Here is a 47,581-nt window from a genome sequence, read left to right on the forward strand (position 1 = left end):
AGGCGCTGCGGCTCAGCTCGCCGTTCAGACGCGCCTCGGTGAGGCCCGTCTCGGCCGCGGCGGTGCCGACCAGCTCTGCACGGTGGCGTTCGGCCGCTGCCGCCATCGCATCGAGCAGCGTCGCGCGCCACTCCCGGCCGCGGGCCTGCAGGTCGAGCGAGGCGTCGCCTGCCGCTCGGGCGATGGCATCGACGTCGGCCGGGTCGGTGGGGGCCATCGAGGTGTCGGCGACGACGCCGGTGGCGGGGTTCGTGGTGGTGATCATGTCGCGTCCTTCAAAGGGTGTGGTGGCCGAGAGGGTGTGGTGGCGTGTGTAGATGCGTCGGCATCGGTGCGAGCGAGCCGTGGCGGGGCCGGTCAGGCGCTGTCGCGCCCGACGACCGAGAAACCGAGGTCGATCTCGGTGGTGTCGCTGGGGCTGTGCGTCATGCGCCCGACGAGGAGCCCGCCGGCCGTGGTGCCGATCTGACGGCTGGGCACCGACACCGTGGTCAGCGTGGGAATGACGTGCCGCGCCAGGTCGAAGTCGCCGAACCCGGTGATGGCCAGGTCTGACGGAACGGCGATGCCGCGCCGGGCGCACTCGAACAGCGCCCCGAGCGCGAAGATGTCGCTGGCGAACATGAGCACGTCGGTCTCGGGATGCTCGGCGAGCGTCGTCGCCAGCAGGTCGGTGCCCGTGTCGAAGTCGATCTTTCGCGTGCCGGAGTCGACCACACGAATCGGTTCGCCCGGCAGCAGGCGCCGCACCGCGCTCTCGAAGCTCGACTTGCGGGCCATGGCTCGCGAGTCGCCGCTCTGCAGCGACCCGGCGAACGTGGGGTGCGTGTACCCGCGCGACACGACGTATTCGACGATGGCCGCGGTGGCCTCGCGGTTCGAGAACCCGACCAGCGAGTCGATGGGGTCGTCGGTGAAGTCCCACGCCTCGACCACCGGCACCCGCGACTCGCGCAGCAGATGGCTGGTGTTCGGGGTGTGGTTGGTGCCGACGATGAAGATGCCGTCGGGCCGGCGCCCCAGAAAGGCGCGCACCAGTTCTTCTTCGTGCGAGGGGCTGTAGTCGGTCGACCCGATGAAGAGCTGGTACCCGGCGGGCGCGAGCACCTCTTCGAGCCCGTGCAGCGAGTCGGCGAAAACCGAGGCCGAGACCGACGGGATGATCGCGGCGACGGTCATGCTGCGGTTGCTGGCCAGGTTGCTCGCCGCCAGGTTGGGCACGTAACCCGTCTGGGCGATCGCATCGCGCACCCGCTCGAGCGTGAACTCAGAGACCAGTTCTGGGCTGCGGATGGTGCGCGACACCGTCTGCGGCGACACCTGGGCGGCCTTCGCGACGTCGCTGAGGGTGACCGTTCCGGTCGAGCGGCGGGTGGGGCGGTGGCCGGCGACGATGTCGGCGCCGGCCAGGGGGTCGTTGCCGGCGAGAGGGTCGGCGACGACGGCCGGCGCGAGGTGCTCGTCGGTGGCGACGGCCGCCGCGACGCTCACAGCAACCTCCGCGCGGCCAGGTTGCGCATCAGGCTGGCGACGCCGAACTGCCATGGGTCGCACCTCTCGCTCGTCTCGACCTGGTTCACCAGACTACCGAGTTCGGCCGACGAGATTCGTACGACGTCGCCGACCTTGTGGGTGAATCCGAGGCCCACCGTATCGCGGTCGTCGACCGGCGCGAACATGGTGCCGAGCATCAGCACGGCACCGTCGGGGTACTGGTGGTGCGGCCCCATCAGCTGCGCCACGAGGTCGAGCGGGTCGCGGCTGATCTGGCGCATCTCCGACGACCCCGAGAGGTGGAATCCGTCGAGCCCGTCGACCTCCAACGTCACCGTCAGCGTACGTACGGTCGCCAGGTCGAGGGTGTCGTCGAAGAGCCGGATGAACGGCCCGAGCCCGCACGAGGCGTTGTTGTCTTTAGCCTTCGGCAGCAGCAGCGCCGACCGCCCCTCCACATCGCGCAGGTTGACGTCGTTCGCCAGCGTGGCACCGACGACACGCGCCCGGGAGTCGATGATGAGGGCGACCTCGGGCTCGGGATTGTTCCAGGTCGACGTGCTCAGCACTCCGACCTGGCCCGCCGCACCCACGGCCGACAGCGCCGACCCCTTGGTGAAGATCTCGGCGTCGGCCCCGATGCCCACCTCGAGGTACTGGCTCCACAGCCCCTCTTTCGTGAGGTACTTCTTCAGGGCCATCGCCTCGGCTGAGCCGGGTTTCAGCGTGTGCAGGTCGGCCCCGATCTCGCTCAGGATGCTCGCCCGCAACTCGTTCGCGGCGGCCGCGTCACCCTTCACGCGCTCTTCGATCACACGCTCGATCATCGAGACGGCGAAGGTCACCCCGGCCGCCTTCAGAGCCTGCAGGTCGACCGGCGCCAGGAGCCACGGCTTTCGGGCATCCCGGCGCTCGCGGGGTGTGTTCGCCACGACGTCGTCGAGCGAGCCGAGCCGGTCGGCGGCGGCCAGGGCCGCGCGGGCCGCCGCGGCCGGGTCGTCGGTCTCGAAGAGGTCTCGGGTGAGGGCGAATGAGGGGCTGATGTCGAACACGCCGTCGTCGGTGACCACGACGGGCGATGGTCCGCCGACCGCCGGGTCGAACACGCGCCCGACGAGGGTGCCTCTGGTGCCGTCGTGGGGCAGCAGGCCGGCGGCGCTGCCGACCCAGTCGGCTGCCGGGGCACCCGCGCGGTCGCCCTGCGCGTCGGTCGATGCGGTCGTCATGGCTGGTCTCCTCGGTGGGGCGGTGCGGTTCGCGCGGGGTGTGGCGGTCGATCAGTGGGCTGCAAGTGGTGGGTGGCGATTCGTGTGGGCGGTCGGGCGGTCAGCGATGCGGCGGGTGGGGCGGTCAGCGACGGTGGAAGTCCGCCGGCCGTCTCTCGGCGAACGCGGCTCGACCCTCGGCCGCGTCGTCGGTGGCGAAGCAGATGGTCTGCAGGTCGCGTTCGTACTCGATCGCTTTCTCCTGCGGCAAAGCGTACGCGGCATGCAGGTTCGCCTTCGCCGTCTCGGCTGCGATGGGTGGCCGCGACGCGATCGTCTGCGCCAGTTCGGCCGCACGAGCCGCCAGCCGGCCGGGCTCGACGACCTCGGAGACCAGGCCCCAGGCCAGTGCGGTCGGCGCGTCGATCGGGTCACCGGTCATCAGCATCAGCGCCGCATTGCTCGACCCGGCCGAGTGGGCGAGAAAGCTGCTCATACCGCCTCCGCCGATCCAGCCGAGCTTGATCTCGGGTGCGGCGAACGAGGCGGTGCTCGAGGCGATGCGGATGTCGCAGGTCATGGCGGTCTCCAGCCCCCCGCCGAGCGCGTAGCCGTTCACCGCCGCGATGACGGGCTTGCGCAGGCGGCGCAGGGCGTCGCAGTAGTCGACCCGGTTGCGGAACTCCCACGGCGTCGTGTACTTCTCGAGCTGCCGGATGTCTGACCCGGCCGAGAACGAGCGCTCGCCCGCGCCGGTGAGCACCACCACCCGCACCTGGTCGCTGTCGTTGGCCCACTCCGCGGCCTCGACGAGGGCATCCGACATCTGCTGGGTGACCGCGTTGAGCTTCTGCGGCCGGTTGAGCGTGATGGTGGCGACGTGGCCGTCGAGCTCGACGATGATCTCGTCGGTCGGCGACACGAAGGCGTTGTCGGTGGTGGTCATGCGCCGGCTCCCTGTGTTCTGGCGAGCGCCTGCTGAGACGCACGGAATGAGTGGTCGAGCTGCTCGAGCCCGGCCCTGATCGACTCGTCGCCGCTCAGCACCCGGCGGATGATCGCCGAGCCCTCGCTCTGGAAGCCGATGAATCCGGTGTATCGCGGCCGCACCCATGACCCCTCGATGGTCGCGAGGGTCGAGGAGTAGAAGCCGTGGCTCTGCCGACCGACGACGTCATCGCCCCACGCCCCTCGGTGCGACGGCTGGCCCTGGTGCCCGGGGATGAAGGTGGTCTGGGTGCCGGCCGACATCAGCCATTCGATGTGCGCGAGCACGTCTGGCGTGACCACACAGCGCTGGGTCAGCGCCAGGCCGGTGCCACCGATGGTCGACCCGCGCCGCAGCTCCAGCGGGGCGTCGGTGAAGCGCAGTGTCGGCGAGCTGTAGTTCACGTAGCCGTACACGAGGGGAATGTAGGCGATGTCATCGGTCGACGACATGCGCTGCAGCAGTTCGATCGGGCTCTGCGACTCGGTGCCGACCACCGCGCGCGCGGCGATCGAGCGCAGGGTCGCGAGCGCCCGCGCGCCGGTGTCGTGCGAGACGAACGTGTCGCCGTTGCGCTGCGGAGCCTCGCCGAACGCGACGCACAACGATGAGAAGCTGAGAAAGGCGTGCGGCCCCGACAGCGAGAGCGCCACCCGGCCGTCGTGGCACGCGTCGATGACGTCGTGCCACGTCTGCGGTACCTCGGCAACCAGATCGAGGCGCACCGCCGCGACCTGGGTCGCCGCGTCGAGCGGCACGGCCCACTGCCGCCCCTCGAGGCTGTACGACGAGAAGGAGGGGCCGACGGCATCCCGAGCCCAGGCTGCGAGCTGTTCGGGCGAGAAGTAGTCGTCGAGGGGCCGCAGCACGCCATCGGCGCAGGCTTCGCCCAGGTGCGGGTGGTCGAGCACGATCAGGTCGTAGCGGGCGGCGAGCTCGGCGATCGGGTGCGACTCGAAGCCCTCGAGGGGATGCACGTTCCAGTCGATGCCGAACGAGTCGGTGCCCCGGGCGCGCTCGGCCGCCCGCAGGGCGTTCACGCCCCGCGGGTGGTCCCAGGTGAGCCCCACGTACCGGGTCATGAGCGCACGGGCTGCTCGGCGGTCTGCGCCGGGGTGGCCTGCTCGTCGACGGCCGCGATGTCGCCCGACCGGATGAGCTCGTCGATGCGGTCGCCGCCGACCCCCAGCGACTCGAGGATCTCGCGGGTGTGCTCGCCGGTGAGCGGCGCCCCACGATCGATGCGGGCCGGCGTCGCCGAGAACTTGTACGGAAAACCCGGTGTCTTCACCGGTCCCTCGGTCGGATGCTCGTACTCGACGAAGGTGCCGTTGTGAATGATCTGCGGGTCGTTGACCAGCGCCTCGTAGTCGTACACCGGCCCGGCCCAGATGGAGGTCTGCGCGAACACGTCGAGCCAGTGCTCGCTGGTGTTCTCGATCAGCTTCGCCGCCGTCTTCTCGAAGAGCTCGTCGCGGTGCGACCAGCCGTGCACCTCGCTCGTCATGCTGAGAAAGCTCGGCTCACCGATCGCGCGGCCGAGTTCGGGCAGGTCGGGCATGGCCAGCGCAATGAACCCGTCGGAGGTCTTGAAGGCCCCGTAGGGTGCGCGGATGTAGACGTGTGCGTGCGGCTGGTCGCTGCGCTGCTGCTTCACCTTGCCGACCGTGAAGACCGACAGCTCCTGCATCTGCAGGGTGGTGATGGCGTCGAGCATGTTGACGGTGACGAGCTGGCCCTCGCCGGTGCGCTCGCGGTGGAAGAGCGCGGCCAGCACCGCTTCGAACGCGGTCGAGGCGGTGACGGCATCGACCAGGTACTGGCCCGCCGGTTGCGGGGCCTCGCCGTGCTGGCCGGCCGACAGCATCGCGCCGCTCATCGCCTGCAACAGCAGGTCTTGGCCCGGTCGGTTGCGGTAGGGGCCGTCTTCGCCGTAACCCGAGACCGACACGTAGACGAGGCGCGGGTTGAGTTCGCGCAGCGAGTCGTAGTCGATGCCGAGCCGGGCGGCGACCCCGGGGCGGTAGTTCTGCAGAAAGACATCGCTCGTCGCCACCAGGTCGCGCAGGATCTCGCGGCCGCCGTCAGACTTTAGATCCAGCGCGATCGAGCGCTTGTTGCGATTCAGCGACAGGAACGAGACGTTGATCTTGTTGCCCGCGGCCCCACCGGCGGCCGCATGGCGCTGCCACTCCCCCGTGGTGGGCTCGACCTTGATCACGTCGGCGCCGAGGTCGCCGAGCCGCTGGGCCGCGAACGGCCCCGCCATGGCGATCGAGCAGTCGAGCACCCGGATGCCGCTCAGTACGCCGCGCGGAAGGCCGCTCTGCGGCTCGCCCTGCGCCGCGGGCGGAAGGCTGTCATTGTCGTTCATCTGCGTCTCTCTCTGTGCGACCATCGGCGACCGGCGTCGATGGCAGCGCTAACATCATCATAGCAAAGGGTTCTGGGCGGCATCCCACCCGCGGCCGGGCCTAGTCGGGCTGGTCGCCTGTTCGGCGGATGCGATCGCGGGCCGCGCCGGTCTCAGCCGCCCCCTGCAGCACCCGGATGCTCGTGCGGTACTCGCGGCTCTCGCCGTGCTCGAGCCAGGTCATCGTGCCGTCGTCGCGTGCCGCCTGGTCTCCGGCGACGTGGTTCGTCGACGGTTCGAGCCCGACGGCGTACTGGCCGTCGCGCAGGTTCTGCCACTCGAAGAAGTGCGGCATGCCTGCGGCCGTCCACGACACCTCGACGCCCCGTGAGGCGTCGGCCGCGATCAGGGCCACGCGGTGCAGGCCGTCGTCACCCGCGATCAGCTCATGCTCGAACACCTGCTCGACGAAGCCACGGATCGGCGCAGGGAGCGTGCGGTACGACACCCCCTGCTCGGCGACCGACGGCGAGGTCCATAGGTGCTTCGACACCGCGGCGACGAATTCGGTGCCCTCGTCGACGAAGGGCCAGCCGATGTTCAGGTGGTAGAGGAACATGTGCGGTGTGGGCTCGAAGCCCAGGTTGTCGACCACATCGTGCAGCCGGATCTCGCGGCCGTCGAAGTCGACCTCGATCGTGCGCGTCAGGCGCAGGTGCTCGCCGAACGAGGTGGCCTGGATGACCTCGGCGCGTGCCCGAAAGACCACCGCGCCGTCGACCACCACCTCGGCGGCCTCGAGCAGCCGCGCCGGTATCGCCGTGAGGCGGCCGTGCAGGCCGTGGCTGACCGACTGCTTCGGCGGGTAGTTGTACCGTGCGGCATCCACTTCGCCGCCGAACAGTGCGTGGTCGAGGCCGCCCGTGACGAGCAGCCCGTCGAGGGCTCGCAGCCACGACAGCCCGCCCTCATCGCTGTGCTCGTGCAGCCCGGGGTGACGAAAGCCGTTGCCCGAACGCCAGCCGAGCGGTGCACCGCCGAACCGGGCCGAGCCCAGGTCGAAGGCTCGGTCGACGAGAATCTCGAGTTCGAGCCCCGCGCTCGTTCTGAGCTCGAGCGCCCTGACCCCGCGCTCCACACCGTTGTCGAGCACCACCGAACGGATGCCCGCGACCGAAGCCGTGTCGCCGGTTCGGCGCCGCAGTTCGGGCAGGGTGAGCCGCTGGCCGAACACCTCGTACTCGTGCTCGCTCATTCCATCACCCATCCGCCGTCGACGTTGATCGTCTGGCCGGTCACGAAGGTCGACTGGTCGCCGACGAGGAACGCGATCACGTTGGCGAGCTCGTCGGGCGTGCCGCGCCGCTTCAGCGCCTGGTGCTCGAGCACGAAGTTCGTGTACTCGTCGGGATTGTCGTGGATCTCTTCTGCCTTGGTCGGAAAGGCGCCCGGCGACACCGCGTTGACGCGCACGTCGAACTCGCCGAGCTCGCGGGCGAAGGCGCGCGTCATGGCGACGGCCGCGCCCTTCGTCGACACGTAGCTGGCCAATTTCGACCAGCCGCCATGCCAGGTGATCGACCCGACGTTGACGATCGACCCCGCCCGGCGGGCCACCATGCCACGGGCAGCGGCCTGCGCGGCCACGAAGTAGCCCCGCTGGTTGACCGTCACCACGTCGTCGAACTCTTCGACGGTGATGTCGAACAGAGGGGTGGCCGGGTAGATCGCCGCGTTGTTCACCAGTGCGGCGATCGGCCCGACGGTCTGTTCGACGTCGTCGATGGCGGCGACGATGGCCGAGGCATCCCGCAGGTCGACTTGCAGCGTCTGCTGCGCGCCGCCCGCGGCCTCGATGAGCCTGGCCGTCTCGGCGAGTTCGCCGCCCGCCCGCCCCAGCACTGCCACGGTGAAGCCGTCGGCTGACAGCCGCAACGCGGTCGCGCGCCCGAGCGAGCCGCCCGCGCCGGTGACCAGCGCGACCGGGGTTCGGTCATCAGTCGTCATGCTCAGATACCGTATCTCTTCAGCGTATCGACGACGAACTGCTTCGCGCGCGGCACATCGGCCTCGTCGAGGTGCTCGATGATGAGCGGCACGTTCGGGTTGCGCTCGGCGAGCCGCTGCAGGTACAGGTCGTAGTTCAGCGAGCCGAGGCCCGCGGCCGGCAGTTCGATCTCGCCGACGCCCCGGAAGGTGTGTGATTCGAGTGCGTTCGCGTCGCCGATGTCGGCGTGCTTCTCGCCCTTGTCGTCGCCCGAGCGCTTCACATCTTTGGCGTGCGCGACGCGCAGCTTGTCGCCGAGGGCGTCGAACACCTGGTTCAAGACGGCATCCATGTCGTCGATGTTGTACGACTCGAAGTAGTTCGTCGGGTCCATCAACAGCTCGAGGCCGGGGCTGCGCACGTCGTTGAACACGCGCAGGGTCTCGGCAACCGAGCCGATGACGTTGTTGACGTATGTCTCGAGCAAGAAGACCGAGCCGTGGTCGTAGGCCTCCTGGGCGAGCTCGGCGATCACGTCGCGGGCGGTCTCGTAGCCCTCTTCGGTCTTGTTCTTGTCGTCGTGCACCCAGTCGCTCTCAGTGTTGAACGTGCCCGACTCGCTGATCACGTAGGGCGTGCCGAACTTGCGTGCGTTGCGGATGATCTCTTTGAGGTAGTCGACCCGGCGTTTGCGCTCGTCGAGGTCGGGATGCACGATGTTGGTGTAACCCGAGATGGCGCAGATCGGCAGATCGTGGTCGCGGAAGGTGTCGCGAACGAGCTTGGCCTTCTGGTCGGTGATCTGGCCGGCCGACAGGTCGATGTCGCTGAAGTGCAGGTCGAGCTGAACGGTGTTGAACCCGAGGGCGCGAATCGAGGTCGCGGTCTTCTCGAGGTCGTAGGGAAAGTATCCGCTGAAGATACCGATTTGAATCATGGCGTCATTGCTCCTAAGTGGTGATTCTGGTGATTCTGGAAGGGGTGAAGAGGTCTCAGATGTCGAATTCCGACAGCAGAACGGGCCGCCGCTCGTCGATCGAGCGGTAACCCGCCTCGACCAGCGCCATCGTCTTGACGTTGTCGGCGACGGTCAGAGCCGGCTCGGTGCCGGTGTCGAGCGCGTACTGCAGCTGTTCCATCACGCCGATGAAGGCCTGCGGAAACCACATGGTCTGCCAGGTGGGCGTCACCCACCGCCCGTCGGTGGTGATCGACGAGGCGTAGGTCAGCGTCGACGGCTCGCCCGAGGGCCAGCCGATGGTGCCCTGGGCGACGCCCGCGGTGCCCTCGACGCGCCACTTTATGTAGATGTCAGAGTCGAAGCCGTCTTCGCGGGGCCCGCTCCAGACGTCTTCTGTCGAGAGGGCGAGCACGTTGCCGGGGAAGCGCAGCGTCGAGACGACGATGCCGTCGGTGTGCTCGAAGGTGGTGCGGGGGTCTTGGCGCGCCACAGTGGTGATCTCGGTGGGTTCGCCGAACAGGTACCGCAGGGCATCCAGATGGTGCACGCTCATGTTGGCGAGGGTGAGCCGGTCGTACCCCTCGAGAAAGCCCTGCCAGTGCGGAATGGCCCGCATGTCGATGGTGGCGAAGACCGGATCGCCCAGTTCGCCGCGGCCGAGCAGCTGGCCGAGCACTCTGATCGACTGGTCATAGCGCATGTTCTGGTTGACCGAGAGGATCTTGCCTGCCGCGGCGGCCTCATCGCGCAGCGCGATCGCCTCGTCGAGATCGAGGGCCAGCGGCTTCTGCGCGAGAATGGCCAGAATGTGCGGCTGCTTCAGGGCCTCGCGGATGATCGCCGGCTGCAGGTCGGGCGGGTAGGCGATGTCGAGCACCTGTACCTGTTCGTCGGCGATCAGGTCTGAGGGCGAGTCGTGCACCGTGCCGATCGAGTAGCGGTCGGCCACGGCCTGCGCGTTGGCCTTGGTGCGCGAGGCGATGGCGACCACCGGAAAACCGGCCTCGCTGTACGCCGCGAGGTGCACGTCGGCCATGATCATGCCCGCACCGATGCAGCCGATACGAAAGTCTCGGCACCTGACCTCGACATCGGGGGTCAGGGAATCTGTCTGAACCATGGGGTTCACTTCGGGCTCCTATCGCGTCGTTGCGACTTTTTTCTCACTGTAGCGGATTTCGGTGGCAGCGCTACTGGCAGCGCTGCCATAAATACGCTAGTGTCCCAAATTACATTCGTCAACCACGAACGGCCACGGCGCTCACCGCCTCGCATCTCGGGGTTCGACGCCTTCACCGAAGAGGTTTCAAAGGAGAAATCATGCAGAAATCACGTCGCACAGCGCGGCTGACCCGCATAGCAGTCGCCGTCGCAGCGATGTCGACAGTCGCCGTTCTGGCTGGCTGTTCCAGCGCACCCGCAGACGGGGCGGCCGGCACCCCGGGCGCCAGCGGAAAGAAGTTCGTCATCGGCTTCGAACAGCCGCTCGGCGGGCAGGCCTGGCGCGAAATGGGCCTCGCTTCACTGCAGGCCCTGGCCAACTCGCCCGAGTACAAAGACAAGGTCGAGCTGAAGATCGTTCGCACCAACGACAACGACGCCGCCCAGCAGAACGCGGCGATGCAGAACCTCATCGCCGACGGGGTCGACCTGATTCTGTTCGACCCGGCCTCGTCGTCGGGTGCGAACGCGGCCATCGCCCAGGCGTCGGCCCAGGGCATCCCGGTGATCGCCAACGGCGGCCCGTACGACGGGTCAGACGTGTACGTGGTCTCGACCGACTGGGCCAAGGCCGGCACGACCGGTGCCGACTGGCTGGTCAAGAATCTCGGCGCGAACAAGAACGTCGCCGTACTCGAGGGCCTCGCGGGCGTACCGCTGAACGAAGGCTCGATGCCCGGCGTCATCGACGACCTGAAGGCCGGCGGAGCGAACGTGGTGGCGCAGGACACCAACGGCTGGAACGAGGCGACGGCCCAGCAGGCCATGTCGAACATTCTGCAGTCGAACCCCGACGTGGGCGGTGTCTACTCGTTCCTGACCGGCGGCCAGGGCGTACCCGAGGCGTTCAAGGCCGCGGGCATTCCGTTCGTGCCGGTGGTCGGCGGATCCGGCTACAACGGCGAGGCGTGCGAGCTGGTGAAGTACGGCCCCGAGGGTCTGAAGGGCGACATGGTGTTCGGCCAGCCTGCCATCTACGCGAAGGGCCTCGAGCAGGCCGTGAAGCTGCTCGAAGGCGGCACGATAGACAAGACGCAGCTGTTCCCGCCGCTCGAGATCAACAACGACAACGCAGCGACCTTCTGCCTGCCCGACAAGCCGGCCAACTTCCAGTTGGGCTACGACTTCCCCGGGCTGAACATCCAGCTCTCCGACGTTCTGACCTACTACTCGGGCAACTAGCGATGACGATTCACCAGGAGGGGGCCACGGCATCGGCCGTGGCCCCGCAGGGCGACCAGCTGCTGATCGCCTCAGAGCTGGTCAAGAACTATGGCGCGGTGCAGGCCGTCGCCGGGGTCTCGATCAGCTGCCGCCGGGGTGAGGTGCTCGCCCTGGTCGGTGAGAACGGTGCCGGCAAGAGCACGGTGGCGAAGATCCTCGCCGGGGCCGTGTCACCCACGTCGGGATCGCTCAGCGTCGACGGAGTCGAGCTGCGCGCGGCGAGTGTGCGCGACTCGCGGCGCATCGGTGTCGCCTGCGCGTTTCAAGAGCTCGCACTGGTTCCCGAGTGGACGGTGGCCGAGAACCTCGAGCTGCCCGACGGCAGGGCCCTGCACGGCTTCTCGCAGAAGAAGTCGGTACTCGCCGCGAGGCAGACGCTCGCGGCGCTCGACCTCGGCCAGATCGACGCGACGGCCACGGTCGGTTCGCTGTCGCTGGCCGACCGGCAGCTGGTCGAGATCGCGCGAGCACTCGCCTCGAAGCCCAAGCTGCTGATTCTCGACGAGGCGTCGTCGGCGCTGACTCCCCCGGGCGTGCAGTGGCTGTTCGCGCGCATCCGCGAACTGACCGCCACCGGGGCGAGCGTCATCTATGTGTCGCACCGGCTCGGTGAGATCGCCGAGATCGCCGACCGCGGCACGGTGCTGCGCGACGGCCGCGTCGCCGGCGAGTTCACCCGGGGGTCGTGGACCGACGACGAGCTGATCAGCCTCATGGCCGGGCGCGAAGCCTCCCGCTTCTTTCCCGACCCCCCGGCACAGACCCGAACCGAGAAGGCGCTCGAGGTCTCGAACCTGCGTGCCCAGGGCATCAACGGTGTCTCACTCAGCGTCGGAGCCGGCGAGATTCTCGGCGTGGGCGGCCTGCAGGGGCACGGCCAGGCCGAGCTGCTGCGTGCACTGTTCGGCGCTGCGCCGGCCTCGGCCGACAGCTGGTCGGTGGCCGGCAGGCGGGTGCGCAGGCTGACCCCCGTCGCCGCGGTCGGTCTGGGCATCGGCTACGTGCCCGAAGACCGCAAGACAGAGGGCCTGGCGCTCGAACTGGGCGTCGGCGAGAACCTGCTCGCCCCCTGGTTCCGGGCGTGGCAGCTCGGCGGCCGGCCTCGGCTGCGCTCCGAGCGCGGCTGGATCTCGGGAGTGCTCACGGCGCTCTCGGTGCGCACCCGCGGACCGCTCGAGCCTGCCGGCTCGCTGTCGGGCGGAAACCAGCAGAAGCTCGTGTTCGGCCGCTGGATGGACCGCAGCCGCAGCGTGATCCTGCTGCACGACCCGACCCGCGGAATCGACGTCAGGGCGAAGCAGGAACTGTACCGGGCCATCGTCGACCTCGCCGAACAGGGCGTGGGAGTCGTGTGGTTCTCGACCGAAGTGGAGGAACTCGTGCACGTGTGCAATCGGGTCGTCGTGCTGTACCAGGGCGCGATCGCCGACGAGCTGGTGGGCGAACGCCTCACCGCCGACGCGGTGGTCGGTGCCGCCGTGGGTGTCACCGGGCGAACGGCCGGCCACGCAGATACCGCCGTCGCCGCCGACAGCACGGGTGCCACGGCGGAGCAGGGGGCCCGGGCATGACCGCCGCGACCTTCTCGCACACCGCCCCGACCGGCTACCGGCGGCAGGGCTTCGCACGCCTGCGGCGCGAGGGCGCCCTGGCCCCGATTCTCGCCTTCGTGGTGTTCTTCGTGGTCTACCTCATCATCAACCCCGGGCTTTTGACCCGCTTTCAGCTGCAGACCGCCGCGAACCTGGTGGTGCCGCTCGCGCTGATCGCGCTCGCCCAGCTCGTGGTGGTGCTCGTCGGCGGCATCGACATCTCGATCGGGGCCATCATGAGCCTCTGCAATGTGGTGTTCGCCTCGCAGCTCGAGCACTTCCCCGTGCCGATCGCCCTGCTGATGGCCATCGGGGCGGGGCTCGCCTGCGGCCTGTTCAACGGCATCCTCGTCGCGTACGCCGGCCTGCCGTCGATCGCTGTGACGCTCGCGAGCGCATTCATCATCGGCTCGATCGCCCGCGAGGTGATGGACCGCCCGGGTGGTGGGGTGACGAAGGAGATCTACCTCGCGACCAGCGGCGAACTGCTGCCGTTCATCCCGATCTCGCTGTTCTGGCTGGCGGTCATCGCGGTGCTGCTCTGGCTCTTGCTGCAGCACACGGCACTGGGCCGGCACATCTACGGCGTCGGCTCGAACATGGAGAGCATGAAGGCGGCGGGCCTCAACGCCCGCGCCACCAAGCTCGCCGCGTTCGCCCTGTCGGGGCTCATCGTGTCGTTCGGCGCCATCATGCTCGCCGGGTCGACCGTGACCGGCGACCCACGCAGCGGCGACCCGTACCTGCTGAGCTCGATCGCCGCGGTCGCACTGGCCGGTGCCAGCTTCGCCGGCGGCAAGGGCAGCATCATCGGGGCGATTCTCGCCGCATGCACCCTGGGCCTGATCGGCAACCTGCTGTTCTTCGGCGGCATCAACTCGTACTGGCAGTACGTGATCAGCGCCCTCATCATCTTCGCCGTCGTCGGTATACCGGTGATCTGGCGCAAGCTCTCGTTCAGAGTCAAAGGAGTCTCGTCATGAGCGTGACCACCCGCCCCCTCGGCGCACCGCAGCAGTCGGCCGCGGCGCCCGAACCGGCGCCGCCGGGCTCGGCCCCGCGCATGACGGCGGCGCGGCTGACCGCCCGCATTCCGCGGGCCGTCTGGCCGCTGCTCGCCTTCGTAGTGCTCTTTCTCATCGGCGGCATCGTCAGGCCGAATCTGCTGTCGCTCGACTCGCTGATCGCCACCGCGACCTTCGCGATGATCCTCTCGATCGCGTCGTTCGGGCAGACCGTGGCGGTCATCCAGGCCGGCATCGACCTGTCGGTGCCGAACACGATCGGCTTCGCCGCACTGGCCTTCCTGACCTCGGTGGGCCCGTTCGGCCCCGTGGGCGCCTTTCTGATCGCCCTGGCGGCCGGCGTCGTCATCGGCTGCCTGAACGGCATCATCATCTCGAAGCTCGGCCTCACCCCGATCGTCACGACGATCGCTATGAACGGATTGTTGTTCGGTGTGATTCTGCTGAGCTTCAACTTCTCTGAGCTGACGGTCACCCCCGAGTTCGTCACCGCCATCACGTCGGCGAAGATCTCGGTCTTCGGCGTGCAGATGTCGGCGGTGCTGCCGCTCGGGCTCGCCCTGATGCTGGTTCTGCAGCTCGTTCTGAGCTTCACCGGCTGGGGCCGCAGTCTGTTCGTGGTCGGCTCGGCGCCCGACACCGCGCGGCTCGCCGGCCTGCCGGTCGACCGCATCCGCATCAGTGGCTACGCGCTGAGCGGCATGCTCGCCGCCTTCGCCGGAATCGTGATCGTGGGCTTCTACCAGCAGGCGTCGGCGACGATGGGTGCGAGCTATCTGCTGAGCTCGGTGGCGGCCGTGGTCGTCGGCGGTGCGTCGATCTTCGGCGGCCGCGGCTCGATGGTCGGCACCGTGGGCGGCGCGCTCGTGCTCGGGCAGGTGGCGACGCTCGTCACCGTGCTGAACCTCGGCTCGAACATCCAGCAGCTCATCTACGGCGCGATCATTCTGATTGTCATCTCGTTGTACGGCCGCAAGAGCGGGGGGTGACCCGCCCGCGTCACTCCCCCGCGATGCCGTCCAGTTCGGCCACCGCGTCGGCAGGCAGCTCGAGCGCCGCGCCCGCGACGTTCTCGCGCAGGTGCGCCACCTTCGAGGTGCCGGGGATGAGCAGTATGTTCGGCGACTTCTGCAACAGCCAGGCCAGAGCCACGGCCATCGGCCGGGCATCCAGTCGCGCCGCCACGTCGTTCAGGGTCTGCGACTGCAGTGGCGAGAATCCGCCGAGCGGAAAGTAGGGCACGTACGCGATGCCCTGGGCGGCCAGCGCGTCGATGAAGTCGTCGTCGCTCCGGTTGGCGATGTTGTAGAAGTTCTGCACCTCGACGACCGGCGCGATCGTCTGCGCCTCGGCGAGCTGCTCAGGCGTAACTGTGCTCACCCCGAGGTGCCGGATCAGGCCCTGCTGCTGCAGCTCGGCGAGCACGGTGAACGGTTCGGCGAGCGACCCGGGCGTGGGCGCGTCGAGCCCGCCGACCCGCAGGTTGACCACGTCGAGAGCCTCGAGCCCGAGACGGTCGAGGTTGTCGTGCACGGCCCGGCGCAGCTGATCGGGAGCGAGCGCCTTCGGCCAGTTGCCCTCGGCGTCACGCAGCGCGCCGACCTTGGTCACGAGGTGCAGATCGGCCGGGTAGGGGTGCAGGGCCTCTGTGATGATCTCGTTCGTGACGAACGGCCCGTAGTAGTCCGAGGTGTCGATGTGAGTGATGCCGAGTGCCACGACTTCGCGCAGCACCGCCACGGCCTCGTCACGGTCGGCCGGCGGGCCGAACACGTGGGGGCCGGCAAGCTGCATGGCGCCGTACCCGATGCGGGTGAGGGTGAGGCCGGGGGCCGGGGTGAACGTGCCGCCGGCGAGAAGAGGGGATGCCATACTGTGCCTTTCGCTTATCGGCAGTCGAACCGGCGGCACATGCGCCGCGCGGCCTCCGTCTGCCGTACTCCAGCATGCGCCTCGTGCCGGGTGGCAGCCAGTGCACTGCCGTTCCTAGGATGGGTGTGCCCGGGAAACAGTGTGGGCACCGAGCGTGGGCAGCGAGCCCGGGCACCCGAGCGTGGGCACCCGTACGGACACCCACCGGCCTCACGCGGCGAGGAAGTCGCGGTGGTGGTACCCACCCGAGTCGAGAATGGCGACGGTCGACTCGGGCACCTCGAGGAAGGCGCCCGGCAGGTCGTTCAGCGGCTCAGAGACGACGACGTGGGCGTTCGCACTGAACGTGTTGATGCGGTCGATGTCGGGGTACATCTCGTGCAGTGTCGGAATGTCGACCGAGTGGAAGAGCGAGCGCGACGACCCCTGAGACGAGTACCGGAACGCCCAGAGCGTCGCCCCGTCTGACAGAGCCATGGTGCCCTGCATCGGAAAGAGCACTCCGTTCGCCCGGCCGACCTCCTCGATCATTCGGATGGCCGCGCCGAGACCCGCGATCGGGTCGTCGCGCAGCCCGAGCGTGAGCGCCAGGTGGAACAGCACCTCTGAGTCGGTGGTGCCTTGGATGTGCGGGTAGAGCGACGGATCGACGGCGAACACCAGCTCGCGCTTGAACTTCGCGAACCCCGACACGAAACCGTTGTGCATGAAGAGCCAGTTCTCGTACCGGAACGGGTGGCAGTTGGTCTTCTGGATGGGCGGCCCGGCGGCCGCGCGCACGTGCGAGAAGAACACCGGGCTCTCGATGGCCGAGGTCAGCTCGCGCAGGTTCGTGTCGTTCCAAGCCGGCTCGACCGAGTGGAACAGGGCCGGCATGCTGCCCGCCACCGACCCCAGCGGGTACCAGCCGAAGCCGAAGCCGTCGCCGTTCACGGTCTCGTTGCCGAGCGGCGAATTGAGTGACTGGGCGACGAGCGAGTGCTGGGCATCCATCACCAGCGTCGCGGGGCGCAGCGGCTCACCGCGGTAGGCCAACCATCGGCACACCTCTAGGCCCCCGTCACGGAATGTCGACTCTGGCGGTGATCACGTTCATGCGCGGGATGACCGCGCTCATCCAGGAGTAGACGATGAAGTTCGACGCGCTGGTGCCCTGCAGCGGCCGGCCGGTGTCGCTCGTCAGCGTCGATGCAGCCGACACCGCGACCACCGTGCCGAGCAGGTAGCTGCGGCCGCCCTGCACCACGAACGGCGCGGAGAGCGCGCCGCCGGCGAAGGTCGACGAGAACTGGTGCCGCTCGGGGCCGAAGCTCTGGTCGCGCGTCATCGACTCGACGGCGACCGACCGGAACCCCATCAGGTCGAACCCCGTGGGGATGACCTGCCAGCAGGCCAGCAGGATCGACGCCGAGAGCGTCACCCGCCCCGCCGAGAGCGTGGGAAAGTACTGCAGCGAACTCGTCAGCAGCCCCGTCACGTTCACGTCGGGTTCGTAGTGGATGACGCCGAGCGAGAACGACGGGCTGTAGAAGATTCCCACCCCCGCCTGCGCCGACGCGTCTTGGGCAGGGGCCGACCAGGGCACCTGCGCGAAGGCGAAGGCGGTGCCGTCGACGCGGGAGGCGTGGTTCGGTGGGCCCGGGCTGGTCCAGTCGAGGCCGTAGCGGTGGTCATCCGGTGTCGGGGCCGGCCAGAAGTTCAGACCGTTCGCACCCTGCGGAATGTAGAGCGAGTCAGGCCAGCTGAGCAACGACGGGGTGTCGAAGACGGGCCAGTTCGCCCACTTCTTGAGGTCGAGCACCGATGCGGTGCGCAGGGTGTCGAGGGTGGCTCTCAGATCGTCGGCCGAACCGGCGCTCTCGGCGAGCGCACGGTCGACCCCGGCAGACGCCTCGACCAGTTCGCGCCCATGGCCCGTGGGCAGGGCGAGCGTGTCGAGCTGGTCGCGCGAGAACTCGGGCCGCGCTGACGCCGGCCGGGCAGAATCAGTTTCGATCATCGTCGTCACCTCACTGTGAACGTACTGTCGCTGATGCCCACCACTGTACTCACTGTCGTGTCGCAGAGATAGAGACGACGCGATTGCGGTGCCCCGTCAAGCTCTGGCGAGCACCCCGGCCGCACGGTGTACTGGCTGTACGTGCGCCGCCACGAACGATCGCCGGCCGGCAGAGACGTCGAAAGGGATTCACGATGAGCACCGCCCCCACTCCGACCGGCCCGTCTGACAGGTGCGAGTTCGGCGACGCCGGGGGGACGGAATGAGCATCCACATCGGCACTTCGGGCTGGAGCTACGACCACTGGGACGGCGTACTGTACGACCCCGGCCTGCCGCAGTGGCGCCGGCTCGACCGGTATCAGGCCGAATTCTCGACCGTCGAGCTCAACGCGAGCTTCTACCGCTGGCCCAACGACAGCACCTTCGCGGGCTGGCGTGATCGCCTGCCCGAGGGCTTTCTGATGTCTGTGAAGGCGCCGCGCGGCCTGACCCACGGCAAGAAGCTCTACGCGCCCGAAATCTGGGTGGAGCGCATGGCCGGGGCGTGGCATGAGCTCGCAGGGCGACGGGGGATCATCCTGGTGCAGCTGCCACCCACGATGCAGCGCGACGACGAACGTCTGCGCTACTTTCTCGCCTCGTTGCCCGAATGGATGCGCGTGGCCGTCGAACTGCGCCACCCGACGTGGAACGACGAGGCTGTGTTCGGGCTGCTCGAGCAGCATGGTGCGGCCTACTGCGTGATGAGCGGGGCGAATATGCCGTGCGTCATCCGAGCCACCTCCGACGTGGCGTACGTGCGTCTGCACGGCCCCGACCACCACGACCTCTACGCGGGGTCGTACTCCGACGCCGACCTGCACTGGTGGGCCGATCGCGCTGCCGAGTGGAACGCGACCGGCCGCGACTCGTTCTTCTATTTCAACAACGACGGTGGGGGGAACGCGGTGCGCAACGCACGCACGCTGCGGGGCATCCTGCGCGAACGCGGGCTGGATGCCCCGTGAGCATCAGTGCGTCGGGGTGCCGCCGGTGACCGCGATCGTCTCGCCGCTGATGAAACTGGCCTCCTGCGAGGCGAGCAGCACGAACGGCGGGGCCAGCTCGGCGGGCTGACCGGGGCGGCCGTAGGCTGCCTCGCTGCCGAACGACTCGATCTTCTCGTTCGGCACGAAGGCGGGCTGCAGCGGTGTCCATACCGGGCCCGGCGCCACGCCGTTCACGCGGATGCCCCGCTCGGCGAGCTGCTGCGCCATGGCACGGGTCCAGTTGGCGATTCCGGCCTTTGACACGGCGTACTCGGCGAGCGACGGCGACGGAACGAAGCCCTGGATGCTCGAGCAGGTCACGATCGACGCGCCCGGCTCGAGGTGCGGCGACGCCGCCTTGGTGATCCAAAACAGCGGGTAGATGTTGGTCTTCAGCACGTGGTCGAGCGTCTCGGTCTCGAAGTCGTCGATGCTGTCGACGGTGGGCATGGTGCCGGCGATCAGGGCGAGAATGTCGACGCCACCGAACGCTTCGACCGTCTTCTCGACGAGTTCGATGTTCGTCGCCTCGACCTGCAGGTCACCGGGCACGAGCAGTGCCGTGCGACCGGCCGCCTCGATGAGGGCGGCGACCTCTTCAGCCTGTTCCTGCTCTTCGGGCAGGTACGACAGCGCCACGTCGGCGCCCTCGCGTGCGTAGGCGATGGCCACGGCGCGGCCGATGCCCGAGTCGCCGCCCGTCACGATGGCTTTGCGCCCCGCGAGACGGCCCGAACCGATGTAGCTCTGTTCGCCGTGGTCGGGTGCCGGATCCATCTTGTGCACGTCGCCGGGGCCCGACTGCTGCTGGGCCGGGAAGGGCGGGCCGGGGTACTGGTGGATGGGGTCCTGGGGTGTGTACATGGTGGTCATGTTCTTCACCGTAGGCGGCCCGCCTCGGCGCCAGACACCCCTTGACGCAGCGCCGCCGCCTCGGCAAGCGAGGCGGCGGGCGCCGCGTCAGGCGCGGGTCCGCCCCCGTGGAGCGACCAGCGGGCTCAGATCAGGCGCGCGAGCGGATGTAGCGGATCAGCGCCGCGATGGCACCGATCAGAATCACGGCGATGCCGATGTAGATGAGGATTTTCGCCGCCTCGACCGCCACCCCGAAGACGAGCAGGATGATGCCGACGATGACGATTCCGATGAAGATTCCCATCTGCTCAGTGTGCCGCAGGGGGCGCTCGGCTCGCAGACCCTTGCGCCAGGCGGCGCGACTGTGTAAGCAGCCGCGCCCGCCGAGGTCACTCCTTGTTGCGCTTGTCTTTCTTCGCGGCCAGCGCGATCTCCTCGGCGTTCGGCAGCGGGGTCGTGCCGAAGTACCGGGGGTCGGGGATCGTCGGAGCGGGCATGGGCACGCCGGCATCCGGCGTCTCGACGTAGCTGAACGTGCCCCGGCCGTCAGGAGTCGGGCCGGTCGCCCACGAACCCTCGGCGGCCTGGGTGCCGTTCGAGAAGTTGATGAACTGGTATTCGACCGCCTCGAACTCCTTCTCGCGCGGCAGCTTGTTCGGCACGGGAATGTCTTCGAGACCCTCGGCGCGCAGTTCGAGCGCCGCGGCGATCCACTGGTTCTGGTGCGCCGTGTCACGGGCGGTCAGAAAGCCGAGCATGTCGCGAACGCCGGCGTCGTTGGTCTGGTGCAGAATGCGGGCGACCTGCAGGCGGCCCTGCATCTCGGCGTTGGCGTTCGAGACGAAGTCGGCGAGCAGGTTGCCGCTCGAGGTGACGTACGAACCAGACCAGGGGTTTCCGTTGCTGTCGACGGGGCGCACGCCGGCGCCGCCCACGATTGCGGCCTGTACATCGGTGCCGCCGATGATCGCGGCCACGGCCGGGTCGTTCTGCACCGCGTCTTCGGTGATGCCGATGGGCGCCTTCTCGAGCAGCTGCGCGATCATGGTCGCGATCATCTCGACATGCCCCATCTCCTCGGCCCCGATGCCGTACAACAGGTCGCGGTACTTGCCGGGCATGTGGGCGTTGATGGCCTGGAAGCCGTACTGCATGGCCACGGTGATCTCGCCGTACTGGCCGCCGAGAATCTCCTGCATCTTACGCGCGTACACCGCATCGGGCGCCGCTGGGGTGGCGTGATACTGCAGTTCCTGCTTGTGGAAAAACACGTGATTCTCCTTCGGTTGCCCGGCCGCACGACGCTCGAGACCACGGCGGTTTCGGCGCGGGCCGGATGACCGGGGCAACGCTACGGAGCAGATTCCGCCGAAGGCAGGGGCTGACATTGCGCCGTTTTGGTGTAGGGCCTGCGCCGCACGATCACGCCGACGATCACCAGCACCGCCGCGGCCACGACCGCCGTCACCACGGCCACGACGACGGGGTCGGGATGCAGGATCGACTCGCCTGCGAGCGCCTGAGCCGTGACGAGCCCGAGCAGTGCGACGTAGAGCGCGACGACCACCCAGACGATGCCGAACCGTGTGCCCGCGTCGCGCAGCGCGGGCACCCGACGGGCCAACAGCTCGAGCAGCAGGGCCGTGAGGGGCACGAGCTGAAGCGCGTGCATGCCGACGAAGTGCGGAATGCGCAGGTCTCCCCCGACGGTGCTCCAGCCGACCAGCGGCAGACCGGCACCGCCGTCGGGCGGGCCCACGGTGTGCGCGCCGACGATGCCGGAGTAGTTCGTGATCTGGTCGCCTTGCGGCCCGGTCATGAGAAAGGCGAGCCCCATGCCCGCCAGCGCGATGATCAGGCCCGCACGGATGGCGAGCGCCCGGGCCGGGTCGCCCAGGTCGGTTCTGAACAGCATGATCGCGAGGGGCACGCCGAGCATCCACACCACCACGATCGAGACGGCCATGATGCCCCAGAGCGCAGTCGCCAGGGGCGTCGAGACGTTGAAGTGGCTGGTCGTGCCGGCGAGGGCGACGCCCACGATGATGATCATCTCTATCGCGAGGCCGCCGGCGGCGATGGTTCCGACCTGATGGGCCAGGCGGCGGTGACGGGTGAGCAGGCCGAGCAGCCAGGCGAGCGTGACGGCGTACAGGCCGACCGAGACGGCGAAGAGCAGGGGCTTGTTCCACAGGGGAACGCCGGTGATCTGGCGCGGGTCGATGACCGAGCCGACCGCTGCGACCACGGCGAGCGCCGCCATGGCGGTCGCGAGCGCGAGCAGGGGGCGGTGCCAGACGATGCGGGAGGCGGTCACGGGGTCGGCTCCTCGTAGTCGTCGGGGTAGGCGGGCGCCGGGTAGCGGCCGCTGGCCACGTGCTCCTGGGCCGCCCGGCGCAGCCCCGAGAACAAGCGGTCGCCGAGCACGCTGCCGACCACCACCGTCTCGGCCTGGGCGTCGCGGCCCACCCGACTGTCGATCTCATTCAGGTCGGCCTCGGCGGCCTGCAGGGCTGATGCCGCGTAGCCGGCCAGCCAGCCGGCCTCGTCGGCCTGGCCGACCGCGACGAAGGTCTCGTAGACGCGCGCGGCGGCCAGCCGTCCGGGGTTGTCGGGGCTCACCCGCCAGCCCGGCATGGCCGCATCGACGTGCTGCAGGGCATCCGCATCGATGTCGGCCGCGTCGAGGTGTTCAGAGATGGCGTGCTGCGCCGTGGCGAAGGTGTACAGCACTGGCTCGCCGGAGTCGATCGAGGCGATGACGGCTCCGGCACGGGCCACGCTCAGGCCGCCGACCTCGGTCAGCGCCCGGATGAGGCGCAGGCGTTCGAGGTGCCTCTCGGTGTAGTCGGCCTGGTTCGGGGCTGTCTTGTCTGCCGCGGGCAGCAGCCGCTCGCGCTGGTAGTACTTGATCGTCGCTGCGGAGACTCCGCTGGCGGTGGAGAGTTCAGCCATCTTCATATCGATAGTTTAGCTATCGGATAGTTTAAATATCTAGTACTGCTCCTGCTCTCGCCGTGAGCCGCTCGCCGAGTGCTCGGCCGAGGGCGTCGCCCGACGTATAGGCCGTCGCTACGGCCGAACGCTCCCCCCAGGCGTCGCCGCACACGCCGATACGGCCGCTGAGCAGGTACGGCGCGGCGTGCTGGTCTGCGGGTGCCGAGAAGCTCCAGCGGTGGGCGTAGGTCGTGAGCGGCGGCTCGTCGATGCCGAGCAGCGTCTGCATGGCGGCGACCACCGGGGCGACGGCGGCCTCCGGATGCTCGAGGTGCTGCCTGGCGAAGCCGGCGGTGGTGTGCGCCACCAGCACCGGGGCGCCGTCGCCGCGGCGGTCGCCGTCGTCGGCCACGAACGCGAGCACGGCGGAGGGGTTGTCGGCGCCGGGGTTGTCGGCGCCGTCGGGACCGGCGGCCTGCGCGCGGGCACCGGCACCGTCGACGAAGGCACCGTGCAGGTCGTCGGGCCAGAGCCGTCGCGGCCACCTCGCCACCACGCTCAGGGTGGGCTGCCAGGCGTCGGCGCCGCTCACCTCGGCGGCCGCCGGCGAGTCGGGCGCGAGCATCCGCTTCGCCTGCGGGTCGGGCATGGCGAGCACCACCGCGTCATACCGGATGCCCGCGACCCGGCCGTCGGCGTCGACCCGCTGCACGTCGACGCCCTGATCGACAGGCACACCGTCGGCCCGCAGCCGCTCGGCGAGGTCGGTGGCGAGCGAGCGCAACCCCGCGGGTGCGGCGTAGCGCGCCGGGCCGGTTCTGCGGTCGCGGGCGTCGACCTCGAGGGTGCCGTCGATGACGTCAAAGGCGTCGGTCCAGGGGCGTACGAGGCCGCGGGCGAGCCAGTCGTCGACGAGCGGGCCGAAGGGCGACCCGTCGGGCACGGTGAAGTAGCGGGCCCCGATGTCGACGGGTCGATCATCCAGCCGCTTCGTCGCCAGGCGGCCGCCGACCGCCCGCCCGCGGTCGACGACGCGCACCGTCACACCGGCGGTGGTGAGGGCGCGGGCGCAGGCCAGCCCCGAGATGCCGGAGCCGACGACGAGCACCGCCGGATGGTCTGCGTGAGAAGTCATGCTCCTATCCTGCGCCCTCGCCGGGCGTCGGCCGGGTCAGCCGTCGAAGACGTTCCAGCAGATCGCGCTGCGCAGCGCTTGGTCGTCAAGCACGAGCGCCCTGACCTCGGCCGGCAGGCGATCGCGCTGCCACTGGCGTTCTCGCCGTCGTGCCGTCTCGGCCTCGTCGCGCGGCGCGGCCGAGACGGCAGCCCTGATCGCGTACGCCGCGGCACCGAGGTCGTGCGCAGCGATATGCGCCACGGCGACCGCCTGGCCCGCCGCGAGCGCGGCGAACCGGGCCGGGTCGGGCTGCCCACGCCCGGCGGCATTCGCCACGAATGCGGTCTGATGGGCCTCGCGCATGCGCACCTCGCCGCGAATCCAGCCCCGGCAGGTCTCGATGGCGTCGCGCGGGCGGGAGTCGCCCGGCCGCTGCTGCTCGAAGAGGGGCAGAACGTGCTCGGCGCACAGCGCCGCCCACTGCGCCAGCAGTCGGTGCTGCTCGTCGGTGAGGGTTCCGCCACGGCGAACGGTGATGAGCCGGGGGTCTCGCTCAGCGGGCAGAATGGGCACGCCCCATTCTCGCCCCGGCAGCCACCGGCGCCGCCACCGACCGGTCGGGTGCCCGGGCATCCTGAACACCCGCCGTGTCAGGCGTCCGCGCCCTCGCTCGCGCCTTCGCCCTCGCCCTCGCCCGCGCCCGCGTCCTCGCTCGCGCCGGCGCCCGACCCCGGCGCGGCCGCAGCTGCCGCCAGCACGAGCGCCACCGTCTGCGGGGCCGCGAGCGTGCGGAAGTGTCCGCCCGTCGCGAGTTCGACGTTGCGGGCACCGGCGAGCTCGCTGCCCTCGGGAATGTGCGGGTCGAACTGCGCGTACACCGACGTGGTGCGGGCGTTCACCTCGAGGCTGCCGGCGAGCATCCTGGTCGTCGCATCACGTGGTGAGAGGGCGCGCAGGCTGGGCAGCGGCAGGTGGGTCGCGTAGCGCGAGCCCGCGAACGGAGACGATACGGCGACCATCGACGAGATGCGGCGCTCATCGTCGAGCAGTGCCATGGCGTACTTGCCGATCAGGCCGCCCTTGCTGTGCGCCACGATGAGCACGTCGTGCAGGTCGCGCTCGACGATGAACCGGGCGACGAGGCCGGCCGACGCGACGACCGTGCCGGCGTTGCGCCTGAGGTCGGTGATCGCGAACACCGGATGCCCGGCCCGGTGCAGCTCGTCGACGATCGGCAGCATGAACCCCCACGTCTCCCAGATTCCCGGCAGCACGATGACGGGCCGCAGCTCGCCAGTGCCGTACCGCCCGAGCGATCGACCGGCTACGACACCGCGGGCCTGCCAGTACGCGGCATAACCGTAGTCCGCGATCCACCAGCCGAGAAGGCGGCCCCAACGCACCATGTGCTGCTCCTGCCTCTGGGATGGCCACGGCGAGGCCCGCGCCGGGCGCCGACCCCGATGATCAGCCGACACGGATGACGCACCGACCGCCCGCGCACACCACAATAGACACCAACCCTGATCATTAGGAGGCCGCAGGTGACACCGAAGCCTACAGACCCTGCGGCGCGGCCCGTGGGCGAGCGACGCCGACTGCCCCGTAAACCCGCGTCGGCCCTCGCCGAACGCTGGACCACCGTCGACGGCATCGACGTGTTCTACCGTGAGTCGGCGCACGTCGACACCGGGGCGCCGGTCATGATGCACCTGCACGGCTTCGGGTTGTCGGGCCGCTACCTGCTGCCGACGGCCGAACTGCTGCAAGACGAATTCCGCACCCTGGTGCCCGACCTGCCCGGATTCGGCAGAAGCGGCAAGCCGCCGCATCCCCTCGACGTGCCCGGGCTCGCCCACGCCGCCGCCGCCTTTCTCGACGCGCAGCAGATCGAGAAGGTGACACTGATCGGAAACTCGATGGGATGCCCGGTCATCTGCGAGTTCGCCTACCACTACCCCGAGCGGCTCGAACGGGCGATTCTGGTGTCGCCCGCCGGGGGTGTGCACAACCAGCCGCTGCGCCGGGCGATCGCGCAGCTCGCACGCGACGGCGGCCGTGAACCCGCCCGCATGATCAGCGTGGCCGCCCCCGACTACCTGCGCTTCGGGGTGCCCAGCACGGTGCGCATGTTCAAGGCGCTGACACGCTACCCATCGCTCGACCGGCTGCTGGCTCTGCAGGTTCCGACCCTGGTCGTGATCGGCGACCGTGACCCGCTGATGCCCGACGCCGACCGCATCAGAGAGATAGCCGGGCGCACCGAGAACCGCGTTCTGCTGGTGGTCATGGAGGGTGCGGCGCACGCCATCAACTTCAGCAATCCTGGCGAGCTGGCCAACGTCGCGCGGCTGTTCATGGCCGACCAGAGAATCGTCGACGACCCCGAGTCGCCCGGGCACGCGCGGGTGTTCGAGATCCACCGGGGGTCGCTGCATCCGCTGCCGGGCGACGGGTCGTGAGCGTTCGTACCGCCGAGCATCCGTCGTCGTCGGGGCCGAGCTGGCCGGCGGTGCATCTCGTGGGCCGCCCGACTGCCATCATGCGCCAGCGGTGCGCGTAGCGACGATCAGGTGCGCGTGGCGAACACGATGACGTTGTCGACGTAGTGGCCGGTCGAGTCGTCGAAGACCCCGCCGCAGGTGATGAGGCGCAGCTGGGCCGTGGGCGTGGGCCCGTACACCTCATCGGTCGGAAACTGGGCCTTCGCCGCCTGCACGAGCCGGTCGACGGTGAACGTGACGACCGTCTGGTCTGACAGGGTGACCTGAACCTGGTCGCCGGCTGTCAGCTCTGCCAGCCGCGCGAACACCGCGGGGGCGGCGACCGAGTCGATGTGCCCGGCGATGACGGCGGGCCCCACATCGCCCGGCACGACGCCGTCGCGGTACCAGCCTGCCGAGTCGAAGTTCACCGGCGGCTGGATCCAGCCGGTCGAGTCGCGCGTGAGCGACTCCAGCCCCGAGTCGACGCCGATCGCGGCGATCTGCACTCGAACGGGCGCGACACCGCTCTGCCGCTCGCTCGGCGCCTGGGCGACCGACGGATCCTGGTTCGCCCCCACCGCCCCGCGCGCGGCAGCGGCCGAGGGGTCGGGTGTGGCAGGGTCGCCTGCGGCGGTGCCGCCGGTTCCGTCAGCTCCAGGGCTCGCGGTCGAGGCGCCGGATGCCCGCCCGGCACCGCCCGCGGAGCCCTCCGCAGGCACCCCCGCACACCCGGCGAGCGTCAGCACCACCGCGACACCAAGCACCACACCGGGCATTCCCCACCGCCGCACCCGGCTCACCACGCAGCGGTCACGGGCACCCCGATGCCCACGACCGACGAACCCTCCCCCGCCTGCGCCACGTGCACGCCGGTCGCGCCGCCGCCGGTCTGGATTCCGCCCGTCGGCAGGTCGCCCACGCTCGACGCGTCGGTCACCGACGTGATGGTCACGCCGCCGCTGGCGTTGTCGAGCACGAACAGCGTCGACACCGCTCCGGGCGGAAGGCTCACCTGTGCCGTGGAGGTGGTGTTCGCGCCGGTGAGGGAGAGCATCCAGTCGCCGGCCGGAACATTCGCGTAGGGCGTGGCGGTTCCCTCGGCGGCGTCAGACGCCACCACGACGCCCGTGGTCGTGGCAATGTCGACGGTCGGCACACTCGTCGACGCCTGCACCACGCGGATGCGCGACTGCCCCGTCGCGGGTGGGGTGAGGTCGTCGGTGAACACCACCGAGTGCAGGTCGGCGTTCTTGCCGTAGGCCGCAACCGTGATCGGTGTGCCGGCCGTGACGTTGATGGAGGTCTGGATGACCGGGGTCGACATGCTGTGTCCGGTCGGCGCCATCGACACCACGTAGGTGCCCTGCGGCAGCGCCATGTAGTTCGACACCTGCCCGTAGACCACGTTCGAGAGCGAGTCGACGACCTGGCCGCCCGAGAGGGCGGTGAGCTGCACGTCGACGCCCGTGGTGTCGGGCGAGAGGTGCGCCAGGCGCACCCAGCCGGTGGTCGACGCCGCTGCGGTGACGGCGGCAGGAGCAGCACCGCCCGGCGACGCGGCCTGGGCCGCCACGGGGCCGAGCGAGAGCAGGCCGACGACAGCGGTGAGGGTTGCGGCTGTCACCAGAACGAATCGTGTGCGCATGGAGGATCCTTTCGTGTTCACGGGGCTGTGGGTGCTGCGGTAGCGGCTGAGTTCGACGACGGGTCGGGCGTCGCTGAGGCGGAGGGCGCCGGTGCGGGAGTCGGCAGCAGGCCGGCCGGCTCGGCGCCGTCGAACTGCGCCAGAATGCCCTCGTCGGCCACCGTCACCCGGGTGGGCGCCGTCAGTGACGAGAACGTCAGCAGCAGCGCAGTGCCGTCGACGCGCGCCTGCGCATCGGCGTCGAGCTCGACCCCGTCGACCGCGGTGATCAGCACCTGGCTGCGGGGGTCGCTCACCCCGTCGTCGTCGGCGGGAAAGTCGGCCACCGTGACCGTGTGGTCTGAGAGCAGCAGCCCCAGGTCGAGCAGGATGCGGGCATCCACCTGGCCGTCGGCCAGCAGCTCTTCGGCGTGCGGCTCGAGCGTCAGCGCGGGGTTCTCGGCCAGCTGCTCCCCGGCGGATGCCCGTACCGGCGTCAGCGCATCGACGAAGTCGGCCGGGGTGCCGTCGGCCGGTGCCGAGGGTGCCGCCGACGGTGCGGCCGCCGCGCTCTGGGCGCCGGAGGAAGCAGGGGCCGCGGGAGTCGCCGGGGCTGCCGATGCCGCCGACTGAGACGCCGACGGGCTCTGCGCCTCTGCGGCCGGAGGCGACGACACGGGTTGGCCCGGCGCCTCGGGCGTGACCGCCGGCGCCGACAGGTTCTGCTGCCCTGCCGATCCGGATGCCGGCCCTGGCGCCCCGACGACCACCTGCTGCACCTGCCGCGGCCAGAGCGAGGTGGCCATGGTGACCGCCACCACGACCGCGGCCACACCGACGATGCCGGCGACCCGGTGCGCGTTCTGCGGTGTGGTCGAGCGTGTGGTCGACCGTGGCGTCGAGGGGTGCGTCGCGCGTCCGGCCGCCGCCGCGACGCCGACCACGAGCAGCGCCGCGAAGGGCAGCAGCAGCGTGAGAAACGAGGCGGGAACGAACGACGGCGCCGCCAGCATCAGCACGCCGGCCAGCAGGGTCGCCGCCAGCACGGCGGCCCCGATCATCCGCAGCCGGGCGACAGCGAGCGAGGCCACCGCCGCCACGGCTGTCGCGACGAGCAGCACGGGGTCTCGGGCCAGCCAGCCGCCGAACGCCTCGGCGGCCGGAACGTCGGCCAGCACGCCCGCGCCTGCGCCTCCCGGCAGCCCGGCGCCGGCCGCGACCAGCGCGAGCACGCTCGACAGCATCACCATGGCGATGATGACTCCGAGTAGCAACGCGACGATGCCCGTCACGGCCCTCATCCGTCCCCCCGACAGCCGCCCGGTGCGTGCTTCGGCCCGCCGCCACAGCACCAGCGCCACGAGCCCGGTGAGCACCGCGGCAGCCGGATTCGCGAGGGTGAAGTCGCGGTGCAGCTCGAGACCCAGCGGTGACAGGCCGAAGACCACGATGACCAGCCCGGCCGACACCCGGCCGAGCCCGCGGTCGCGCGCGATCGGCCAGAGCAGGGCCGCGGTCACGAGTGTCGAGACCGCGACGATCACGCGACCCAGCACGACCGGCACGCCACCCTCGACGTGCTGCGTTCCGGGTGTTCCGGCGACAGCGGGCAGCCCTGGCGACGACGGGCCGGCGAGGTTCACGATCTGGGCCACCGCGACGATGACCATCGCGAGTACGAAGACGATCACCGACTCCCGGTTGGGTCGCCACCAGCTCGCGACCCGCGACGGCGGCAGCGGGGGCAGGAACTCGGGCGCGGGATGCACGGTGCCGGGATGCACGGTGCCAGGATGCACGGTGCCGGGCCGCACGTCACCCGGTTGCGCCCTGCCCGGATGCACGTCACCCGGTTGCGCCCCGCCCCCACCGGCGGAGCCGGCTGCGCCCGCGCCGAGGTACCCGGGTGGCTCTGCAGTTGTAGGCTGTGCCATCGTCGGCCTCCGGTAGCCGCGCACGGTGCACTGTGCGCGAAGGGACTGCGACCCCACGTATGAGCGCACGGCAGGCGCGCGCTGAGCTAGGAACTCGTTTCGAGTGTGCCTCGCTTTCGCCGCGAGCGCACCCCACCAGAACGGGGGACTGTCGGTCGGCCGGTTCGTGTGCCAGCGCACGAGGTCGGCGTCGTTGCGGTTTCGACCACCCGTGTGCGCTCCCCCGACGTCGTGTCAGGCGACAGTGTCATCGGTGCGTGACACGATGCGCAGACGAAGAGGCGGCGGGAGGCGCGATGCGAGGCGAGGCAACCGTTCTGCACGCCGACCTCGACGCGTTCTACGCGTCGGTCGAGCAGCGGGATGCGCCCGCACTGCGGGGTCGGCCGGTGATCGTCGGCGGCGGCGTGGTTCTCGCGGCCAGCTACGAAGCCAAGGCGCGAGGGGTGCGCACGGCGATGGGCGGTCGGCAGGCGCGCGACCTCTGCCCCGATGCCATCGTGGTTCCACCGCGGATGGACGCCTACTCCGCGGCCAGCCGAGACGTGTTTGCAATCTTCCACGCCACGACGCCGCTCGTCGAGGGGCTCTCGATCGACGAGGCCTTCCTCGAGGTCGGCGGTCTGCGGCGTATCTCAGGCTCGCCCGAGCAGATCGCCGCGCGCCTGCGCGAGCAGGTGCGGGCAGAGGTCGGGCTGGCGATCTCGGTCGGCGTCGCGCGCACGAAGTTCCTCGCGAAGGTCGCCAGTGCGGTCAGCAAGCCCAACGGGCTTCTCGTGGTCGAGCCCGATGAAGAGCAGGCGTTCCTGCTCCCGTTGCCCGTAGAGCGGCTGTGGGGGGTCGGCGCGGCCACCGCCGAGAAGCTGCACCGGCTCGGCATCACGACGGTCGGGCAGTTGGCCGAGCTCGAGGCCTCCACCGCCGAGAGAGTGCTGGGTCGGGCATCCGGAGCCCACCTGCACGCCCTTGCCCGCCTGCACGACCCGCGCCCGGTCGACACGACGCGTCGCCGCTCGTCGATCGGTTCGCAGCGCGCGCTCGGCAGCAGGCCGCGATCGGCCGACGAGCTCGACCTCCTGCTCACCCAGATTGTCGACCGGCTCGCCCGGCGCCTCCGCGACGGCGATCGCGTCTGCCGCACCGTCGTGCTGCGGCTGCGTTACGGCGACTTCGCCAAGGCGACCCGGTCGCGCACGCTGCGCACCGCCTCAGACCGCACCGCTGTGCTGCTCGCCGTGGCGCGGGAACTGCTCGCGTCGGCGCAGCCGCAGGTGACCCGTCGCGGTATCACCCTCATCGGCATCTCGCTCTCGCAGCTGGCCCGGGCCGACAGCATCACCCCCGAACTGCCGATCGACTGGAACGACGAGGCACGCCTCGACACGGTACTCGACGCCGTGCGCGACCGCTTCGGCGCAGCATCCGTTTCACGGGCCACGCAGCTGGGTCGTGACCCCGGATGGTCGTCGCCGCTGCTGCCCGAGCACGAGTAGTCTCACGCCGGCTTCTTCTGCCACGGCCAGCGGCCGGTGATCTCCAGCTCGAGCGAGAGGCTGAGAAAGGTGCGGATCAGGATAATCGCGGCCAGAACCGCGACGCTCTCGAGGGTGGGCGTGACCGCGACCGTTCTCACGATGTCGGCGGCGACGAGAAACTCAAGCCCCAGAAGAATCGACTGGCCGAGCATCCGCCGGTAGTCGCGATAGGCGAACGGCGCCTTGCGCAGGGCCTGACGCACCGCCACGGCACTCGACCAGGCCGCGCCGAGCAGGATGATCGCCACCCCCGCGCCCTCGATGACACCGGCCGCGATTTCGATGAGCTGCTGAAACGTCATGGTCTGTGTCTACACCCGGATGCAGCACGGCACCGGTCGGCACTCAGGGGGTTGTGGGGCCGGCGACGGGACTTGAACCCGTAACCCCCGCTTTACAAGAGCGGTGCGCTACCAATTGCGCCACGCCGGCAGATGGAACACCCCATTCTAGCCATGGCCGAACAGACCGTTGTCGTTCGTGTCGACCCGGTCGTCACCGGGGCTTTCGCTGAACAGGCTGCGAGGAGCACAATGGTCGCCTCGGCGCGGTTGCGGGTGTCGCAGGTGCGATCGCCGGGCTGCAACGCGATGGTGCGAAGGGGGCGCCCGGTGAGACGCACGCTGGTGCTCGCGGTGGCGCTGCTGAGCGCGACCGCTGCCTGGGCCGGGATGCCGGCTCTCGCGGCTACTGCCCACGGAGCCACAGGGGCTGTGGAGACGCAGCCGGTCGTCGTGAGCGGGCAGCATGCGACGCAGTCGGCCGCACTCCGCCCGGTGTGGCAGGGCACCATCACCTTCACCGGTCATCAGCACTGGGACGACGTCAGTGACGACGGAACGACGACGGGGACCTATGACTCTACAGAACGGCTGACCTTCGTCGAACGGTATACGCTGCCGCCGACCGGGGTGCCGAATGGAATCAACGGCAGCGCGGTCTCAGGCACCGCGTCGGAGGACGACGAGATCTCGGTTCCCGGCGCCTGCGCCGATCCGTTCGAGGAGACAGCAGGCGTGGTCGTCATCAACCCGGCCGCTTCTACGCCGAGCTCTCTGGCGATCGACCCGTCGACAGGCGCCGCGACACTCCGCTTCCCGCAGTTTCACGGTTCTGACGGCCTGACCCAGACCGTCACCTCGGGCGACCCGTGCACGACCGCGACGCAGCCCGCCGGATTCGAGATTCCCAGCGACGACAAACTGCAGACCGCCGTCGCCACCGGGCAGCTGAGCCCAGGAGGCGCCGCTCTCGTCGGTTCGCAGAGTCTCACCGGGCGCACTGGCTGGACCGGAACGTGGACCTGGAACCTCACGGGCACGTGCTACGACGCCGATGCAGACAGCGCGGGCTGCGCAGACCCGGTCGCGGTCATCGCCCCGACGGCACCCGTCGATCGCACAGCGTCGATGACGCTCGACGGGTCAGCCTCGACACCGGGCGGCAACGCGAGCAGCATCAGCTCGTACCAGTGGTCTGTCGCGCCCGGTGCGAACTGCCCACCGAACCTCGCCCTGAAGAACACCGACCATCGGAGTGCCGACCCGCAGTGGGGCCCGTTTCCCGTGCTGTGCGACCTTCAGATCGGGTTGATCGTCACCGATGACGCCGGCGACGTGTCTGCTCAGGTCACCTCCGACGTGACGGTGAACCCGCGGACGGGCAGCGACTTCGCTCACATCGTCGTCGGTTCCACGGCCGACCCGAACGGCGACAGCCCCGACCTCGAACCGCTCGACCCGAACGTGTCGTTCACCGCTCAGGATGGCGCAGCCAATGTCGGCCAGAACTTCAGCACCTGCCCGACCCGCAACACCCAGCCCACCCTGTCGGGTCTGTATACATCGGTGCTCTGTCCGGCGCGCACGCAGAACGGCGTCGGAACCTTTGCCGAGAACGACGCCTACGAGACCGCGGCGGTCACGTCGCCCGGCAGCCCGTTCGACGGCTTCGGCTACATCACCGGTTCGAAGGTCACCATTCCGCTCACGGGCGTCACCAACCGCACTCTCGGGCCGAACGGCACCCCACCGACCGGGCAACCGAGCGTGTACGACGAGAACGAGGCCGGTAATGCCGCGCAGTACAACGGATTCCTGACGGCCGTGAGCGAGCACGAGAACAACGGTGTATCCGGCCTTCCGCACAGCGGCCACTCCAGCGCGATCCAGGAGACCATCGACGCCAACCAGAAAGACGACGTCAACATCTACTTGGAGAGCCAGATAGCTCCCTCACAGGATGCCGTCACCAAGACGGCCGAGAAAGCCCTGCTCGCCGCCGAGAACGAACTCGCCACCGCGACTGCCGATTCACCCCCGACCGGCAACCATCTCGCCTACCTCGGAACCTACCGCGTGTTCTGGTGGGAGTCCGTCGCCGATCCGACCCGCGCCAGCTACCCGGGGTACTGGGCTCCCTACACCTGCGTCGTCGGCGGACCCGACAGCAACTGCACACCGACAACGGATGCCGAACTCACGATCGACCCGCTCGGCCCCCATCATCCCGGCCAGAGGGTGCACATCACCGGCGGGGCCTTCTCGCCCGGCGAGAGCGTCAGCGTCGACGCCCACTCCACTCCGGAACATCTCGGCGACGCCACCGCATCAGGCGATGGAACGATCTCGCTCACCGTGACGATTCCCGCCGACCTCGCGCCGGGAACCCACGCGATCACCGCGACGGCGGCGACGAGCGGCCTCACGTCGGCGACCGAGGTGACCGTCGCCGCCGGCTCCGCGAGCCCTGTCGGCCCGACGAACCCGGTGAGCTCCACCGGCTCGGACACGGCGACGCCGCCAGGCGAGACGACCGGCGGTGATCATGCGCTGGCAGACACCGGCAGCGACGCGGTCGGCGCTGTCGTCGTCGCCTGTGCACTTTTCATCGTCGGTGTGCTGAGCCGGTCGATCGCACGCAGGCGCTCCGGCAGACAGCCCTGACGCAGGGTCGGAAGGCCCGGAGGTCGCGTCCCCGAGAACCGAAGTGGTCGGGAGCCTACGGGGTCGGGGTGGGGGTCGGCGTCGCCGTCGAATCCTGGCCCGAGACCTGCAGCACGAAGTTGGCGAACGCATTGGCGTCGGTCAGCGAGCCCTGGTACTGCTGGCCGTCGACGAGCACGGTCGGCGTGCCGGTGACCTTGGCGATCGTCGAGCCGGGCAGCGGCTCGGTGGTAGCCCTGGTCGTGGAGTCGGCCACCCAGCCCTTGAACGTCTGATCGGTGATGCACGAGTTGATCGAGTCAGAGCTGGTCACACCGGCCTGCGTCGCGAAACCCTGCAGCTGGGCATCCGTCAGCCCCGACGTGTTCTCGGTGGGCTGGTTGGCGAACAGCAGCGAACTGAAGTCGTAGAAGTTGTTCGGCGAGAAGTTCGCCACGCAGGCGGCGGCGTTGGCCGCACGGGTGGAGTACTTTGTGCCGAGCGACGAGCGGTCGAGCAGAGAGAGCGGATGCACCTCATAGGTCGCCGCGCCCTGGTTCACCCACTTGTCGATCTGCGTGAGGTTGGTGGTCTCGAACTGGCCGCAATAGGGGCACATGTAGTCGATGTAGACGCGGATGTCGATGACGCCCTCGGCGTTCGCCGCGCTCGGCGTGGGCTGCTCGCCGGCGGCGAGGGCGGGAGTGGTCACCGCGACGTTGCCCTGGGTGATCTTGATGCCGTCGCTGGCCATGTTGAGCGGTCCGGGGCCGGCAGGCTTCGCCGAGCTGGCGACGATGAGCACGACACACACGACGATGGCGATGATGACCACGCCGATGCCGCTGAACAGGATGGCGCGGTTGCGAACGTCTTTCTTGTGCTGCGCCTCACGCAGGGCCTTCGCCTTCTCGCGCGCAGCCTCTCGGCGCTGGTTCTTGCTCTGGCGAGAATCATCGGGTCGGCCGTTGGTCATACGTGTTGCTCCGGAGTTCGGGGGCGAGAAAAGATGTGGCCCGGGTCGCGAGACGCGCGGCGGGCATCCATCGATAGTAATGAACCTGACTGGGAATGCGCCAGACGAGCGCCGTGCCATACTGGGAGGTGGACCACCGACGACGTTGGTTCGATCATCCATCACAACGGATCGTCCGGCACGTACCTGCCGGTGAAGGAGTAATACAACCATGGCATCAGTCACGTTCGATCACGCGACCCGGCTCTACCCGGGAAGCACCCGCGCAGCGGTCGATCAACTGAATCTCGAAACCTCAGACGGTGAATTCCTCGTTCTGGTCGGGCCGTCGGGCTGCGGCAAGTCGACTTCGCTGCGCATGCTGGCCGGCCTCGAAGAGGTCAACTCGGGCCGCATCCTCATCGGCGACCGCGACGTCACCGATGTTCCGCCGAAAGACCGCGACATCGCGATGGTCTTCCAGAACTACGCGCTGTACCCGCACATGACGGTGGCCGAGAACATGGGCTTCGCGCTCAAGATCGCCGGCGTCAACAAAGAAGAGCGCGCCAACCGCGTTCTCGAAGCGGCCAAGCTGCTCGACCTCGAGCCCTACCTCGGCCGCAAGCCGAAGGCCCTCTCGGGCGGCCAGCGTCAGCGCGTCGCCATGGGCCGCGCCATCGTGCGCCAGCCCCAGGTCTTTCTCATGGACGAGCCGCTGTCGAACCTCGACGCCAAGCTGCGCGTGCAGACCCGCACCCAGATCGCCTCGCTCGTTCGCCGCCTCGGCGTCACCACGGTCTACGTCACGCACGACCAGACCGAGGCGCTCACCATGGGCGACCGCATCGCCGTGCTGAAAGACGGCGTGCTGCAGCAGGTCGGCACCCCGCGCGACCTGTACGAGAAGCCCGAGAACGTGTTCGTCGCCGGCTTCATCGGCAGCCCGGCCATGAACCTCTTCGTGGCCGACGTGGTCGACGGCGGTGTGCAGTTCGGCACCTCGGTCATCCCGGTCGAGCGCGACATCCTCGCCGGCATCCCCGCGAAATCGGTCACCATCGGCGTTCGCCCCGAAGACATCGTGGTCGCCTCGACCTTCGGCGAGGGCCTGCCGGTCGACGTCGACCTGATCGAAGAGCTCGGTGCCGACGGCTACCTCTACGGGCACAGCGAGATCAACGGCAAGCGCACCGACCTCGTCACCCGCGTCGACGGCCGCGTTCACCCGAACGCCGGCGACAAGGTGTACCTCACCGCGAAGCCCGGCCACCTGCACCTGTTCGACAGCGAGTCGGGCCAGCGCATCGGCAACAAGCCGGTCGTCGCCGCGTAAGGCGGTCTCGGTTTCGATACGCGCCTTCGGCGCTACTCAACCGGCGTACGCGCGCGCGCCGCCGGTTGAGTAGCGTGACGCGAAGCGTCGCGCGTATCGAAACCCCTCCACCGGCCGGTCTGACTCGTTCGGTACACGAAGGAGCACTATGAGCGGTTCACTGAACATCACCGCGGCGACGGTCGACCCGGCGCTGCTCGATCTGCCGTGGCAGCTGCCCCTCGACGAGTGGCCCGATGAAAACATCGCGTCGCTTCCGAAGGGCATCTCGCGGCACCTCGTGCGGTTCGCCCACTTGAGCGGCCACGTCATCGCCATCAAAGAGACCACCGACGAGATGGCCAAGCGTGAGTACGCCATGCTGCGCACGCTGCAGGGCCTCGACATTCCGTGCGTCGACCCGCTCGCTGTCATCACGAACCGCTCCGACCCGGCCGACACTCCCCTGAACTCGGTGCTGGTCACCCGGCACCTCAAGTTCTCGCTGCCGTACCGTGCCCTCTTCTCGCAGACCCTGCGCCCCGACACCGCGACCAGGCTGGTGGATGCCCTGGCCGTGCTTCTCGTGCGCCTGCACATCATCGGGTTCTTCTGGGGCGACGTATCGCTGTCGAACACGCTCTTCCGGCGCGATGCCGGCGCCTTCGCCGCCTACCTCGTCGACGCCGAGACCGGGCAGCTCTACGATGGCGGACTCTCGAACGGCCAGCGCGAGAACGATCTCGAGATCGCCCGCGTCAACATCGCCGGCGAACTGATGGATCTCGAGGCCGGAGGCCGCGTCGCCGACGAGCTCGACCCCATTCGCATCAGCGACGGCATCGTGGCGGCCTACCGTTCGCTCTGGAAGGAGCTCACCGGCTCTGAGTCGTTCTCGTCGTCAGAGCGCTGGCGCATCAACGAGCGCGTCGACCGCCTCAACGATCTCGGCTTCGACATCGAAGAGCTCGCCATCAAGACCGACGAGGGCGGCTCGAAGGTGCGCATCCAGCCCAAGGTGGTGGATGCCGGGCACCACCAGAGGCGACTGCTGCGTCTCACCGGGCTCGACGCGGGTGAGAACCAGGCTCGTCGACTGCTCAACGACCTCGACTCGTACACCCTGCGGTTCGGACGACGCGACTACGACGAAGAGATGCTCGCCCACGAGTGGCTCGCGAAGGTGTTCGAGCCGGTCGTGCGGGCCATCCCCACCGATCTGAAGGGCAAGCTGGAGCCGGCCGAGGTGTTCCACCAGCTGCTCGAGCACCGCTGGTTCATGAGCCAGCAGCAGAACCGCGACGTGCCGTTGTCTGAGGCGCTGAACTCGTACATCAACGACATTCTGCGGCATCGCCGCGATGAGGCGACCGTGGTCGGCCCGCCGACCGGCATGATGACGCTGCCGATCGCAGTGCAGTCGGGGGCCGTGCCCGACGACGAAGACGAGGCTGCCGACGAAGACGACGACGAAGGCGGGCCGGATGCGCCCACCCCGCGCGAGCCCGAGCAGGACTGGCGCCTCACCGTCTGACGCCGCCGGTTTCGATACGCGTCGCGTTGCGCCGCTACTCAACCCCCGCCGGTCGCTCCCACCGCCGGTCGAGTAGCGCGCAGCGCGTATCGAGACCAGATCCCATGCCGGTTTCGATACGCGCCGCTCCGCGTCGCTACTCAACCAGCGCCGTTCGCTCCCCCCGCCGGTCGAGTAGCGCGCAGCGCGTATCGAGACCCGCCCCATTCCGTTTTACATTGCGCACGACTAAATTGCGCACAATATGCTAGGTTCGATTCATGGCCAGCCGATCATCCGCCCCGCTGCTCGACGAGCAGATCTGCTTCGCACTGTACAACGCGTCGCGCGCGATGACGGCCAACTACCGCACTCTGCTCGAGCCACTGGGGCTCACCTACCCGCAGTATCTCGTCATGCTCGTGCTGTGGGAGAGTGAGCCGGTCACCGTCTCTGAGCTCGGCGAGCGACTGCAGCTCGACTCGGGCACGGTCTCTCCGCTGCTGCGCCGCCTCGAGGCCGCCGGGCTCATCGAACGCAACCGCCGCCCCGATGACGAGCGCTCGGTTCTCGTATCGCTCACGCCCGCGGGCGACGAGCTGCGGCAGCAGACAGCGCGCTTTCCCGAGTTGGTCTGCGCCGCCTCGGGCTTCGACGTCGAAGCGATCCAGGCCCTGCGCGATCAGGTCATGGCCTTCGCCTGCAACATTCGTACTTCCATCTGACCGCACGAAACCCAACGAAAGAGAGAACACCATGCCCACACGTACCGCCCGCACCGCCTGGAACGGAAGCCTCGAGACCGGCGAAGGCCAGGTCGAGCTCTCGAGCTCGAAGCTCGCCACGTTCGACGTGTCGTTTCCGAAGCGCGCCGCCGACGAGGCGAATGGCTTCACCAGCCCCGAAGAGCTGCTCGCCGCCGCTCACTCCGCCTGCTACGCCATGCAGTTCTCGGCCGTGCTCGGTGCCGCCGGTGGCACTGTCGAGGCGCTCGACGTCAAAGCCGACGTGACGCTCGCCCCCGACCCCGCGGGCGGGTTCAAGCTCTCGGGCATCCACCTCACCGTCTCGGGTGAGGTCTCGGGCCTCGACGACGCCGCCTTCCAGGCCGCTGCGCTCGACGCCAAGGCGAACTGCCCGGTGTCGAAGGCGCTGACCGGCGTGAACATCACGCTCGACGCGACCCTCGAGCAGTAACCCTTCGCCGGTTGAGTAGCGCCGCAGGCGCGTATCGAAACCAGGGGCACGCGCTGCCGGTTTCGATACGCGCCGCTGCGCGACGCTACTCAACCAGCGGGAGGGCGACGCTACTTGTTCGCTGCGAGGGCGCGCAGGCGCGAGATCTCGTAGAGCGTGACGCTCGCGGCGATGCCGGCGTTCAGCGACTCGGTCGCCGCGCTGATCGGAATCGAGACGATGGCGTCGCAGGTCTCGGTGACGAGCCGCGAGAGGCCTTTTCCCTCGCTGCCGACGACGATCACCACGGGGCTGTTTGCGAGCGCGAGCTCGGGCAGCTGAACGTCTCCACCGCCGTCGAGGCCGAGCACGAACGCGCCCTTCTGCTTCAGCGCCTTCAGCGTCTGCGTGAGGTTGGCCGCCATGGCGACGGGCGTGCGGGCAGCCGCGCCGGCCGATGTCTTCCAGGCCGATGCGGTGAGGCCGACAGACCGGCGGGCGGGAACGATGACACCCTGGCCGCCGAACGCCGCGGTCGAGCGGATGATCGCGCCGAGGTTGCGCGGGTCGGTGATGCCGTCGAGCGCCACCAGCAGCGGCGTCTCACGGCTCGCGACGATCTCGTCGTACAGGTCGACCGGGTGCGCATACTCGTACGGCGGTACCTTGAGCGCCACGCCCTGGTGCACCGAGTCGAAGCCGGCGAGCCGGTCGAGTTCGGGCTTCATGACCTCGAGCACCGGGATGCCGCGGTTGGTCGCCAGCGCCAGAATCTCCTTCACGCGCTCGTCGTACTCGACGCGCGTGCCGATGTAGAGAGCGGTCGCCGGGATCTTGGCGCGCAGCGCCTCGACCACCGAGTTGCGCCCGGTCACCACCTCGCTCTCCTCGCCCTTCGCCGCAGGGCGGCGCTGCTGGCGCGACGGATCCTGCGGGCCCGTTCCGCGCCCACCGGGGCGCCCGGCACCGGCACGACCCTCGCCCGCGATGCGCTGGCGCTTCTCGGGCTGGCCGGGCTTGCCCTTGCCGCCGGCAGCAGCGTAGCGCTCCTTGGCGGCCTTGGCCTTGCCCGCGGGGTGGTACGGGCGGTCTTCGGCCTTGGGCGTGGGCTTCTTGCCCTCGAGGGCCTGGCGGCCCTGCCCACCTGAGCCGACCGTCGGGCCTTTGCTGGTGCGGCGCACCGCGCCCGGGCGGCCGGGCTTCTTGCCTGAACTAGCCATCAAAACTCCAATGTGCACCCGTCGAGGTGTCTTCTATCGTGATGCCGACCTGCGCCAGTTCATCGCGGATGCGATCGGCGGTGGCAAAATCTCGTGCTCTGCGTGCGGTCTCCCGGTCTTCGAGCAACCGTTCGACGAGACTCGACAGCGCCCCGGCCATCGAACTGCTCTCGCCCGCCGACCACTGTGAGTCGAGCGGGTTGATTCCCAGCACGCTCGTCATGGCGTAGACCTGACCCAGCAGCCTGGCCGCTTCGGCGAAGTCTTCGGAGTCGAGGCTGGCGTTGCCGGCGCGCACCGTTTCGTGCAGCACGCCGAGGGCCTGGGGAACACTGAGGTCGTCGTTCATGGCCTCACGAAACTCGTCTGGCACCAATTCTACGGTCTCCGACGCGAAACGCGTGCCCTCGAGCCTTCTGACGGCCCGCTCGACGAACCCCTCGATGCGGCTCAGGGCTGCCTCGGCCTCGGCAAGAGCCCCATCGTGGAACTCGAGTGTCGACCGATAGTGGTTCGCTCCGAGGTAGTAGCGGATGACCAGCGGGCGTGCGCTCGCCAGCAGTTCGGTCGCAAACACCGAGTTGCCGAGCGACTTGCTCATCTTCTGCCCCACCACCGACACGAGGCCGTTGTGCAGCCAGTAGTTCGCGAACGGGTCGCCGGCCGCGTGCGACTGCGCGAGCTCGTTCTCGTGGTGCGGAAAGCGCAAGTCGAGCCCGCCGCCGTGGATGTCAAACTGGGCGCCGAGGTACTTCGTCGACATCGCAGAGCACTCGATGTGCCAGCCCGGTCGCCCGGCGCCCCACGGGCTCTGCCACGCCGCGGTGAGGGGCTCCCCCGCCTTGTGCCCCTTCCACAGGGCGAAGTCACGCACGTCGTGCTTTCCGCGGGCGTCGGAGTCGGCGGCCGCCGCCATGTCGTCGAGCTTCTGATGGGTGAGCTCGCCGTACGCCGGCCACGAGAGGGTGTCGAAGTAGACGTCGCCAGAACCGTCGTCGGCGGCATACGCGTGCCCGGCATCCACCAGCCTGCCGATGATGGCGATCATCTCGGGGATGCTCGCGGTGGCGCGTGGCTCGTAGCTGGGCGCAAGCACGCCGATGGCGTTGTAGGCGGCCGTGAACTCGAGCTCGGTGCGGTAGGCCAGGGCCCACCACTCTTCGCCAGACGCAGCGGCGTTGATCAGGATCTTGTCGTCGATGTCGGTGACGTTGCGAACGAACGTGACGTCGTAGCCGCTGTAGCTGAACCAGCGACGCAGCTGGTCGTAGGCCAGGGCCGAACGCAGGTGACCGATGTGCGGCGACGACTGCACCGTCGGGCCGCAGACGTAGACTCCCACCTTGCCGGGAACAAGGGGCACGAAGTCGACCAGCGCACGCTGCTTGGAGTCATAGAGGCGTAGAGTCACCGCCCCAGTTTAGAAGGCGCCGGCTGTGCATGACGCGCGGGCGCCCGGTACGGCCTCAGGCCGGGTGCGCGAGCGCCCTCAGCCCGGGTAGACGAGCGCCGAGGCGATGGCCATGACGCCCTCGGAACGGCCGGTGAAGCCGAGCCCGTCGGTCGTCGTGGCCGAGACCGTCACCCGGGCGCCGAGGATGCCCGAGAGCACCCCCTCGGCCTCCGCCCGCCGGGGCGCGAACCTCGGGCGGGCCGCGACGAGCTGCACCGACACGTTGCCGATGCGAAAGCCCGCCTCGGTGATGAGCCGGAGTGTCTCGACGAGAAAGACCTCGCCGTGGGCGCCGTCGAAGCGGGGGTCGCTGGTGCCGAATACGCTGCCGAGATCACCCAGGCCGCTCGCCGAGAGCAGGGCGTCGCAGATGGCGTGAGCGACGACGTCGCCGTCGCTATGGCCCTCGAGCGGCGTCTCGCCGGGCCAGCACAGGCCGGCGAGCCACAGCTCGTCGGCAGTGGTCGCGGGCGCAGACGTCGTGGCTGCCGCGAGCCCAGCTGCGGGCGCGGGCGCGGCGACGGCAGCAGACGCGGCTGGTGCCGAGGCGAAGGCGTGGGCATCCACCCCCAGGCCGGTGCGCGGCAGCGCCACGCCCACCGCGGCGATGAGCAGCTGCTCGGCCCGGCGCAGATCCCACGGGGTGGTGATCTTGAACGCGAGGGGGTCGCCGTGCACGATCATCACACGCAACCCGGCGTCGGCGACCAGCGCGGCGTCGTCGGTGAAGTCGCCCGTGGGGTTCGCGTAGGCGGCCTCGAGCTGTGCGCGCGGAAACCCCTGCGGCGTCTGCACCGCCGACAGCTCCGACCGGTCGACCGTCGCGACGGCGGTGCCGAAGCCGTCGGTGCGCTTGATGGTGTCGCTGACCGGCAGGCCCGGAATCGCCCCGACGCCCTCGCTCTCGACGGCGTCGATGATCGCCTCGAACTGCGACGTGGGCGTGAGCGCACGCGCCGCGTCGTGGATCAGAACGGTCTCGACGCTCGGCAGCAGTACGGCGAGGCCTGCCGCGACCGACTCCTGCCTGCTGCGGCCGCCGATCACCACCGTGCACGACTCGGATGCCCGGCCGGCCGTCTCGCGCACCATCTGCTCGGCGAGCGCGAAGTGCGTCTGGGGCGCCACGACGATGAGCTGCACCTCACGTTGGAGCGCGAAGACCGGGTCGAGCGACCGCGAGAGGATCGAGCGCTGGGCGAGGCTGACGAGGGCCTTGGGCAGCGAGTAGCCCAGTCGTGAGCCGCTGCCGGCAGCAACGACCACGACGGCGACGGTCGGGTTCACCGGTTCACTGCAGCGCGAAAGCCGGAATCAGATGCGGTGTGCACGGAGCAGGGCCGACGCGGCTACGAGGCCAGGACTTCGTCGAGAACCAGCGAGGCCTTCTCTTCGTCGGTCTTCTCAGCGAGCGCCAGCTCGGAGATGAGAATCTGCCGCGCCTTCGCGAGCATGCGCTTCTCACCGGCCGACAGGCCGCGGTCTTGGTCACGGCGCCACAGGTCGCGAACGACCTCGCTCACCTTGATGACATCGCCCGACGCGAGTTTCTCGAGGTTCGCCTTGTAGCGCCTCGACCAGTTCGTGGGCTCTTCGGTGAACGGGGCGCGCAGCACCTCGAAGACCTTGTCGAGCCCCTCTTTGCCGATCACGTCGCGAACGCCGACCAGGTCGACGTTGTCGGCGGGAACTTCGATGGTGAGGTCGCCCTGCGTCACGCGCAGTTTGAGGTAGATCTTCTCCTCACCCTTGATGATGCGGGTCTTCACCTCAGAAATCGTCGCCGCGCCGTGATGCGGGTATACGACAGTTTCGCCAACCTCAAAAAGCATGTAGTGATGTCCCTTCTAGATTGCCAAGTTTACCACAGGGCACTTGTAGTAAGGTTCGCCTAACTGTCTCCGGGCCGGCCAGCCGGTAGGCTAAACTCGTAGCGTTTTACCGCCTGTGTAACTCGTCGGGCGAACAGCCACATCTGGAGGGTCTTGTGAGAATTCGGTCACGGTACGCGGCATCGATCCTTGTGGCGTTGGCGATCGGCGCCTCCGCCTCGGGGTGCGCGTTCATCACCCCCCAGGCGACGACCACGATCGTCGAATCGGCCGACGGGGTCAACGGCAACGTCGCCCCGAACCTCGCTGTACGCAACGCGACCCTCATCAGCGACGACGGCAAGACCGCCAGCCTGCTGGTCTCGCTGGTGAACACCGACAACTCCGGCATGCTCGTGAACATCCAGTACCAGAACGCTGCGGGCGCGACCGTCACCGAGTCTGCCTACGTCGACGCGGCGAGCCCGAACGGCTCGAACACCCTCAACATCGGTGGCATCGACCCCAGCGGGCTGGCGCAGAAGAAGATCGTCTTCACCGGCCTCGACGTCAAGGCCGGGTCGCTCGTGCCCGTCTTCTTCCAGTACGGCACCGAGACCGGCACCAAGCTGCTGGTTCCCGTGCTGACGAGCGACTGGCCGCAGTACAAGGGTCTCGCTCCGGCCGTGGCGGCGACCGCTGCCCCGACCCCTGCGGCGACGAGCGCTGCGACCCCCGCCGCGACTCCCTCGGCCACCCCGGCTCCGTAGCGCAGCAGCACGAGCGACCCTCGGCGCCCACCGCGGCCGCCGCTCCGCAGAGCAGCAGTCCGAGCCGCGGGGCGCCCGCTCAAGCCTCGAAGCGGTACCCCAGACCCCTCACGGTCACCAGCAGCACCGGGTCTGACGGCGACTGCTCGATCTTCGAACGGATGCGCTTGATGTGCACGTCGAGCGTCTTGGTGTCGCCGAAGTAGTCCGATCCCCACACCCGGTCGATCAGCTGCCCGCGCGTCAGCACGCGGCCCGCGTTGCGCAGCAGCAGCTCGAGCAGTTCGAACTCCTTCAGGGGCATCGGCGTCTCGACCCCGCCGACCGCCACCGTGTGCCGTTCGACATCCATTCGCACCGGTCCGGCCTCGAGCACCGGCTCGCCGAGTTCGTCGTCGTCGATGCGCCGACGCATGACCGCCCGGATGCGCGCCAGCAGCTCGCGCGACGAGTACGGCTTCGTCACGTAGTCGTCAGCGCCCAGCTCGAGCCCCACCACCACGTCGACCTCCGAGTCTTTTGCGGTGAGCATGATGATGGGCACCTGCGAGCGCGTGCGGATCTGCCGGCACACCTCGGTGCCCGGGATGCCCGGAATCATCAGGTCGAGCAGAATCAGGTCGACACCACCACGGTCGAACTCAACGAGCGCGGTGGGCCCGTCAGGCGCCTGCGTGACCTCGTAACCTTCTCGACTGAGCAGGTACGCCAACGGCTCGCTGAGCGAGACCTCATCTTCGACCAGCAGAATATGAATCACTTGTGTTCTCCTCAGGAGGCAGCCGCTGCGTGCGACGCTTCGGGCAGTCGGATGGTGAAGGTCGAGCCGTGTCCGGGCTGCGACCACACGCGGATGTCGCCGCCGTGGTTCTCGATGACGTGTTTGACGATGCTCAGGCCGAGGCCCGTGCCGCCGGTGTTGCGCGAGCGGGCCTGGTCGACGCGGAAGAAGCGTTCGAACACCCGCCCGAGGTCTTCTTCGGGTATGCCGACACCCTGGTCGGTCACGGCGATCTCGACGATACCCTCATGAACGCGAACGCCGACGCCGATGCGGGTTCCCTCACCCGAGTACTGCACCGCGTTGGCGATCAGGTTGTGCAGGGCCAGCACGAGAAGGCCCTCGTCGCCGAACACCTCGGCCCCGTGCTCGCCGCCGCTGACGACCGTCACCATGCGGGCATCCACCTGCACATGGTTCTGGTCGATGGCGGTGGCCACCAGGTGGTCGACGTCGACGAGTTCGGCGCCGGTCAGCACGTCAGAGGCCTGCAGTCGCGACAGCTCGATGATCTCGCGGGTGATGCGGCCGAGCCGCTGCGCCTCGGTCTCGAGCCGCTTGGCGAACTTGCGCACCTGCACGGGGTCGTCTGAGGCGGGTTCGAGCGCCTCGGCCAGCAGCGAGATGGCGCCGATGGGCGTCTTCAGTTCGTGGCTGATGTTCGCGATGAAGTCGCGGCGCACCTCTTCGAGGCGGTGCGCCTCGGTGCGGTCGTCGGCGAGCAGCAGCAGGTACCGGCTGCCGAGCCGGGCCACCCGCACCTGCAGGTGGATCGTGGCGTCGCCGAACGGCCCACGGGCGAGGCTCACGTCTCTCGACACCGGCACCCCGGTTCTGCGCACCGAGTCGACCATCTCGGTGAGCTCCGGATGCACGAGACCCTGGTTCCACACGAGCCCGAACGCCAGCGCGGCCGGCGACACCTTGACCACGTTGTTCGACGCGTCGAGCACGACGCCGGCCGAATCGATGGCGTCGATCACCTGGTCGACGCCGTCGGGCACCGAGGGGTCGATGATGGTCGCAGCGCGTTCGCTGCGGCGCGCCGACACGACCAGGAGGATGACGAAACCCGAGCCGACGACGAGGCCGAGTGCCACAGAGAGCAGCACAGACGAGCCTGGATCCATAGCGACTACACTAATGACTCGCCACGGGCGCCGAACCGGCTTTGCCGCCGCAGCCCCGCCGGGCCGCGCGATGTTCAGTCGTTCGGCACCTTCTGTTAACCTCGGATTGGCAGGATGGCGACGTATGCCCGGTGGGCAGGCCCGAGGGCTGCCGTCGGTTCGGTGCACCCGCGCCACAGCTGCACGACGCACCGCAGAGAGGATCCATCACACATGCGCGAGGTATTCCAGCAAGAACTCCGCGAGGTACAGGAGCGCCTGGTCGAGATCAGCCGGCTCGTCGTGGTCGCCATCACCAACGCCACGGCCGCGTTCAACGAGTCGAACGTGTCTCTGGCCGAGCAGGTCATCGCCGACGACCCGAAGATCGACGCCCTCGCCTCAGACCTCGACGAACTCGCGATCAGCATCATGGCGCTGCAGCAGCCGGTCGCCCGCGACCTGCGCATCGTCGTGAGCGCCCTGCGCATGAGCGCCTCGCTCGAGCGCATGGGCGACATCGCCCAGCACATCGCGCAGCTGGCCCGGTACCGCTACCCCGAGAAGGTGGCGCAAGACCGCCTGCTCGGCACGTTCAACGAGATGGGCCGCCTCGACGTCGAGGTCGCCGAGAAGCTCAGCCGGCTCATCGAGACAGAAGACCTCGACCTCGCCGACGAGATGCGCGACATCGACGACCGCATCGACGAGCTGCACCTCAGCGTGTTCGAGACGGTGCTCAGCGACAGCTGGGCCGGCACCTCGGTCAACACGGTCGACGTCACCCTGGCCTCGCGCTACCACGAGCGTTTCGCCGACCACGCGGTGTCGATCGCCAAGAAGGTCAAGTACCTCGCCACGGGCGAGTGGACGGGCTCCGGCCAGCGCTGACCCCGGGCATCCGCCCGCCGCCGGTTGAGTAGCTCCGCAGGAGCGTATCGAAACCCCTCGCCGCACACCCGGTTTCGATACGGCGCTCCGCGCCTACTCAACCAGCGAAACGGGTCGCGACCGGTGTCGCCGGTTGAGTAGCTCCGCAGGAGCGTATCGAAACCCCTCGCCGCACACCCGGTTTCGATACGGCGCGCCGCGCCTACTCAACCAGCGACACGGGG

At 69.1% G+C, this 47,581-nt stretch carries 46 protein-coding genes and 1 tRNA gene (1 of these 47 cut by a window edge); 14 read left to right on the forward strand and 33 right to left on the reverse strand.

All coding sequences use genetic code 11. The features are described from left to right. The 10 genes from V3W46_RS06025 to V3W46_RS06070 form a co-directional block, all read right to left on the reverse strand. Positions 1-265, reverse strand: partial view of an aldehyde dehydrogenase family protein gene (locus V3W46_RS06025; RefSeq protein WP_331782188.1) — the 5' end (the start) only. Its footprint begins 1,241 nt before the window's first position; only the first 265 of its 1,506 coding nucleotides appear in the window; the start codon lies at positions 263-265; its stop codon lies off the left edge, out of view. Between the two features lie 92 nt (positions 266-357). Then, positions 358-1,491 carry a LacI family DNA-binding transcriptional regulator gene (locus tag V3W46_RS06030; RefSeq protein ID WP_331782189.1) on the reverse strand — a complete coding sequence of 378 codons (1,134 nt, stop codon included), beginning with the start codon at positions 1,489-1,491 and terminating at the stop codon, positions 358-360. Then, positions 1,488-2,720, reverse strand: coding sequence for a fumarylacetoacetate hydrolase family protein (locus V3W46_RS06035; protein WP_331782190.1), 1,233 nt, complete (start codon positions 2,718-2,720; stop codon positions 1,488-1,490). The genes V3W46_RS06030 and V3W46_RS06035 overlap by 4 nt, the downstream gene beginning before the upstream one ends. A gap of 124 nt (positions 2,721-2,844) precedes the next feature. Beyond that, entirely contained in the window at positions 2,845-3,645 is an 801-nt protein-coding gene (locus V3W46_RS06040) for an enoyl-CoA hydratase/isomerase family protein (RefSeq protein ID WP_331782191.1), read from the reverse strand. After that, on the reverse strand, positions 3,642-4,769 hold the full coding sequence (locus V3W46_RS06045; RefSeq protein ID WP_331782192.1) for an extracellular solute-binding protein: 1,128 nt from the start codon (positions 4,767-4,769) through the stop codon (positions 3,642-3,644). Before V3W46_RS06045 ends, V3W46_RS06040 begins: the two co-directional genes overlap by 4 nt. Next, the gene (locus V3W46_RS06050) at positions 4,766-6,061 is read right to left on the reverse strand and encodes a CaiB/BaiF CoA transferase family protein (RefSeq protein ID WP_331782193.1); all 1,296 of its coding nucleotides are present in this window, start codon (positions 6,059-6,061) and stop codon (positions 4,766-4,768) included. Before V3W46_RS06050 ends, V3W46_RS06045 begins: the two co-directional genes overlap by 4 nt. Before the next feature lie 100 nt (positions 6,062-6,161). Further along, complete coding sequence (locus V3W46_RS06055) at positions 6,162-7,295, reverse strand: aldose 1-epimerase family protein (protein WP_331782194.1); 1,134 nt, start codon at positions 7,293-7,295, stop codon at positions 6,162-6,164. Then, the gene (locus V3W46_RS06060) at positions 7,292-8,047 is read right to left on the reverse strand and encodes an SDR family NAD(P)-dependent oxidoreductase (RefSeq protein ID WP_331782195.1); all 756 of its coding nucleotides are present in this window, start codon (positions 8,045-8,047) and stop codon (positions 7,292-7,294) included. The genes V3W46_RS06055 and V3W46_RS06060 overlap by 4 nt, the downstream gene beginning before the upstream one ends. A 2-nt stretch (positions 8,048-8,049) precedes the next feature. Next, complete coding sequence (locus tag V3W46_RS06065; RefSeq protein ID WP_331782196.1) at positions 8,050-8,964, reverse strand: sugar phosphate isomerase/epimerase family protein; 915 nt, start codon at positions 8,962-8,964, stop codon at positions 8,050-8,052. Between the two features lie 55 nt (positions 8,965-9,019). Next, positions 9,020-10,108, reverse strand: coding sequence for a Gfo/Idh/MocA family protein (locus tag V3W46_RS06070; protein WP_331782197.1), 1,089 nt, complete (start codon positions 10,106-10,108; stop codon positions 9,020-9,022). 200 nt (positions 10,109-10,308) lie between these two features. On the opposite strand from V3W46_RS06070, the gene V3W46_RS06075 reads away from it, so the two are divergent. From V3W46_RS06075 to V3W46_RS06090, 4 genes are read left to right on the forward strand one after another with little or no spacing between them, the layout of a single operon-like run. Beyond that, the gene (locus tag V3W46_RS06075) at positions 10,309-11,391 is read left to right on the forward strand and encodes a substrate-binding domain-containing protein (RefSeq protein ID WP_331782198.1); all 1,083 of its coding nucleotides are present in this window, start codon (positions 10,309-10,311) and stop codon (positions 11,389-11,391) included. Positions 11,392-11,393: 2 nt separating this feature from the next. Next, positions 11,394-13,004: a sugar ABC transporter ATP-binding protein gene (locus V3W46_RS06080; protein WP_331782199.1), complete on the forward strand. Its 1,611-nt coding sequence runs from the start codon at positions 11,394-11,396 to the stop codon at positions 13,002-13,004. Beyond that, positions 13,001-14,008, forward strand: a complete 1,008-nt coding sequence (locus V3W46_RS06085; RefSeq protein WP_331782200.1) for an ABC transporter permease — start codon at positions 13,001-13,003, stop codon at positions 14,006-14,008. The genes V3W46_RS06080 and V3W46_RS06085 overlap by 4 nt, the downstream gene beginning before the upstream one ends. Next, positions 14,005-15,039, forward strand: a complete 1,035-nt coding sequence (locus V3W46_RS06090) for an ABC transporter permease (RefSeq protein ID WP_331782201.1) — start codon at positions 14,005-14,007, stop codon at positions 15,037-15,039. The genes V3W46_RS06085 and V3W46_RS06090 overlap by 4 nt, the downstream gene beginning before the upstream one ends. Positions 15,040-15,049: 10 nt before the next feature. Here the strand turns inward: V3W46_RS06090 and V3W46_RS06095 are convergent, their stop codons facing one another. From V3W46_RS06095 to V3W46_RS06105, 3 genes are all read right to left on the reverse strand, one after another. Further along, positions 15,050-15,922 (reverse strand): oxidoreductase, encoded by an 873-nt coding sequence (locus tag V3W46_RS06095; protein ID WP_331782202.1) that lies wholly within the window; start codon positions 15,920-15,922, stop codon positions 15,050-15,052. Positions 15,923-16,132: 210 nt separating this feature from the next. Then, positions 16,133-16,957 carry a class II glutamine amidotransferase gene (locus V3W46_RS06100; RefSeq protein WP_331782203.1) on the reverse strand — a complete coding sequence of 275 codons (825 nt, stop codon included), beginning with the start codon at positions 16,955-16,957 and terminating at the stop codon, positions 16,133-16,135. A gap of 25 nt (positions 16,958-16,982) precedes the next feature. Next, complete coding sequence (locus V3W46_RS06105; RefSeq protein ID WP_331782204.1) at positions 16,983-17,921, reverse strand: hypothetical protein; 939 nt, start codon at positions 17,919-17,921, stop codon at positions 16,983-16,985. Between the two features lie 262 nt (positions 17,922-18,183). On the opposite strand from V3W46_RS06105, the gene V3W46_RS06110 reads away from it, so the two are divergent. Then, on the forward strand, positions 18,184-18,930 hold the full coding sequence (locus V3W46_RS06110; protein WP_331782205.1) for a DUF72 domain-containing protein: 747 nt from the start codon (positions 18,184-18,186) through the stop codon (positions 18,928-18,930). A gap of 3 nt (positions 18,931-18,933) precedes the next feature. Here the strand turns inward: V3W46_RS06110 and V3W46_RS06115 are convergent, their stop codons facing one another. From V3W46_RS06115 to V3W46_RS06150, 8 genes are all read right to left on the reverse strand, one after another. Continuing rightward, positions 18,934-19,824, reverse strand: a complete 891-nt coding sequence (locus V3W46_RS06115) for an SDR family oxidoreductase (protein ID WP_331782206.1) — start codon at positions 19,822-19,824, stop codon at positions 18,934-18,936. Positions 19,825-19,954: 130 nt separating this feature from the next. Beyond that, entirely contained in the window at positions 19,955-20,110 is a 156-nt protein-coding gene (locus tag V3W46_RS06120) for a hypothetical protein (RefSeq protein ID WP_331782207.1), read from the reverse strand. Positions 20,111-20,195: 85 nt separating this feature from the next. Continuing rightward, positions 20,196-21,077 (reverse strand): manganese catalase family protein, encoded by an 882-nt coding sequence (locus tag V3W46_RS06125; protein WP_331782208.1) that lies wholly within the window; start codon positions 21,075-21,077, stop codon positions 20,196-20,198. Between the two features lie 80 nt (positions 21,078-21,157). Then, positions 21,158-22,123 (reverse strand): hypothetical protein, encoded by a 966-nt coding sequence (locus V3W46_RS06130; RefSeq protein WP_331782209.1) that lies wholly within the window; start codon positions 22,121-22,123, stop codon positions 21,158-21,160. Further along, positions 22,120-22,767 carry a MerR family transcriptional regulator gene (locus V3W46_RS06135; RefSeq protein WP_331782210.1) on the reverse strand — a complete coding sequence of 216 codons (648 nt, stop codon included), beginning with the start codon at positions 22,765-22,767 and terminating at the stop codon, positions 22,120-22,122. Before V3W46_RS06135 ends, V3W46_RS06130 begins: the two co-directional genes overlap by 4 nt. A 25-nt stretch (positions 22,768-22,792) precedes the next feature. Next, positions 22,793-23,878, reverse strand: a complete 1,086-nt coding sequence (locus V3W46_RS06140; RefSeq protein WP_331782211.1) for an NAD(P)/FAD-dependent oxidoreductase — start codon at positions 23,876-23,878, stop codon at positions 22,793-22,795. Between the two features lie 36 nt (positions 23,879-23,914). Beyond that, positions 23,915-24,433 carry a putative immunity protein gene (locus V3W46_RS06145; protein WP_331782212.1) on the reverse strand — a complete coding sequence of 173 codons (519 nt, stop codon included), beginning with the start codon at positions 24,431-24,433 and terminating at the stop codon, positions 23,915-23,917. Between the two features lie 77 nt (positions 24,434-24,510). Further along, positions 24,511-25,266 (reverse strand): esterase/lipase family protein, encoded by a 756-nt coding sequence (locus tag V3W46_RS06150; RefSeq protein WP_331782213.1) that lies wholly within the window; start codon positions 25,264-25,266, stop codon positions 24,511-24,513. A gap of 138 nt (positions 25,267-25,404) precedes the next feature. Here V3W46_RS06150 and V3W46_RS06155 point away from each other — a divergent pair, with 138 nt between their 5' ends. Beyond that, the gene (locus V3W46_RS06155) at positions 25,405-26,322 is read left to right on the forward strand and encodes an alpha/beta fold hydrolase (protein WP_331782214.1); all 918 of its coding nucleotides are present in this window, start codon (positions 25,405-25,407) and stop codon (positions 26,320-26,322) included. A 107-nt stretch (positions 26,323-26,429) separates the two neighbouring features. Here V3W46_RS06155 and V3W46_RS06160 read toward each other — a convergent pair whose 3' ends face one another. From V3W46_RS06160 to V3W46_RS06170, 3 genes are read right to left on the reverse strand one after another with little or no spacing between them, the layout of a single operon-like run. After that, entirely contained in the window at positions 26,430-27,113 is a 684-nt protein-coding gene (locus V3W46_RS06160; protein ID WP_331782215.1) for a class F sortase, read from the reverse strand. Between the two features lie 29 nt (positions 27,114-27,142). Next, positions 27,143-27,991 (reverse strand): DUF4397 domain-containing protein, encoded by an 849-nt coding sequence (locus V3W46_RS06165; RefSeq protein ID WP_331782216.1) that lies wholly within the window; start codon positions 27,989-27,991, stop codon positions 27,143-27,145. A gap of 17 nt (positions 27,992-28,008) precedes the next feature. Next, positions 28,009-29,904: a hypothetical protein gene (locus V3W46_RS06170; RefSeq protein ID WP_331782217.1), complete on the reverse strand. Its 1,896-nt coding sequence runs from the start codon at positions 29,902-29,904 to the stop codon at positions 28,009-28,011. 296 nt (positions 29,905-30,200) lie between these two features. On the opposite strand from V3W46_RS06170, the gene dinB reads away from it, so the two are divergent. After that, positions 30,201-31,397 (forward strand): DNA polymerase IV, encoded by a 1,197-nt coding sequence (dinB, locus tag V3W46_RS06175; RefSeq protein WP_331782239.1) that lies wholly within the window; start codon positions 30,201-30,203, stop codon positions 31,395-31,397. A gap of 2 nt (positions 31,398-31,399) precedes the next feature. Here the strand turns inward: dinB and V3W46_RS06180 are convergent, their stop codons facing one another. Further along, a complete protein-coding gene (locus V3W46_RS06180) occupies positions 31,400-31,741 on the reverse strand; it encodes a DUF1622 domain-containing protein (RefSeq protein ID WP_331782218.1) in 342 nt (113 codons plus the stop codon). 54 nt (positions 31,742-31,795) lie between these two features. Further along, positions 31,796-31,871: transfer RNA gene (locus V3W46_RS06185), tRNA-Thr, on the reverse strand. A 179-nt stretch (positions 31,872-32,050) separates the two neighbouring features. On the opposite strand from V3W46_RS06185, the gene V3W46_RS06190 reads away from it, so the two are divergent. Then, the gene (locus V3W46_RS06190; RefSeq protein WP_331782219.1) at positions 32,051-34,384 is read left to right on the forward strand and encodes a hypothetical protein; all 2,334 of its coding nucleotides are present in this window, start codon (positions 32,051-32,053) and stop codon (positions 34,382-34,384) included. A gap of 55 nt (positions 34,385-34,439) precedes the next feature. On the opposite strand, the gene V3W46_RS06195 is transcribed toward V3W46_RS06190, so the two are convergent. Then, entirely contained in the window at positions 34,440-35,339 is a 900-nt protein-coding gene (locus tag V3W46_RS06195; protein WP_331782220.1) for a DsbA family protein, read from the reverse strand. A gap of 211 nt (positions 35,340-35,550) precedes the next feature. On the opposite strand from V3W46_RS06195, the gene V3W46_RS06200 reads away from it, so the two are divergent. The 4 genes from V3W46_RS06200 (at position 35,551) to V3W46_RS06215 (ending at position 39,343) form a co-directional block, all read left to right on the forward strand. Further along, entirely contained in the window at positions 35,551-36,654 is a 1,104-nt protein-coding gene (locus tag V3W46_RS06200; RefSeq protein ID WP_331782221.1) for an ABC transporter ATP-binding protein, read from the forward strand. Positions 36,655-36,802: 148 nt separating this feature from the next. Beyond that, positions 36,803-38,167, forward strand: coding sequence for a DUF4032 domain-containing protein (locus V3W46_RS06205; RefSeq protein WP_331782222.1), 1,365 nt, complete (start codon positions 36,803-36,805; stop codon positions 38,165-38,167). A 260-nt stretch (positions 38,168-38,427) separates the two neighbouring features. Beyond that, entirely contained in the window at positions 38,428-38,871 is a 444-nt protein-coding gene (locus tag V3W46_RS06210) for a MarR family winged helix-turn-helix transcriptional regulator (RefSeq protein ID WP_331782223.1), read from the forward strand. Between the two features lie 31 nt (positions 38,872-38,902). Continuing rightward, positions 38,903-39,343 (forward strand): OsmC family peroxiredoxin, encoded by a 441-nt coding sequence (locus tag V3W46_RS06215; protein WP_331782224.1) that lies wholly within the window; start codon positions 38,903-38,905, stop codon positions 39,341-39,343. A gap of 110 nt (positions 39,344-39,453) precedes the next feature. On the opposite strand, the gene rlmB is transcribed toward V3W46_RS06215, so the two are convergent. From rlmB to V3W46_RS06235, 4 genes are all read right to left on the reverse strand, one after another. Next, positions 39,454-40,542, reverse strand: coding sequence for a 23S rRNA (guanosine(2251)-2'-O)-methyltransferase RlmB (gene rlmB, locus V3W46_RS06220; RefSeq protein ID WP_331782225.1), 1,089 nt, complete (start codon positions 40,540-40,542; stop codon positions 39,454-39,456). Beyond that, positions 40,535-41,953 (reverse strand): cysteine--tRNA ligase, encoded by a 1,419-nt coding sequence (cysS, locus tag V3W46_RS06225; RefSeq protein WP_331782226.1) that lies wholly within the window; start codon positions 41,951-41,953, stop codon positions 40,535-40,537. The genes rlmB and cysS overlap by 8 nt, the downstream gene beginning before the upstream one ends. Before the next feature lie 78 nt (positions 41,954-42,031). Beyond that, positions 42,032-43,282, reverse strand: a complete 1,251-nt coding sequence (gene ispD, locus V3W46_RS06230; protein WP_331782227.1) for a 2-C-methyl-D-erythritol 4-phosphate cytidylyltransferase — start codon at positions 43,280-43,282, stop codon at positions 42,032-42,034. Between the two features lie 62 nt (positions 43,283-43,344). Beyond that, complete coding sequence (locus V3W46_RS06235; RefSeq protein ID WP_188674974.1) at positions 43,345-43,827, reverse strand: CarD family transcriptional regulator; 483 nt, start codon at positions 43,825-43,827, stop codon at positions 43,345-43,347. Between the two features lie 155 nt (positions 43,828-43,982). Between V3W46_RS06235 and V3W46_RS06240 the strand changes: the two genes are divergently transcribed. Beyond that, positions 43,983-44,576: a hypothetical protein gene (locus V3W46_RS06240; protein ID WP_331782228.1), complete on the forward strand. Its 594-nt coding sequence runs from the start codon at positions 43,983-43,985 to the stop codon at positions 44,574-44,576. A gap of 79 nt (positions 44,577-44,655) precedes the next feature. Here V3W46_RS06240 and V3W46_RS06245 read toward each other — a convergent pair whose 3' ends face one another. Together V3W46_RS06245 and V3W46_RS06250 are read right to left on the reverse strand one after the other, a co-directional pair. Then, entirely contained in the window at positions 44,656-45,336 is a 681-nt protein-coding gene (locus V3W46_RS06245; RefSeq protein WP_331782229.1) for a response regulator transcription factor, read from the reverse strand. Between the two features lie 11 nt (positions 45,337-45,347). Further along, on the reverse strand, positions 45,348-46,487 hold the full coding sequence (locus V3W46_RS06250) for a sensor histidine kinase (protein WP_331782230.1): 1,140 nt from the start codon (positions 46,485-46,487) through the stop codon (positions 45,348-45,350). Between the two features lie 213 nt (positions 46,488-46,700). Here V3W46_RS06250 and phoU point away from each other — a divergent pair, with 213 nt between their 5' ends. After that, positions 46,701-47,357, forward strand: a complete 657-nt coding sequence (gene phoU / locus V3W46_RS06255; protein WP_331782231.1) for a phosphate signaling complex protein PhoU — start codon at positions 46,701-46,703, stop codon at positions 47,355-47,357. Positions 47,358-47,581: the final 224 nt, after the last annotated feature.

Origin of the sequence: Subtercola sp. YIM 133946 (assembly GCF_036553535.1) — a bacterium.
Lineage (GTDB): Bacteria > Actinomycetota > Actinomycetes > Actinomycetales > Microbacteriaceae > Subtercola.

Excerpts from the sequence above, each read along its gene's own strand:
- V3W46_RS06180 (WP_331782218.1), bottom strand. The coding sequence starts at position 31,741 with ATGACGTTTCAGCAGCTCATCGAAATCGCGGCCGGTGTCATCGAGGGC.
- V3W46_RS06105 (WP_331782204.1), bottom strand. The coding sequence starts at position 17,921 with ATGATCGAAACTGATTCTGCCCGGCCGGCGTCAGCGCGGCCCGAGTTC.
- V3W46_RS06040 (WP_331782191.1), bottom strand. The coding sequence starts at position 3,645 with ATGACCACCACCGACAACGCCTTCGTGTCGCCGACCGACGAGATCATC.
- V3W46_RS06075 (WP_331782198.1), top strand. The coding sequence starts at position 10,309 with ATGCAGAAATCACGTCGCACAGCGCGGCTGACCCGCATAGCAGTCGCC.
- V3W46_RS06120 (WP_331782207.1), bottom strand. The coding sequence starts at position 20,110 with ATGGGAATCTTCATCGGAATCGTCATCGTCGGCATCATCCTGCTCGTC.
- V3W46_RS06200 (WP_331782221.1), top strand. The coding sequence starts at position 35,551 with ATGGCATCAGTCACGTTCGATCACGCGACCCGGCTCTACCCGGGAAGC.
- V3W46_RS06055 (WP_331782194.1), bottom strand. The coding sequence starts at position 7,295 with ATGAGCGAGCACGAGTACGAGGTGTTCGGCCAGCGGCTCACCCTGCCC.
- phoU (WP_331782231.1), top strand. The coding sequence starts at position 46,701 with ATGCGCGAGGTATTCCAGCAAGAACTCCGCGAGGTACAGGAGCGCCTG.
- V3W46_RS06090 (WP_331782201.1), top strand. The coding sequence starts at position 14,005 with ATGAGCGTGACCACCCGCCCCCTCGGCGCACCGCAGCAGTCGGCCGCG.
- V3W46_RS06215 (WP_331782224.1), top strand. The coding sequence starts at position 38,903 with ATGCCCACACGTACCGCCCGCACCGCCTGGAACGGAAGCCTCGAGACC.
- V3W46_RS06140 (WP_331782211.1), bottom strand. The coding sequence starts at position 23,878 with ATGACTTCTCACGCAGACCATCCGGCGGTGCTCGTCGTCGGCTCCGGC.
- V3W46_RS06080 (WP_331782199.1), top strand. The coding sequence starts at position 11,394 with ATGACGATTCACCAGGAGGGGGCCACGGCATCGGCCGTGGCCCCGCAG.
- V3W46_RS06205 (WP_331782222.1), top strand. The coding sequence starts at position 36,803 with ATGAGCGGTTCACTGAACATCACCGCGGCGACGGTCGACCCGGCGCTG.
- V3W46_RS06085 (WP_331782200.1), top strand. The coding sequence starts at position 13,001 with ATGACCGCCGCGACCTTCTCGCACACCGCCCCGACCGGCTACCGGCGG.
- V3W46_RS06070 (WP_331782197.1), bottom strand. The coding sequence starts at position 10,108 with ATGGTTCAGACAGATTCCCTGACCCCCGATGTCGAGGTCAGGTGCCGA.
- V3W46_RS06115 (WP_331782206.1), bottom strand. The coding sequence starts at position 19,824 with ATGACCACCATGTACACACCCCAGGACCCCATCCACCAGTACCCCGGC.
- V3W46_RS06065 (WP_331782196.1), bottom strand. The coding sequence starts at position 8,964 with ATGATTCAAATCGGTATCTTCAGCGGATACTTTCCCTACGACCTCGAG.
- V3W46_RS06035 (WP_331782190.1), bottom strand. The coding sequence starts at position 2,720 with ATGACGACCGCATCGACCGACGCGCAGGGCGACCGCGCGGGTGCCCCG.
- V3W46_RS06195 (WP_331782220.1), bottom strand. The coding sequence starts at position 35,339 with ATGACCAACGGCCGACCCGATGATTCTCGCCAGAGCAAGAACCAGCGC.
- V3W46_RS06170 (WP_331782217.1), bottom strand. The coding sequence starts at position 29,904 with ATGGCACAGCCTACAACTGCAGAGCCACCCGGGTACCTCGGCGCGGGC.
- V3W46_RS06060 (WP_331782195.1), bottom strand. The coding sequence starts at position 8,047 with ATGACGACTGATGACCGAACCCCGGTCGCGCTGGTCACCGGCGCGGGC.
- V3W46_RS06165 (WP_331782216.1), bottom strand. The coding sequence starts at position 27,991 with ATGCGCACACGATTCGTTCTGGTGACAGCCGCAACCCTCACCGCTGTC.
- rlmB (WP_331782225.1), bottom strand. The coding sequence starts at position 40,542 with ATGGCTAGTTCAGGCAAGAAGCCCGGCCGCCCGGGCGCGGTGCGCCGC.
- dinB (WP_331782239.1), top strand. The coding sequence starts at position 30,201 with ATGCGAGGCGAGGCAACCGTTCTGCACGCCGACCTCGACGCGTTCTAC.
- V3W46_RS06095 (WP_331782202.1), bottom strand. The coding sequence starts at position 15,922 with ATGGCATCCCCTCTTCTCGCCGGCGGCACGTTCACCCCGGCCCCCGGC.
- V3W46_RS06250 (WP_331782230.1), bottom strand. The coding sequence starts at position 46,487 with ATGGATCCAGGCTCGTCTGTGCTGCTCTCTGTGGCACTCGGCCTCGTC.
- V3W46_RS06135 (WP_331782210.1), bottom strand. The coding sequence starts at position 22,767 with ATGAAGATGGCTGAACTCTCCACCGCCAGCGGAGTCTCCGCAGCGACG.
- V3W46_RS06045 (WP_331782192.1), bottom strand. The coding sequence starts at position 4,769 with ATGACCCGGTACGTGGGGCTCACCTGGGACCACCCGCGGGGCGTGAAC.
- V3W46_RS06150 (WP_331782213.1), bottom strand. The coding sequence starts at position 25,266 with ATGGTGCGTTGGGGCCGCCTTCTCGGCTGGTGGATCGCGGACTACGGT.
- V3W46_RS06210 (WP_331782223.1), top strand. The coding sequence starts at position 38,428 with ATGGCCAGCCGATCATCCGCCCCGCTGCTCGACGAGCAGATCTGCTTC.
- V3W46_RS06050 (WP_331782193.1), bottom strand. The coding sequence starts at position 6,061 with ATGAACGACAATGACAGCCTTCCGCCCGCGGCGCAGGGCGAGCCGCAG.
- V3W46_RS06110 (WP_331782205.1), top strand. The coding sequence starts at position 18,184 with ATGAGCATCCACATCGGCACTTCGGGCTGGAGCTACGACCACTGGGAC.
- V3W46_RS06235 (WP_188674974.1), bottom strand. The coding sequence starts at position 43,827 with ATGCTTTTTGAGGTTGGCGAAACTGTCGTATACCCGCATCACGGCGCG.